Source organism: Bradyrhizobium sp. YR681, from assembly GCF_000282615.1.
Taxonomy (GTDB): Bacteria; Pseudomonadota; Alphaproteobacteria; order Rhizobiales; family Xanthobacteraceae; genus Bradyrhizobium.
In genome coordinates this window covers 52256-104786 of the sequence record NZ_AKIY01000019.1, presented here as the reverse complement: position 1 = coordinate 104786, position 52531 = coordinate 52256, and the positions used below count along the sequence as shown (strand labels likewise).

69 protein-coding genes and 1 tRNA gene (2 of these 70 cut by a window edge) are annotated in these 52531 nt (G+C 64.8%); 33 read left to right on the top strand and 37 right to left on the bottom strand.

Annotated elements, in window-relative coordinates; all coding sequences use genetic code 11:
• From PMI42_RS03330 to PMI42_RS03290, 9 genes are all read right to left on the bottom strand, one after another.
• Positions 1 to 1358, bottom strand: partial view of an adenylate/guanylate cyclase domain-containing protein gene (locus PMI42_RS03330; RefSeq protein ID WP_008130587.1) — the 5' portion only. Its footprint begins 748 nt before the window's first position; only the first 1358 of its 2106 coding nucleotides appear in the window; it begins with the start codon at positions 1356 to 1358; its stop codon lies off the left edge, out of view.
• Between the two features lie 22 nt (positions 1359 to 1380).
• The gene (locus tag PMI42_RS03325) at positions 1381 to 2397 is read right to left on the bottom strand and encodes a SphA family protein (protein WP_008130586.1); all 1017 of its coding nucleotides are present in this window, start codon (positions 2395 to 2397) and stop codon (positions 1381 to 1383) included.
• A gap of 35 nt (positions 2398 to 2432) precedes the next feature.
• Positions 2433 to 3374, bottom strand: a complete 942-nt coding sequence (locus tag PMI42_RS03320) for an HlyD family secretion protein (protein ID WP_008130585.1) — start codon at positions 3372 to 3374, stop codon at positions 2433 to 2435.
• Entirely contained in the window at positions 3374 to 3613 is a 240-nt protein-coding gene (locus PMI42_RS03315) for a DUF3302 domain-containing protein (protein ID WP_008130583.1), read from the bottom strand. The genes PMI42_RS03320 and PMI42_RS03315 overlap by 1 nt, the downstream gene beginning before the upstream one ends.
• 18 nt (positions 3614 to 3631) lie before the next feature.
• Complete coding sequence (locus tag PMI42_RS03310; protein WP_008130581.1) at positions 3632 to 5038, bottom strand: DUF1254 domain-containing protein; 1407 nt, start codon at positions 5036 to 5038, stop codon at positions 3632 to 3634.
• Between the two features lie 12 nt (positions 5039 to 5050).
• Positions 5051 to 5548 carry a hypothetical protein gene (locus PMI42_RS40345; RefSeq protein ID WP_240535199.1) on the bottom strand — a complete coding sequence of 166 codons (498 nt, stop codon included), beginning with the start codon at positions 5546 to 5548 and terminating at the stop codon, positions 5051 to 5053.
• 69 nt (positions 5549 to 5617) lie between these two features.
• Positions 5618 to 6586 (bottom strand): HAD family hydrolase, encoded by a 969-nt coding sequence (locus PMI42_RS03300; protein ID WP_050994336.1) that lies wholly within the window; start codon positions 6584 to 6586, stop codon positions 5618 to 5620.
• A gap of 163 nt (positions 6587 to 6749) precedes the next feature.
• On the bottom strand, positions 6750 to 8402 hold the full coding sequence (locus PMI42_RS03295; protein ID WP_035964390.1) for an arylsulfatase: 1653 nt from the start codon (positions 8400 to 8402) through the stop codon (positions 6750 to 6752).
• A 49-nt stretch (positions 8403 to 8451) separates the two neighbouring features.
• Entirely contained in the window at positions 8452 to 9462 is a 1011-nt protein-coding gene (locus PMI42_RS03290) for a formylglycine-generating enzyme family protein (RefSeq protein ID WP_008130565.1), read from the bottom strand.
• 505 nt (positions 9463 to 9967) lie between these two features.
• Between PMI42_RS03290 and PMI42_RS03285 the strand changes: the two genes are divergently transcribed.
• A complete protein-coding gene (locus tag PMI42_RS03285; RefSeq protein WP_008130564.1) occupies positions 9968 to 10954 on the top strand; it encodes a helix-turn-helix domain-containing protein in 987 nt (328 codons plus the stop codon).
• 74 nt (positions 10955 to 11028) lie between these two features.
• Here the strand turns inward: PMI42_RS03285 and PMI42_RS03280 are convergent, their stop codons facing one another.
• From PMI42_RS03280 to PMI42_RS03265, 4 genes are all read right to left on the bottom strand, one after another.
• Positions 11029 to 11445, bottom strand: a complete 417-nt coding sequence (locus PMI42_RS03280; protein WP_008130563.1) for a cupin domain-containing protein — start codon at positions 11443 to 11445, stop codon at positions 11029 to 11031.
• Between the two features lie 41 nt (positions 11446 to 11486).
• Entirely contained in the window at positions 11487 to 12230 is a 744-nt protein-coding gene (locus tag PMI42_RS03275) for an SDR family oxidoreductase (protein WP_008130562.1), read from the bottom strand.
• 216 nt (positions 12231 to 12446) lie between these two features.
• Positions 12447 to 13325: a hypothetical protein gene (locus tag PMI42_RS03270; RefSeq protein WP_008130560.1), complete on the bottom strand. Its 879-nt coding sequence runs from the start codon at positions 13323 to 13325 to the stop codon at positions 12447 to 12449.
• A 180-nt stretch (positions 13326 to 13505) separates the two neighbouring features.
• A complete protein-coding gene (locus tag PMI42_RS03265) occupies positions 13506 to 14582 on the bottom strand; it encodes a methyl-accepting chemotaxis protein (protein ID WP_008130558.1) in 1077 nt (358 codons plus the stop codon).
• 287 nt (positions 14583 to 14869) lie between these two features.
• On the opposite strand from PMI42_RS03265, the gene recJ reads away from it, so the two are divergent.
• The 3 genes from recJ to PMI42_RS03250 all read left to right on the top strand — a co-directional run bounded on the left by recJ (position 14870) and on the right by PMI42_RS03250 (position 18464).
• Positions 14870 to 16711 (top strand): single-stranded-DNA-specific exonuclease RecJ, encoded by a 1842-nt coding sequence (recJ, locus tag PMI42_RS03260; RefSeq protein WP_008130556.1) that lies wholly within the window; start codon positions 14870 to 14872, stop codon positions 16709 to 16711.
• 37 nt (positions 16712 to 16748) lie between these two features.
• Complete coding sequence (locus PMI42_RS03255; RefSeq protein ID WP_008130554.1) at positions 16749 to 17558, top strand: SDR family NAD(P)-dependent oxidoreductase; 810 nt, start codon at positions 16749 to 16751, stop codon at positions 17556 to 17558.
• Positions 17559 to 17666: 108 nt separating this feature from the next.
• Positions 17667 to 18464, top strand: a complete 798-nt coding sequence (locus PMI42_RS03250; RefSeq protein ID WP_035964332.1) for an aldolase — start codon at positions 17667 to 17669, stop codon at positions 18462 to 18464.
• A gap of 111 nt (positions 18465 to 18575) precedes the next feature.
• Here PMI42_RS03250 and PMI42_RS03245 read toward each other — a convergent pair whose 3' ends face one another.
• On the bottom strand, positions 18576 to 19805 hold the full coding sequence (locus PMI42_RS03245) for a lytic murein transglycosylase (protein WP_008130552.1): 1230 nt from the start codon (positions 19803 to 19805) through the stop codon (positions 18576 to 18578).
• 126 nt (positions 19806 to 19931) lie between these two features.
• On the opposite strand from PMI42_RS03245, the gene PMI42_RS03240 reads away from it, so the two are divergent.
• The 3 genes from PMI42_RS03240 to PMI42_RS03230 all read left to right on the top strand — a co-directional run bounded on the left by PMI42_RS03240 (position 19932) and on the right by PMI42_RS03230 (position 20772).
• Positions 19932 to 20192, top strand: a complete 261-nt coding sequence (locus tag PMI42_RS03240; protein WP_008130551.1) for a hypothetical protein — start codon at positions 19932 to 19934, stop codon at positions 20190 to 20192.
• Positions 20193 to 20249: 57 nt separating this feature from the next.
• On the top strand, positions 20250 to 20501 hold the full coding sequence (locus PMI42_RS03235; RefSeq protein ID WP_008130550.1) for a hypothetical protein: 252 nt from the start codon (positions 20250 to 20252) through the stop codon (positions 20499 to 20501).
• Between the two features lie 85 nt (positions 20502 to 20586).
• The gene (locus PMI42_RS03230; RefSeq protein WP_008130549.1) at positions 20587 to 20772 is read left to right on the top strand and encodes a hypothetical protein; all 186 of its coding nucleotides are present in this window, start codon (positions 20587 to 20589) and stop codon (positions 20770 to 20772) included.
• 7 nt (positions 20773 to 20779) lie between these two features.
• Here PMI42_RS03230 and PMI42_RS03225 read toward each other — a convergent pair whose 3' ends face one another.
• Positions 20780 to 21301, bottom strand: a complete 522-nt coding sequence (locus PMI42_RS03225; RefSeq protein ID WP_008130548.1) for a MarR family winged helix-turn-helix transcriptional regulator — start codon at positions 21299 to 21301, stop codon at positions 20780 to 20782.
• A gap of 54 nt (positions 21302 to 21355) precedes the next feature.
• Here PMI42_RS03225 and PMI42_RS03220 point away from each other — a divergent pair, with 54 nt between their 5' ends.
• On the top strand, positions 21356 to 21835 hold the full coding sequence (locus PMI42_RS03220; protein WP_008130546.1) for a carboxymuconolactone decarboxylase family protein: 480 nt from the start codon (positions 21356 to 21358) through the stop codon (positions 21833 to 21835).
• Positions 21836 to 21856: 21 nt separating this feature from the next.
• A complete protein-coding gene (locus tag PMI42_RS03215) occupies positions 21857 to 22360 on the top strand; it encodes a cupin domain-containing protein (RefSeq protein WP_008130544.1) in 504 nt (167 codons plus the stop codon).
• A gap of 50 nt (positions 22361 to 22410) precedes the next feature.
• On the opposite strand, the gene PMI42_RS03210 is transcribed toward PMI42_RS03215, so the two are convergent.
• The 3 genes from PMI42_RS03210 to efp all read right to left on the bottom strand — a co-directional run bounded on the left by PMI42_RS03210 (position 22411) and on the right by efp (position 25696).
• Complete coding sequence (locus tag PMI42_RS03210) at positions 22411 to 23319, bottom strand: amino acid ABC transporter substrate-binding protein (protein WP_008130542.1); 909 nt, start codon at positions 23317 to 23319, stop codon at positions 22411 to 22413.
• Between the two features lie 163 nt (positions 23320 to 23482).
• Positions 23483 to 25084, bottom strand: a complete 1602-nt coding sequence (locus PMI42_RS03205) for a hypothetical protein (protein ID WP_008130540.1) — start codon at positions 25082 to 25084, stop codon at positions 23483 to 23485.
• Between the two features lie 45 nt (positions 25085 to 25129).
• Positions 25130 to 25696, bottom strand: a complete 567-nt coding sequence (efp, locus tag PMI42_RS03200) for an elongation factor P (RefSeq protein WP_008130539.1) — start codon at positions 25694 to 25696, stop codon at positions 25130 to 25132.
• Between the two features lie 162 nt (positions 25697 to 25858).
• On the opposite strand from efp, the gene epmA reads away from it, so the two are divergent.
• From epmA to PMI42_RS03185, 3 genes are read left to right on the top strand one after another with little or no spacing between them, the layout of a single operon-like run.
• Positions 25859 to 26923, top strand: coding sequence for an EF-P lysine aminoacylase EpmA (epmA, locus tag PMI42_RS03195; protein WP_008130538.1), 1065 nt, complete (start codon positions 25859 to 25861; stop codon positions 26921 to 26923).
• The gene (locus tag PMI42_RS03190; protein ID WP_008130537.1) at positions 26920 to 28014 is read left to right on the top strand and encodes a lysine-2,3-aminomutase-like protein; all 1095 of its coding nucleotides are present in this window, start codon (positions 26920 to 26922) and stop codon (positions 28012 to 28014) included. The genes epmA and PMI42_RS03190 overlap by 4 nt, the downstream gene beginning before the upstream one ends.
• 39 nt (positions 28015 to 28053) lie before the next feature.
• Positions 28054 to 28305 carry a hypothetical protein gene (locus tag PMI42_RS03185; RefSeq protein ID WP_008130536.1) on the top strand — a complete coding sequence of 84 codons (252 nt, stop codon included), beginning with the start codon at positions 28054 to 28056 and terminating at the stop codon, positions 28303 to 28305.
• A 54-nt stretch (positions 28306 to 28359) separates the two neighbouring features.
• Here the strand turns inward: PMI42_RS03185 and PMI42_RS03180 are convergent, their stop codons facing one another.
• From PMI42_RS03180 to PMI42_RS03140, 10 genes are all read right to left on the bottom strand, one after another.
• The gene (locus PMI42_RS03180; RefSeq protein ID WP_008130535.1) at positions 28360 to 29445 is read right to left on the bottom strand and encodes a 3-deoxy-7-phosphoheptulonate synthase; all 1086 of its coding nucleotides are present in this window, start codon (positions 29443 to 29445) and stop codon (positions 28360 to 28362) included.
• Between the two features lie 234 nt (positions 29446 to 29679).
• Positions 29680 to 30258, bottom strand: coding sequence for an HdeD family acid-resistance protein (locus PMI42_RS03175; protein ID WP_008130533.1), 579 nt, complete (start codon positions 30256 to 30258; stop codon positions 29680 to 29682).
• A gap of 67 nt (positions 30259 to 30325) precedes the next feature.
• The gene (locus PMI42_RS03170; RefSeq protein WP_008130531.1) at positions 30326 to 31366 is read right to left on the bottom strand and encodes a PrsW family glutamic-type intramembrane protease; all 1041 of its coding nucleotides are present in this window, start codon (positions 31364 to 31366) and stop codon (positions 30326 to 30328) included.
• Between the two features lie 344 nt (positions 31367 to 31710).
• Positions 31711 to 31860: a hypothetical protein gene (locus PMI42_RS39940; RefSeq protein WP_193376315.1), complete on the bottom strand. Its 150-nt coding sequence runs from the start codon at positions 31858 to 31860 to the stop codon at positions 31711 to 31713.
• 139 nt (positions 31861 to 31999) lie between these two features.
• Positions 32000 to 32287, bottom strand: coding sequence for a hypothetical protein (locus PMI42_RS03165; protein WP_008130528.1), 288 nt, complete (start codon positions 32285 to 32287; stop codon positions 32000 to 32002).
• Positions 32288 to 32412: 125 nt separating this feature from the next.
• Positions 32413 to 33420: an acyl-CoA desaturase gene (locus PMI42_RS03160; protein WP_008130526.1), complete on the bottom strand. Its 1008-nt coding sequence runs from the start codon at positions 33418 to 33420 to the stop codon at positions 32413 to 32415.
• A 123-nt stretch (positions 33421 to 33543) separates the two neighbouring features.
• Complete coding sequence (locus tag PMI42_RS03155) at positions 33544 to 34170, bottom strand: PilZ domain-containing protein (protein ID WP_008130524.1); 627 nt, start codon at positions 34168 to 34170, stop codon at positions 33544 to 33546.
• Positions 34171 to 34369: 199 nt separating this feature from the next.
• Positions 34370 to 34576, bottom strand: a complete 207-nt coding sequence (locus tag PMI42_RS03150) for a hypothetical protein (RefSeq protein ID WP_008130518.1) — start codon at positions 34574 to 34576, stop codon at positions 34370 to 34372.
• 91 nt (positions 34577 to 34667) lie between these two features.
• A complete protein-coding gene (locus tag PMI42_RS03145) occupies positions 34668 to 35318 on the bottom strand; it encodes a hypothetical protein (protein ID WP_008130516.1) in 651 nt (216 codons plus the stop codon).
• A gap of 168 nt (positions 35319 to 35486) precedes the next feature.
• A complete protein-coding gene (locus PMI42_RS03140) occupies positions 35487 to 35741 on the bottom strand; it encodes a PilZ domain-containing protein (protein WP_008130515.1) in 255 nt (84 codons plus the stop codon).
• 223 nt (positions 35742 to 35964) lie between these two features.
• Between PMI42_RS03140 and PMI42_RS03135 the strand changes: the two genes are divergently transcribed.
• Positions 35965 to 36039: transfer RNA gene (locus PMI42_RS03135), tRNA-Glu, on the top strand.
• A 41-nt stretch (positions 36040 to 36080) separates the two neighbouring features.
• Here PMI42_RS03135 and PMI42_RS03130 read toward each other — a convergent pair.
• From PMI42_RS03130 to PMI42_RS37395, 9 genes are all read right to left on the bottom strand, one after another.
• Complete coding sequence (locus PMI42_RS03130) at positions 36081 to 36317, bottom strand: hypothetical protein (RefSeq protein WP_008130513.1); 237 nt, start codon at positions 36315 to 36317, stop codon at positions 36081 to 36083.
• The gene (locus tag PMI42_RS03125) at positions 36314 to 36580 is read right to left on the bottom strand and encodes a hypothetical protein (protein ID WP_008130511.1); all 267 of its coding nucleotides are present in this window, start codon (positions 36578 to 36580) and stop codon (positions 36314 to 36316) included. The genes PMI42_RS03130 and PMI42_RS03125 overlap by 4 nt, the downstream gene beginning before the upstream one ends.
• Positions 36577 to 36834 carry a hypothetical protein gene (locus tag PMI42_RS03120; protein ID WP_008130509.1) on the bottom strand — a complete coding sequence of 86 codons (258 nt, stop codon included), beginning with the start codon at positions 36832 to 36834 and terminating at the stop codon, positions 36577 to 36579. The genes PMI42_RS03125 and PMI42_RS03120 overlap by 4 nt, the downstream gene beginning before the upstream one ends.
• Positions 36831 to 37286, bottom strand: coding sequence for a hypothetical protein (locus PMI42_RS03115; RefSeq protein ID WP_008130507.1), 456 nt, complete (start codon positions 37284 to 37286; stop codon positions 36831 to 36833). Before PMI42_RS03115 ends, PMI42_RS03120 begins: the two co-directional genes overlap by 4 nt.
• Positions 37283 to 37684 carry a hypothetical protein gene (locus PMI42_RS03110; RefSeq protein ID WP_008130506.1) on the bottom strand — a complete coding sequence of 134 codons (402 nt, stop codon included), beginning with the start codon at positions 37682 to 37684 and terminating at the stop codon, positions 37283 to 37285. Before PMI42_RS03110 ends, PMI42_RS03115 begins: the two co-directional genes overlap by 4 nt.
• Positions 37681 to 37887: a hypothetical protein gene (locus PMI42_RS03105; protein ID WP_008130504.1), complete on the bottom strand. Its 207-nt coding sequence runs from the start codon at positions 37885 to 37887 to the stop codon at positions 37681 to 37683. Before PMI42_RS03105 ends, PMI42_RS03110 begins: the two co-directional genes overlap by 4 nt.
• A 2-nt stretch (positions 37888 to 37889) precedes the next feature.
• Positions 37890 to 38093, bottom strand: a complete 204-nt coding sequence (locus PMI42_RS03100) for a hypothetical protein (RefSeq protein WP_008130503.1) — start codon at positions 38091 to 38093, stop codon at positions 37890 to 37892.
• Entirely contained in the window at positions 38093 to 38566 is a 474-nt protein-coding gene (locus PMI42_RS03095; RefSeq protein WP_008130502.1) for a hypothetical protein, read from the bottom strand. Before PMI42_RS03095 ends, PMI42_RS03100 begins: the two co-directional genes overlap by 1 nt.
• 106 nt (positions 38567 to 38672) lie before the next feature.
• Positions 38673 to 39371: a LexA family transcriptional regulator gene (locus tag PMI42_RS37395; RefSeq protein ID WP_081502869.1), complete on the bottom strand. Its 699-nt coding sequence runs from the start codon at positions 39369 to 39371 to the stop codon at positions 38673 to 38675.
• Here PMI42_RS37395 and PMI42_RS03085 point away from each other — a divergent pair.
• The 20 genes from PMI42_RS03085 to PMI42_RS02990 form a co-directional block, all read left to right on the top strand.
• A complete protein-coding gene (locus tag PMI42_RS03085) occupies positions 39370 to 39612 on the top strand; it encodes a helix-turn-helix domain-containing protein (RefSeq protein WP_008130500.1) in 243 nt (80 codons plus the stop codon). The genes PMI42_RS37395 and PMI42_RS03085 overlap by 2 nt on opposite strands.
• A gap of 162 nt (positions 39613 to 39774) precedes the next feature.
• Positions 39775 to 39948, top strand: coding sequence for a hypothetical protein (locus PMI42_RS39935; protein WP_008130499.1), 174 nt, complete (start codon positions 39775 to 39777; stop codon positions 39946 to 39948).
• Complete coding sequence (locus PMI42_RS03080) at positions 39945 to 40214, top strand: hypothetical protein (protein WP_008130498.1); 270 nt, start codon at positions 39945 to 39947, stop codon at positions 40212 to 40214. Before PMI42_RS39935 ends, PMI42_RS03080 begins: the two co-directional genes overlap by 4 nt.
• The gene (locus tag PMI42_RS03075) at positions 40214 to 40408 is read left to right on the top strand and encodes a hypothetical protein (RefSeq protein ID WP_008130497.1); all 195 of its coding nucleotides are present in this window, start codon (positions 40214 to 40216) and stop codon (positions 40406 to 40408) included. The genes PMI42_RS03080 and PMI42_RS03075 overlap by 1 nt, the downstream gene beginning before the upstream one ends.
• The gene (locus tag PMI42_RS03070; RefSeq protein WP_008130496.1) at positions 40405 to 40602 is read left to right on the top strand and encodes a hypothetical protein; all 198 of its coding nucleotides are present in this window, start codon (positions 40405 to 40407) and stop codon (positions 40600 to 40602) included. The genes PMI42_RS03075 and PMI42_RS03070 overlap by 4 nt, the downstream gene beginning before the upstream one ends.
• Positions 40599 to 41168, top strand: a complete 570-nt coding sequence (locus PMI42_RS40740) for a DUF2312 domain-containing protein (protein WP_008130495.1) — start codon at positions 40599 to 40601, stop codon at positions 41166 to 41168. Before PMI42_RS03070 ends, PMI42_RS40740 begins: the two co-directional genes overlap by 4 nt.
• Entirely contained in the window at positions 41165 to 41671 is a 507-nt protein-coding gene (locus tag PMI42_RS03060) for an HNH endonuclease (RefSeq protein WP_008130494.1), read from the top strand. The genes PMI42_RS40740 and PMI42_RS03060 overlap by 4 nt, the downstream gene beginning before the upstream one ends.
• Entirely contained in the window at positions 41668 to 44178 is a 2511-nt protein-coding gene (locus tag PMI42_RS37390; protein WP_008130493.1) for an MT-A70 family methyltransferase, read from the top strand. The genes PMI42_RS03060 and PMI42_RS37390 overlap by 4 nt, the downstream gene beginning before the upstream one ends.
• Before the next feature lie 187 nt (positions 44179 to 44365).
• Positions 44366 to 44896: an HD domain-containing protein gene (locus tag PMI42_RS03045; RefSeq protein ID WP_008130490.1), complete on the top strand. Its 531-nt coding sequence runs from the start codon at positions 44366 to 44368 to the stop codon at positions 44894 to 44896.
• A complete protein-coding gene (locus PMI42_RS03040) occupies positions 44893 to 45135 on the top strand; it encodes a hypothetical protein (RefSeq protein WP_008130489.1) in 243 nt (80 codons plus the stop codon). The genes PMI42_RS03045 and PMI42_RS03040 overlap by 4 nt, the downstream gene beginning before the upstream one ends.
• A complete protein-coding gene (locus PMI42_RS03035) occupies positions 45132 to 46922 on the top strand; it encodes a DNA cytosine methyltransferase (protein WP_008130488.1) in 1791 nt (596 codons plus the stop codon). The genes PMI42_RS03040 and PMI42_RS03035 overlap by 4 nt, the downstream gene beginning before the upstream one ends.
• A gap of 247 nt (positions 46923 to 47169) precedes the next feature.
• Entirely contained in the window at positions 47170 to 47382 is a 213-nt protein-coding gene (locus PMI42_RS03030) for a hypothetical protein (protein WP_008130486.1), read from the top strand.
• Positions 47379 to 48263: a DNA adenine methylase gene (locus PMI42_RS03025; protein ID WP_008130485.1), complete on the top strand. Its 885-nt coding sequence runs from the start codon at positions 47379 to 47381 to the stop codon at positions 48261 to 48263. Before PMI42_RS03030 ends, PMI42_RS03025 begins: the two co-directional genes overlap by 4 nt.
• Entirely contained in the window at positions 48260 to 48763 is a 504-nt protein-coding gene (locus PMI42_RS03020; RefSeq protein ID WP_008130483.1) for an SANT/Myb-like DNA-binding domain-containing protein, read from the top strand. Before PMI42_RS03025 ends, PMI42_RS03020 begins: the two co-directional genes overlap by 4 nt.
• On the top strand, positions 48753 to 49085 hold the full coding sequence (locus PMI42_RS03015) for a hypothetical protein (RefSeq protein ID WP_008130482.1): 333 nt from the start codon (positions 48753 to 48755) through the stop codon (positions 49083 to 49085). The genes PMI42_RS03020 and PMI42_RS03015 overlap by 11 nt, the downstream gene beginning before the upstream one ends.
• 64 nt (positions 49086 to 49149) lie before the next feature.
• A complete protein-coding gene (locus PMI42_RS03010; RefSeq protein ID WP_008130481.1) occupies positions 49150 to 50442 on the top strand; it encodes a helix-turn-helix domain-containing protein in 1293 nt (430 codons plus the stop codon).
• The gene (gene nusG / locus PMI42_RS03005; protein WP_050994334.1) at positions 50439 to 51086 is read left to right on the top strand and encodes a transcription termination/antitermination protein NusG; all 648 of its coding nucleotides are present in this window, start codon (positions 50439 to 50441) and stop codon (positions 51084 to 51086) included. Before PMI42_RS03010 ends, nusG begins: the two co-directional genes overlap by 4 nt.
• 213 nt (positions 51087 to 51299) lie before the next feature.
• Positions 51300 to 51494, top strand: coding sequence for a hypothetical protein (locus PMI42_RS03000; protein ID WP_008130477.1), 195 nt, complete (start codon positions 51300 to 51302; stop codon positions 51492 to 51494).
• Positions 51484 to 51957: an HNH endonuclease gene (locus PMI42_RS02995; RefSeq protein WP_240535198.1), complete on the top strand. Its 474-nt coding sequence runs from the start codon at positions 51484 to 51486 to the stop codon at positions 51955 to 51957. Before PMI42_RS03000 ends, PMI42_RS02995 begins: the two co-directional genes overlap by 11 nt.
• 42 nt (positions 51958 to 51999) lie before the next feature.
• Positions 52000 to 52531, top strand: the 5' portion of a protein-coding gene (locus tag PMI42_RS02990; protein ID WP_008130471.1) for a P27 family phage terminase small subunit. Its footprint extends 140 nt past the window's final position; the window shows 532 of its 672 coding nt (coding positions 1–532); it begins with the start codon at positions 52000 to 52002; its stop codon lies beyond the right edge, outside the window.

Sequence of the window (52531 nt, the reverse complement as noted above, 5' to 3'; positions counted from 1 at the left end):
ACTTCACGCCTGGAGCCGCCGAGGCCAAGCGAAGCGCCGGTCTCGATCAGCTGCCGCACGATCTGGCGGGGAATGAAGCTCGCAAAGCTGCGCACCACGCTACGCATGGTGAACACCGAGCGGCCGAGCTCCTCGATCTCGGAGATCGCAGAGTGGATTCGCGGCCGCTCCGCGATCTCGAACCGCTGGATCGCGTCGGTCTCTTCGACCAGCTTGCGCAGAGGCCGCGCCATCAGGGATCCCAGCCAGAATGCGAACGGAATCGTGGCGCCGACGAAAGCCAGCGCAAGCGCGAACAGCGTGCGGCGTTCGTTGATGATCTGGGCATAGAATTCATCGAGCGGCGCGATCATCGCCAGGCGGACGTTGGCCGAGCCGGTCGTATCGAGCCGGTGGACCGCTGCCACGTAGGTCCGCCCCGCTGCGTCGGCGAAGAATTGCTGGGCCGGACCGTCGTCCCGCCAGGACCGGATGATCGGCGCCAGCGCGGGCAATTTGAGCGCGCCGAGTTGTGGCAGGTCGTCCTGCCGTTCCGGGATCTCCGCCATCAGCCGGTTCATCTCGGGGTGGCCGACGATGCGCTCGGCATCGTCGAAGAGGAAGGCGAAGCCCGATGGCCCCAATTTCTGCTGCGCCAGCATGTCTTCGAACCGGTTCAGCAGCACGTCGCCTGCGACGACGCCGCGGCGTCCTTCCTTCAGCGGGATCCGCAGGGTGTAGCCCGGCTCGCCCGTGGCGTAGAAGATGTAGGGCCCCGTCAGCAGCGTCTTGTCGTTCCTGAACGCCTCGACATACCAGGGCCGCTGCCGCGGGTCGTAGTTGACGGGGCCGGCGACCTCCGCGACCTGGATCAGGTTCTCCGAAAGATATTGCGTGACCGGCGCGGCGCCAGCCGTGCGCGAGATCAGGACCAGCCGGAAGGCCGCATCCTGATCCACATTCAGACTCGCCCGGAAGGCCGGCTTGGTGCGGTCGATCACGTCCATCTCGATGAACGAGCCGTCCTCGTAGCCCACATAGAGATTGAACAGCTGCGGGTTGTTTCGCAGCATCGCCGCCATCAGGCTGTACAGCCGCGCATTGTCCGCAATATCTGCCTCCTGGATCGGTGGCAGGGCGGACAGGATGTCGAGGTTGTCGCGGACATTCTTGAACTGCTCGTCCACATGATCCGCGCCGAGCTGGGCCACCTTCTCGATGAACCCGGCTGCGGCCGTCTTGGTGATGACGGTCACGCGCTCGAAACTGAGATAGACCAGCGTCAGGCCCACAAGCAGCACCACGCCAACGAACACCGTGATGATCGATGTCTGGAAGCCGATGCGGAATTCGCGCTTGCTGGTCCGGTCTCCTGTCATGGGAGTTGCTTCGAGGCCTTCGTCAGTACTTGCGAACGATGGGTTTGGTTGTGGCGGGCGCCGGTGCCGCCGGCGACACCGAGAAGGTGACCCAGGTCGACCAGCTCTTCGGTCGGTTCTCGACCTCGAGGTCCTGGTAGCCGCGGACATTGAGGTAGCCCTGGTAGCCATCGGACATCGGGATCATGAACCCGATCTGGGGACCGATGCCGACCGATCGCCCCCTGAACCCGCCGAGCTTGGCGCCCGGACCGCTGTCGTCGGTGAGCTGCTGGAAGAAATAGCCGGCGATGCCGATATGGACGTTCTTGCTGATGAACTGCGAGGCCGCCCAGTCGACATGGAAGTCGATGCCGTTCTGGTACTGCAGCGCGCCGTTCATGAAACTGTAGGTGAGCCCGCCGACGATCGAGAATTCATGCCCGGTCTTTGGATCAAGATAGGTGTAACCAGCGCCGGCGTCGACGGCGGGGAAGCCGAAACTCAGATTCGCGAGCCGGGTGGAATCATAGGTGCCGCTCGGGATGTTGCCGGTGATGTAGACCATCTCGTTGTGAACGCCCTGATTCCATTTCAGCGTGCCCTGGTAGAACACGTCGGTCAGCGTGGTGCGGTTGTCGGTGGCTGTCCCGGAGATCGTGTTGCCGCGGGGACCGGTCAGCGTTGCGTCGATGCCGACGCCGATATTCCCGGGCGCGGTGAGCAGCGTGAAGGCCGCCTGGCCGCCAAGCACGGGCATCGGCGAGGTGTAGGTGATGCCCATGACCAGCGCATCGGCATGCGCATTCAGACCGGCGGTCACCGAGCCGGGTATGCCGCCGCTGGTGACGAAGTTCTGGCCGCCGCCGGCCTTCTCCTGCAGATGAAGATAGATCGTCGAATAGGCCCATCCCGGCGACACCGGCACGGCGGCAAGGCTTCCGAAGATTCCCGGCAGCCAGAAGCTGACGCCGCCGGAATCGGCCAGCGCAGGCGGGGCGGCGAGGCCCGTCACCGTAAGAGCCGCTACGAACGTCGCGTGCCGAAAGGGTCCCATCATGTCGCATCTCCCCATTGTCTTCATCATCGTGCTCTTCAGAACGGGTTGACGTAGTTGGTGATCGCGAGCTGACGCAGGATCACGCGGCGCACGACGTGCGTCGCCTTGACGCGATCGGTATAGATTGCTGCCGTACCGGCGCTGCCGGCCGGCAGCCGTTGGGCGAAATCGGCATCGTCGAGCCTGACGCGGACGATGAAGGGCGCGGCCTCGATCGCCTTCGGCAGGACGGCCGTACCGGATGTCTGCGCCTGTCCGGGGGCGATGGCCTGGAGCACGCTCTCGACCTTGCCGGGAAAGACTTGCCCGGGCGCGAACTTGAAGGTCGCCTCGACCTCCTGGCCGGGCGCGACATAGCGCGCATCGATTTGGTTGATCTCAACGCCGATGATGGTGTTCGAGGTGTCGATGAAGGCCATCACCGGCGCCAGCGGCAGGTTCGCGACTCGCGCACCCCTGCGCAGCGCGAGATTGGTGACGTAGCCATCCGTCGGCGCACGCACGACCGTCTTGTCGAGGTTCCATTGTGCCGCCTCGAGCTGGCCGGCAAGCTGGTCGGCCTCGGACTGGCGCTGCTCGACGTCGAAGCCGCGGCCGGCGTCGCGTTCGAACAGTTGCGTCATCTGGCCGAGACGCGTTTTGGCCAGCTTGAATTGCGCGTCGATCGCCTTGACTTGCGCCGCATAAGGCGTCGGGTCGATCTTGAACAGCACGTCGCCGGACTTGAGCGGCACGTTGGCAGCGACGGGGACATCCGTCACTTCGCCCGCGACATCGGGCACGATCGCGACCGCGTTGCGGACAACCAGCGCATCGCCCTGCGGCGCGCCCCATCCCATCGGGATCAAGAGCCCGAACAGCAGCAGCACGATGACGATCGCGGGCGAGGCCTTCCAGAACAGGTTGAAGCGCACGATCTTGAAGTGCACCAGCAGGAAGAGCAGGACGAGGTAGGTGTTGATGATCGCAACGCCCATCAGGCATCTCCCGCCTTGCGTGCAGGGACGTCGAGATAGGCCCAGATGAACGCGATCGGCCACAGCGCAAAGCCGAAGAACAGCGTGATCCAACCCGCGACCATGACGGCTTGAGCATGGGGATGACCGCGTGATTTTGCGATGTGCCCCGGCAGCCAGCCGGCGATGCAGACAACCCCTATCGCGCTGGCGAGCAGGATCACCAGCACGATCCAGGCAAAGACGTCGTAGCCGCTCACCTCAGCTTCTCCCACGCATCATTGGACTTTCCTGACGCCGGGGAGCCGATATCTCCCATTCAGAATCGGCGTTTGCGCGCCGTACAGTCGCATCGTCAGATTGAAGTCATTCGCCGGAGCGGGAAGCCAGTTCGATTGCTTGTCGGCACCCGGATTGTTCTTCTGGATGTAAATCGTGATCGAGCCATCTTCGGCCGTCTTCAGCCCGTCGGTCGTGCTGCCGATGCTGTAGCGCTTGATTTCATTCTCGATAAAGAATTCCTTTTCGTCGTACATGTTCAGGTTCCAGAACACCGAGACAGGCGGCAACTTGTCCTTGTCGAAACGGAGGACGTACCTGTTCGTACCGGACAGTGGCGAGCCCTGATCATCGACGCGCGTGTTTGGATAAAGGATTTCCTCGGGTACGTTGGCGCCCGTGAGATTGGCCGAGAACGCCGCACGCATCGCGTAGTCGAAACCAGCTCGACCGCCTCCCATCGTATAGCGCCATCCGCTGACGATTTCGGCAGCATGCGCGTAGGTGTCGTCGATAATGGCTTGCGCCGTCACGGCCGCGCGCGCCAGGCCGCGCCGGGTCGGCTCATCGAGAGCCTGCCACTGAAAGCCCTTTGCGACGCTGAGACCAATCCGGTGAGCTGCGGCGACGTCCGGGTCGCCGAAATCGTCACTCAGCGACAGGAAGCTCTTCATGCCGAATCCGAGCGTCTCGAATAGCCGAAGCGGCTCGGGCGCGGCCGGAGTGAACTGGAAGCGGGCGCCATCGTATTGTTTTGGAGTTTCGAATCGCAATCCCTGCTTTTGAAAGACGGAAAGCGGGAGCGCCAGAAAGCCCTGCTGCACTTCTCGCGCCGGCGCCAAATCTGTGTCGCCATTGACGAAGACGCGGTTGGCGATCACCGCAAGTTTGGTTCTTATTCTGATCTCTTTCATGCCGGCCGGGACCTGGCCGTGATAGTCCGGTCCGGTCAGCAGGAAGAGACCGGGCTCGGCTCCCTTGCTGCCGCCGATATTGTAGACGACCTGATCGTAATAGTCGCCGATCTGCACGATGGTCCAGCGGTTCTCCGTGATGGGAGGAACGCGAACCACGACGGGTTCGCTGGCGAGATCGGCGCAGGCATAACCGTCGATCGAGACATTGTTGGGCGTATTGACGAACCTGTCGGAGGCCGTTTTCAGATCGGGAAATTTACGCAGGTAGTTGAGGCCGACGGCGCCGGCGTTCAGTGCGGCGGCGAGAGTATGGACGTTGTCCACGAACGGACGGCCCCAGATCGCAGTCTTGACGCCGATGGCGTACGCGTACTCTTCACGCGCCTGCTCCGACGTCATTGCACTGGCCGGGCCGTTCGTCTGGCCCTGCACGGCGGACAGCGACGGCAACAATCCAAGCGCACAAAGCGCGATGATCTTGCCTTTCATCGCCCAGGCTCCCTACTGACAGTAGTCCCAGAAGCCCTGTGTGCGGGACGGGTCGGTGTAGTACCAGCACATCCCCGGCGCGGGGGCAGCACCGGCCCAGGCTGCGGCCGTGGCGGCCGTGACGAATCCGATCGCCGCACCGGCGGCGATCGCGCCCCCTCTCGGCCAGTAATAATGGCCGGGCCGCGCCCATGCGCCGCGCCCGGTCACGGCCGTGGTGCGGCGAACCGCAACGTTGCCGCGCGGTCCGACCACGGCGGTACCGCCGCGATAGGCGGCGCCACGCGGGCCGACCACAGCACCGCCACGATGGACCACCGCACCCCCGCGCGGACCCACGGCCGCACCGCCACGCCGACCGGCCGCGCGCACCTCGAGGAGATCGGACGATCCAATCGCGCTTTGCTGGATTGCCGTCGGTTGAAGCGGCGCCGCTGATACCGTACCACCCGGAAGGGAAACTGTGGTTGCCAGCGCCAGCAGGCAGCTCGTCAGCCGAAATGCGCTCATGCGTTCAGACATCCTCATTCCTCCCATTGTCTTGTTTCGTTGATGACGCCGCGCGCCGCGATGTCCCTGTCATTGCGAAGCTCCGGCGCTCCCACGTTCGAGTGCGAATACCGTCTTCCAGTCCTTCGCCATGTCCACGACGGTCCAGCCGCGCTGAACCGCCTCGTCCCAGGCCTTGTCGAGCTTTCCGATCTTGGACTGGCGGTCATAGGCGTATTCGCGGGCAGCATCAGTGTGATGGACGATGCCGAGAAAGCGCGGGCCGGGTCCGGCCGCGGTCCATTGCAACATCTGGTGGTCGCCATCCGAATTGCCGAAGGCGAGGATCGGGCGGCGCCCGATGAAGCGATTGATACCCGACGGCTTGCCGGGGCCGTCGTCGATGAACTCGACCTTGGGCAGCTTCATCAGCACCGGATTGCCATCAGCGCCGATCTTGAATTGCGTGATGCCGGACGAGCCGACGACCTGCTCGGGTGGGATGCCGTAAGCCTTGTCGGCCCACACCCGTATGAACTCGGCGCCGCCGCCGGAGACGATGAAAGTCTTGAAGCCGTTCGTGCGCAGGTAGGCGAGCAGCTCCACCATCGGCTGGTAGACGAGTTCGTTGTAGGGACGATTGAAACGTGGGTGCCGGGCCTGGGCGAGCCAGTCAGTAACGGATGTCGCATAGGCATCCGTGGTCATTCCACTGTGGGCGGCGGTGACCAACGTCAGCAGAGCTTTCTCGCCTTGCGCGGCGAGGGCCTGCTTGTCGCCCGCGAGAAACGCCTTGAATGGCTGTTGCCGCTTCCATTCGGGGTGTGTGGCCGCCATCGCCTTGACGCTGTCCAGGCCGAAAGCGAACTGGAAATAGATCGGCTGCTCGCACCATAGCGTTCCGTCATTGTCGAACACGGCAATGCGCCCGGCGGGCGGCACGAAGTCCGCGCTGCCGTCCTTGCTCACTCCCGCGACGAAGCCGGTGATCGCATTCTTCGCCGCGCCATCGTTCCAGGATGGCAACGGATCGGACTGAGCACGGGCGGTTGGGATCATTGCACTACAGAGCGATCCCGCAATGAGCAAGGTCAGTACACAACGGTGGAAGAGCCGATACATGTCCTTTCGCATCCCGAAACTCTGCTCGCCAGATGAGGGTGCCGGCAGCTCGCGAAGGCGGAACGCCGGCCGCGATGGTGTCGGCCGGCCGGCGTTGAAACTACTTCTCGATGCCGCGATCCCTGAAGGACTTGTCGATCGCCTTGTTGACCTCCTTGCGAACGCCCTCGACGTTGAAGCTGGCCGGGCGCTGACTCGGCGGATACTCGGCGAACGTTTGCAGAAATGCAGCAGCCTTCAGTTGTCCCTTCACCATCATGTAGTCGTTCCTGGCGAGGAAATCGTAATATTGGTCGGAGACGATGTCCGCGCGCTCGTATGGATCCATCCGGAGATTGAATATCTTCGGCACCCGCAAGGTCGTGAAGGGATTGGCCCACACCACCATTCCGCCCGGCCGGCGTTGCTCGGCAAAGACGATCTTCCAATCGTCGTAGCGCATGGCCACCAGATCGCCGTCGTCGTTGAAGTAGTAGAATTCGGAGCGTGCGCTCTTGGGCGATTTTCCGGTCAGGTAGTCCAGTTGGTTGTAGCCGTCGAGATGGTTCCTGAAAGTGGTCGGATTGCCGGCTGGCTGCCAGCCCTTGAGCAGCCGTTCCTTGACATCGGTATCGCCGGCGGCGGCGAGCAGCGTCGGGAACCAATCGAGACCGGAGACGATCTGGTTTGAGACTTCGCCTGCCTTGATTTTACCGGGCCAACGCACCATCGCGGGGACCCGGAAGGCACCTTCCCAGTTGGTGTCTTTCTCGCTGCGAAATGGCGTCGTGGCGGCATCCGGCCACGACCATTGATTGGGACCGTTGTCGGTGGTGTAGACGACAATGGTGTTGTCGGCGATGCCGAGCTCGTCGAGCGCTGTCAGGAGCTTGCCGACGTCTCCGTCATGCTCCAGCATGCCATCGGCGTATTCGTTGCCCACCATGCCGCTCTGCCCGCGCATCGAGGCGCGAACATGGGTGAAGGCGTGCATGCGCGTCGCGTTCATCCAGGTGAAGAAGGGCTTGTTGGCCTGCACCTGCCGTTTCATAAAGTCGATCGCGGCGGCCGTGGTCTCGTCGTCGATCGTCTCCATCCGCTTCCTGTTCAGCGGCCCGGTGTCCTCGATCTTGCCGCCGGCAACGCTACGGATGACGCCGCGGGGATGATAGGCCTTGAGAAACGCTTGATCGTCCTTCGGCCAGAACGGTTGCTCCGGCTCTTCTTCGGCGTTGAGATGATAGAGATTGCCGAAGAACTCATCGAAACCATGATTGGTCGGCAGATATTCGTCGAGATCGCCGAGGTGGTTCTTGCCGAACTGTCCTGTCGCATAGCCCAGCGGCTTGAGCGCTTCGGCAATGGTGATGTCGACTTTCTGGAGGCCGACGGGAGCGCCGGGTGCACCGACCTTGGATAGGCCGGTGCGCAAGCAGGCCTGACCGGTAATGAAGGTCGATCGGCCCGCGGTGCAGCTGTTCTCGGCATAATAGTCCGTGAACATCATGCCTTCGCGGGCGATGCGATCGATGTTCGGCGTCTTGTACCCCACCACGCCGAACGAATAGGCGCTGATGTTGGTCTGCCCGATGTCGTCGCCGAAGATGACCAGGATGTTGGGCTTGCGGTCCGAGGTCGTCGAACTTGCATTGGGTGCGGGCACAGCCCTCTGCGCCTGAGCCAGCGCTTCGGAGGTGAAAGTCGCTGCAGCCACGATGGATGACGTGCCCAACAGGAGACTTCTGCGATCGATCGTGTCGTTCCTCCGCGCCATATTGTTTTTGCCATTCTTTTTCTCAACCTCGCCACTCATCCGATGCTCCCTAGGTTGCAGCACGTCCCTCTTGTTCTCGTTCGGTAAGCGACATTCGCTTCACACAGCGGAATCCAACATGGCTGGTTGAGGTGTCGACCGGCTCGGCGTGCCGCGCGGCGGGGCGATAGCGGCGGCAATAATTCGGCGCGCAGAGATGCGAGCCACCTTTCAGCACCTTGCGGGGAATCCGGATGTCGGGCAGGGCAGGGTCGTAGCTTGCCTCTTCGCGACCGCCGCGCGGATTGGACGGGATGCAGCATGGCTTCGCTACCTCGGAGGCGTGCCTGGCCGACCACCAGTCCGATGTCCACTCCCAGACATTGCCGATCATGTCGTAGAGGCCGTAGCCATTCGGCGGGAAGGCCATGACCGGCGAGGTACGCTCGAACCCATCCTCGCCGAGGTTCTGGACGGGAAATTTGCCCTGCCAGATGTTGGCCATGTGCTTGCCGCCCGGCATCAGTGCATCGCCCCAGGCGAACTCTTCGCCATCGAGGCCGCCGCGAGCGGCGAATTCCCATTCGGCTTCCGTCGGCAGGTCCTTGCCGGCCCAGCTTGCATAGGCGAGTGCGTCGCTATGGGAGACGTGGACGACGGGATGGTCGTCCAGACCCTTGATGTTGCTGCCGGGACCGTAGGGATGCCGCCAATTGGCGCCGCGCATGAACGACCACCACTGGCTCCAGTCGGTGGGATCGGTGATCCGAGGCAACGGCGCGAACACCAGCGATCCCGCGTAGAGCATCGCCTTCAGCGCGCCAGGATAGTCCTTGGGATCGGGAACGACCTGCGCCTCGGTGACATGGTCGGTCGCATTCACGAATTGCTTGAACTGCCGGTTGGTGACCGGCGTGCGGTCGATCCAGAAGCCGTCGACGGAGACGCGATGGCTCGGCGCCTCCTCGGGATAATGATGATCGGATCCCATGCGGAAGGTCCCGCCGGGAATGAAGACCATCTCGCCGGTCTTCGCATCATCCGGTAACCACTCGCAGCGATCAATATCCGCCCGCAGCATGGTGGAAACTCCGATACACGTATTCCACCAGTGCTACGGTACGGAATTCAGTAGCGGTCGACAGCGGCAACTTCGCCGGCATGTTGGGCGCATCGTCTGGTCCCCTCTACTTGGCGCTTGGTGGATGAAGATGAGGATGTCGCATTGCAACATCTCTTCCACCTATGCGCGCACACCTTCGAGCACGCGGCAAATACCTGCCGCGTGCGCTCTGCCATCCGCAGAGCGCTCTCGATCGATCTCGCTAAGGTTGAAAACGGTATCGGAAGATCGCCCTGCTGTGATGTGCAGTTTGTGCCAGTACGTAGCAGCGATAGGTGAGACTTAACGACCCATGTCGTAAAGTCCTGTAATTAAAGCGCAATGTAGCGGAATTTGCCCGGCGGATTTTGATAATGTTTGTCTCAAAACGCGAAGGCGGATTGGGGGACCCACCTCGCGTTGTAGTGGTATTTTGCTGCTGCCTGCCGCAGAATTGTCGCGCTTCCGGACAAGGTTTACGGGCATGGGGCAATTCCTTCTGGTTGATTCGCGAAAGCTCGACGGGTTCGAGGGCCTTCACCAGGCGGTGCACGGCTCTCACGTCGACGTCATGCAGCTCGGACGCGGGCGGCTGCGCGGCACGCTGTCCCATATCGGCATTGGCGATTTCTCGCTCAGCATCGGCGCCTTCAACGTCGGCATGCGCACACAGCGCACCTCCAGCGACGACAAGCTCATCATCGGAATGCTGCTCGCGGCCGAGCAACGCGTCGCCCATTGGTCGTTCGACATGCAGCTCAACGACGTGCTCGTGATTCCGCCACTGCTCGAGCATGACGGGGTCTTTCATGGCGGCTCAGCTTACGCCGCCATGCGCTTCGACCTCGGCGAGGTCGCGATGCTGTTCGGCGGTGAAGCACGGTTGAGCGACCCAGTCACCTGGCGCAGCCGCGGCCATTTCCGGGCAGACCGCGAGACGGGGGCGTTCGCCTCGCGCCGCCTGGTCCGGATCATGTCGCACCTGCGCGACAACAAATATGGGCTGACGCCATCAACGGCTGATTTCTGGAAGCGATCGATCGTCGAATGTATGGCCGCCAACGTCATGTCAGCGCTGCCGCCCGACGACAATGGCTGGCTGCCTTCCGCGAGACGGCTGATCCGACGGGTCGAGGAGTATCTCGGCGAAGCCGGTACGCGTCCGGTGCATGTTTCGGAAGTCTGCGCGGCGCTGGGCGTATCGCGGCGGACCTTGCACCGCGCCTTTCAGGAGGTGTTCGGCCTCGGCCCGGTCAGCTTTCTCCGGCACAAGCGGCTATGTGCCGTTCATTCCATTCTGCATGAGAGCGCGCCTGGCTCGACCACCGTAGCGGCCGTCGCGATGGAGCAGGGCTTTTACGAGCTCGGTCGATTTTCGCAATACTACCTTGCGATGTTCGGGGAGCGTCCGTCCCAGACGCTGGGAGTTGCAACACGGCGCACTGCGAGGGACGACATCGCGACAGCCTGATACTGGATCGCAGCGGAATGGCGCGAGGGCGGAAATGGGTTGCTCGAAAGGCAACGCCGCCTCTTGATCCGCCCCTATTTCGAGACCGGCATCGTCAGTTCCTTGTCGGCCGTGTCCACCACGAACACAGCCAGCAGCTTTGCAGGCTCGGTCTCGCTGGCATTGGCGCTGACGGCATGGCGGTCGCCGGGCTTTTCGGAGAAGTTCTCGCCCTTGTGAAAGACTTTGGCCGGGCCGTCATTGACCTGGCTGCGGATCGCGCCTTCCAGGACCGTGGCATAGATGAAAGCCGAGGGCGCGTGGATGTGGGCCGGCGAGGAGCCGCCGGGGCCATACTCGACCAGCACGCCCTTCATGCTCTTGCCCGGGACGTTCGGCAGCGGCTGGTCGAATACGATCGACACTTTTGCGAGTGGTGCTGCCGGCTCGGCCGCATGGGCCGTCAGGATTGAGGCGGCATAAACCGCCGCGGCGATCAGCAATCTGCGCATGGGATTTCCTTCATGACCGTGATTGCGGGATTGGCGAACCTTCACAGGTTCGCCAGCCATGTTGCGAGGGGCGTTGTGCCGAGCCGCGCCTCGCCGAGCGGGTTCAACGATTTGTCGCCGATGGGGGCGCCGTAATACGGCGCCTTCGGGTCTCCCAGCACCGGCCGGCTGTCGCCGGACGCCTTCAGGCGGCGTGCGATGAATTCATTGAAGGGCGCCTTCTCTGGGCCGGCGATATCGATCGTGCCGTTGAGCGGCGGGCCTATGGCGACCTCGGCGAGGCGATCGGCGACGTCGCTGGCCGCGATCGGCTGAAACAGGGCCGAGGGAACGACGATCTTTCCTCCGATCACACCCGTCTCGGCAATGGCGCCGAGGAATTCGAAGAACTGGGTGGCGCGCACGATCGAGTAGGGGACGTCTGAGGATTTGATGATGGTCTCCTGGGCGAGCTTGGCGCGAAAATAGGAGTTGTCGGGCGACCGTTCGGTCCCCACGATCGACAGTGCGACGTGATGCTTCACACCCGCGGCGGCCTCTGTCGCGGCGAGATTCCGGCTCGAGCGCTGGAAGAAATCGAGCACGGCGGCGGGCTCCCAGGACGGCGCATTGGCGACATCGACGACGACATCGGCACCCGCAAGCGCCGCTGCGAGCCCGTCGCCGGTCACGGCATTGACGCCCGATTTCGGCGAGGCTGGTACGGCCTCGTGGCCCTTCTGCTTGAGCTTCGCCACCAGCTTCGATCCGATCAGTCCGGTGCCGCCGATCACGACGATCTTCATGGCCTGTCTCCTCGGCATGTTGTGAGTGCGGGATCATCGAAGCCAGATGGCGTGCCCGCGCTCGTCTGATGCGAAGTGCGTTCTACCGGAGCAATGGGGCAAGCTCTTGCCTGGAACCGGCTTGCGTTGCCGAAAAATGCTCAAGAAAAAATGCTCAGGTGATGCCATCGCGCGGCGAACGCAATTGGTCAGCAGTCATTCCCTTGTCTTGAACGCTTACCGCTTGGCGATCAGTTTCGCGGTCAACTGATCGAATTCGATCAGGGCTTCGTCGCTGATCGGGCGCTGCATGACCTTGCGCCGTTCCTCCCTCAATGATTGGGCGGATGACAAGCTGGGAGAACCGAGTTTTGCGGTCCTCTCCAGCAGCGATTTGGCGTAGGCCGTGGCTTCCTCAGGTTTGCCCGGGTTGTCCGCGAAGGCTTTGACTGCGGCATCTCCAGCAGGCGTGACCGTGTACCAGAGAGCCAGCAGGAGGCTCTTCTGCGCCTGGACGTTGGATGCAGCCGCCAGTCTGGTGACCAGGTCGGACGCGAACCGCGCTTCTTCCATCGTAAACAGCATGTAGATGAGGGCGTAGTCCTGGCCCAGCGTGAGTGCATGCTGCGGGATGAACGCCTTGAAATCGGGGAACGCCAGAATGCGGAAGGCGGCTTCACGCGTGTCGAGCCCCTTGCTGCCGAGAGCCTGGACGGTCCGGAGATAATCGCCGAGCTGAATCCCGTTGAGGTCGGCCTTTGCGATCGAGCGGAGCGCCAGGACCTGGTCGGAGCGTTCCGCCGAAAGGGTGAGAAGGAGCTTGCTTCCGTCGTAGAAGAAGAACGCCGAGTTTGACGGGTTCTTCAGCTCGTCTCTGAGCAGCGGCAACGTCTTTGATGGATCAGCCTTGGCCGCGGTCCAGAATTGGTCGAGTTGACTCGACTTCGCCTGCATCTCGGCGCGTTGGAGCTTGTGCGGCTCGAAGCTGTACAGCGCGACGACCTTGGCATGGAAATCGGTCGTCGCAGTTGATTCCGCGCGGGCGACACCGGATGCGACGAGGAGAACAAGAAGCGAGGCGAAAGCGCGGACCGCAGGCATGGAGGCAAACGACATCGGCAAAATCGGGCGCAGAGGCGTTCCCGCAAACCGAGAAACATGTACCTCGCGATGATCACAGATTGCCAGTGTTTTGCCCGACGTGTCAAAGCGTTTTGACCGCGGGCAAAACGTCAACGAAAACAACCCTCGTCCTACTGTGCATGGGGTTGTTTTCGCAGTTTCTGTTTTGGAGCCTCACGCCCCGCAGACGATCACGCCGTACCAGCCGAGCCCGCGATAGGTCTCGTAGCCCGGGGTCCCATGGAACGCGACCATCGTGCCGTTTCGGTCCTGATAGAAGCCGGACCGCTGGCCGTTGAGCGAGAGCGAGATGCGTTCGCTCAGAATGCCCTGGCCGTCGGAGGCGGCGATGACGCGGAAATTCGAGTCGACCAGCAGCACGCGCGCCTTGTCGCTGTCGCCGACGCGCACGCCCTGCACGATGGCGCGGGCCTGAGGTTCCCAGTCGAAATGGATGGCGAGCACGCCGATCGGCGCGCCGTTGGCCTGGCCGCCGGCGCGGACGCTGGCGCAATAGGTCGCGACCTGCGCATTGCCGAGCAGCGACTGGTTCTCGACGTCGCCGGCGACATAGTCGTCACCGGAGCGCAGGGTCTTGGCCTCGCGAAACCATTTGGTGTGGGCGACGTTCTGGCCGACGACGCGAAAGCGGTCGGCGCGGCCGTTGGCGATGACGTTGCCGTCGAGGTCGCAGAGCCAGAGGTCGAGATAGACGGTGTAGGCGCCGAGGATGACGCCGAGGCGCTGCGAGGCATAGGTGACCGCCGCGGGCGCAGGCGAGGCCGCGCAATCGACCACGGCGGAATCGGTGGCCCACCAGCGCACGTCGCAGGTGCGCTCATAGAGGTTGCGGTCGATCAGCTCGACGGCGTTCAGCGACAGGTCGACCATGCGCTCGCCGCGCGAGCGCTGGCTCATGCGGTCGATCGAGGAGACGAGGTCGCCCGTGCGCTTGGTCAGCTGGGATTCGAGCTCGCGCGCGATAGTCTCGACCTGCTGGCCGACGCCGCGCACCTCCTGCGCCACCACCGCGAAGCCTGCGCCCTGCGCACCGGCGCGCGAGCTTTCGATCAGCGCGTTCAGCGCCAGCATCTTCATCTGGTTGGTGATCTGCTGGATCGCCTTGGTCTTGTCGACCGCAATCTGGTTGACCTCCGCCGTGAGGCGGTTGATCAGCGCGGAAATGTCGGAATCATCTTCAGCGGGTTCGGAGGCGATCGGCTTGGCTTTGAAACCCAGCGCAGCAGACATCGGGACTTCCCTTGGCAATGAGGCCTGATCTGCAATGAACCCGGAACAATCGCTTACAGATCGAATACGATTCTTTTTCGAGGATTCCGCCTAACGCCTGCTTAATTTGCTGTTCGGCGGAATGCCTAAATGATAGTCACTCCGGCCTGCCGGGCGGACCGTCCACCGCTTTGTGGGCCCCGGCCGTTGCAAATCCCCTGGCTTTCCCGGCCAATCCCCTGAAGCCAGTCACCGGGTGCCTAGTGTGATCGCCCGGAACCCGAGTTCCCAACAGATTGCCTCTTGCCATGACTCCGCCCGCCACGGCCTTACCCGTCGAAACGCCCCAGGCGTTCCTGGGCGTCGCGCGCTCACTGACCGACAAGCTCTGGCGCGACCGGCTCGATGCCCGCGGGGCCGCCCTGGCGCTCGCCATCGTCCAGCGGCACCAGCTGCCGGAACTGCTGGCACGGGTGCTGGCAGGCCGCGGGGTCGACAACGACGCTGTCGCCGACTTCCTCGACCCGACGATCCGAAAGCTGCTGCCCGACCCGTTCACGGTGACCGAGATGGAAGCCGCTTCCAGGCGGATCGCGGATGCGGCGACGAAGGGCGAGACGGTCGCGATCTTCGGCGATTACGACGTCGACGGCGCGACCTCGGCGGCGCTGCTCGCCTGGCATCTGCGCCATTGCGGGCTCGATCCGCTGCTCCACATTCCCGACCGCATCTTTGAGGGCTATGGGCCGAACGTCGAGGCCGTTCGCGGGCTCGCGGCCAAGGGCGCCACGCTGCTCGTCACCGTCGATTGCGGCACCACCAGCATCGAGCCGCTGGCCGAGGCCAAGCGGCTCGGCATGTCCGTCGTCGTGATTGACCATCACCAGGCGGGCACGGAGTTGCCGGAGGTCGACGCGCTGGTCAACCCGAACCGGCTCGATGATCTCTCGGGGCTCGGCCATCTGGCCGCCGTCGGGCTGGTGCTGGTGACGCTGGTCGCGGTCAACCGCGAGCTGCGCCAGCGCGGCTTCTGGAACGCGGAGATGCCCGAGCCCGATCTGCTCGGCATGCTGCATCACGTCGCGCTCGGCACGGTTGCCGATGTGGCGCCGCTCGTCGGCCTCAACCGCGCCTTCGTCGCCAAGGGGCTGATCGCGATGCGGCGGCGCGACCATGTCGGCCACACCGCGCTGATGGACGTGGCGCGGCTCAACGGGCCGCCGGAAGCCTGGCATCTCGGCTTCATGCTGGGGCCGCGCATCAATGCCGGCGGCCGCATCGGCCGCGCCGATCTCGGCGTGCGGCTGCTGCTGGAAAGCGACAGCGTCGAAGCCGCACGGATCGCCGCCGAGCTCGATCGCCTCAACACCGAGCGCCGCGTCATCGAGCAGGCCGCTGAAGCGCAGGCCGAAGCCGAGGCGCTCGCCTCGATCGGGCTCGAGGACAAGATTGGCGTGATCGTGACGGCCTCGGAAGGCTGGCACCCGGGCGTGGTCGGCCTCGTCGCCTCGCGCCTGAAGGAGAAGTTTTCGCGGCCCGCCTTTGCGATTGCGCTCGAGCCCGGTGGCATCGGCACCGGCTCGGGCCGGTCGATCGCCGGTGTCGACATCGGCAAGGCGGTGCGGCAGGCGGTCGCCGACGGCATTCTGCTCAAAGGAGGCGGCCATGCGATGGCCGCGGGCGTGACGCTGCGCAAGGAAAAGCTCGCCGAGTTTCGCGCCTATCTCGAGAATGCGCTGGCGCGCGACGTCGCCGAGGCGCGCCATGTCAACGATCTCTATATCGACGGCGCGGTCTCCGCGCGCGCGGTGACGACGGAGCTTGCAGCCACGCTCAACCGCGCGGGGCCCTTCGGCAGCGGCAATCCGGAACCCGTGCTGGCGCTGCCGGCGCACCAGCTCGTCTATGCCGATGAGGTCGGCCAGGCGCATCTGCGCCTGCGCTTCAAGGCGGGCGATGGTGCGATCGTCAACGGCATCGCGTTTCGTTCGGTCGGCCAGAAGCTCGGCAACGCGCTGCTGGCCAACCGCGGCCAGCAATTGCATGTCGCGGGATCATTGTCGGTCGACCGCTACCAGGGCGCCGAGCGGGTGCAATTCCGTGTCGTCGATGTCGCGCTACCGGACCAAGGGCCATCCGTGATTAGATGACAACGGCCTCAAACAACAAAAAAGAAAGGGAGTGAACATGGCAGGGCAGGTTGAGGGCAAGGTCGCGCTGGTGACGGGCGGTGCGTCCGGCATTGGCGAGGCCATCGTCGAGCTGTTCGCGCGTGAGGGCGCAACCGTTGTCATCACCGACATCGACGAGCTGCGCGGCCCCGAACTCGCCAGGCGCGTGACAAAAGCCGGCGGCAAGGCGATCTTCCTGGAGCAGGACGTCACCAGCGAGGAGCGCTGGATCGAGATCGTCGCCGAGGTCGGAAAGCGCTACGGCCGGCTGGACATCATGGTTTCCAATGCCGGCATCGGCATTGCCGTGCCCTCGATTGTCGACATGACGCTTCGCGACTGGCACAAGCAGAATGCGATCAACCTCGACGGTGTATTTCTCTCGGTGAAGCATTGCCTGCCGTTGATGCGCAAAACAGGCGGCGGCTCGATCGTCATGATGTCGTCGCTCGCAGGCCTGCGCGGCTCGCCGGGCCTCTCGGCCTACTCGTTGACAAAAGGCGGCGTGCGGCTGTTCGCGAAATCAATCGCGATGGAGTGTGCGGCAGCGGGCGACGGCATCCGCGTCAACTCGGTGCATCCCGGCATCATCGACACGCCGATCTGGGGCAAGATCCCGACCGGTGCGACGGGAGCCGGCCAGAACGCCCCGATCGATCCGGAAGAGCGCGCGCGGGTCGTCACACCGCTGGGCCGTGCCGGTCAGGCCGGGGAGATTGCCTCCGGTGTGCTGTATCTGGCGTCAGATGCCTCGCGTTACGTTACCGGCAGCGAGCTCGTCATCGACGGCGGCATGAACGCCGGCGGCGTGCCGCGGCGGCAATAAGCCGCCGCGCGGGCTGCGAAGGGCAGGGTGGCGCCCGCGGGGGCTGACGCACAGGCGCAGCCCCTGTACAAGGCGGGCAGCTCCCGACCGACAAAGGTGTCCTTCGCCATGGCGCACAGCCTCCATTCGTCTTCTTCCTCGCCCGCGCCGTTCCGCTCGAACCGGCCGGACCTCGCTACCGATGCGATCCGCACTGCGCGCGAGGATCTCGCCGCCTGCTTCCGCATGGCCGCGCGCAATGGTTTTGAGGAGGGCATCTGCAACCATTTCTCGGCCGTCGTGCCGGGCCATGACGATCTCTTCCTGGTCAATCCCTACGGCTACGCCTTCCGCGAGATCACCGCGTCAAAACTGTTGATCTGCGACTTCCACGGCAACGTCCTCGACGGCGAGGGCGTGCCGGAGGCGACCGCGTTCTACATTCACGCCGAGATGCACAGGCTGCTGCCGCGCGCCAAGGTCGCCTTCCATACCCACATGCCCTACGCGACGGCGCTGTCGATGACCGAAGGCGATCCCCTGGTCTGGGCTGGCCAGACCGCATTGAAGTTTTACGGCCGCACGGCGGTGGATCGAGATTACAACGGTCTTGCGCTCGACAACCGCGAGGGCGCGCGCATCGCCTCCGCCGTCGGCGATGCCGACATCGTCTTCATGAAGCATCACGGCGTGATGGTGCTGGCGCCGACCATCGCGGAAGCCTGGGACGATCTCTATTACCTCGAGCGCGCGGCCGAGGTGCAGGTGCTGGCGATGTCGACCGGACGCAAGGTGCTGCCGGTCGATCCCGCCATCGCGGCTGAAACCTACAGGCAGATGCGCGAGGGCGATTCCGCATCCGCGCAGCTGCATCTCGCAGCCGTCCGGCGCCAGCTCGACGCGGAAGAGCCGCAGTACCGGCATTAGCGATCGTCGCGTAGCCCGGATGGAGCGCAGCGTAATCCGGGGGCGTTAGTCGCGGAAGCAATCGCCCCGGATTGCGCTGCGCTCCATCCGGGCTACGGGGCGCGCCTACGATCAGCTGCCCTGCCGCAGCTTGGCCAGCACCTTCAGCCCACCATAGCCATCCGCGGGCGAGATCCCCGCGCGCTGCTGAAAATCCTTGATCGCTTTCATCGTGTCGTTGCCGACGCGGCCATCGGTGCCGCCGGTGTCGAACCCGGCCTTGGTCAGGCGCGTCTGCATCTCCTGCACCTCGGCCAGCGTCAGCGCGCGCTCGGAGCCGGGGAAGGGCTGGATGAAGGGCGGCGCGCCCAGGCAGCGGTCGCCGAGATGGCAGATCGCCAGCGCATAGTTCATCGAGGGATTGTAACTCTTCACCGCGTTGAAATTGGGCCCGAGCAGGAATGACGGCCCGCCCGCAACGGGTGTCCACAGCTGCGCGGATGCATTAGGCTGCGGGAACGGCTGGCCGTCGGCGCGGGTGACGCCAGCCGCCTGCCACGCCGCATAGGTGCGGCTGCCGCTCGCCCCACCGGATGTGCGCACCTCGTAACCCCAATGCTCGCCGCGGCGCCACTTGCCGCGATTGACGAGATATTTGGCGGTGGATCCCAGCGCGTCATCGGGTTTGCCGAACGGAGACACCTTGCCGTCGCCGTCATAGTCGATGCCGACATTGAGCCAGACTTCCGGCATCCATTGCGAATGCCCCATCGCGCCGGCCCAGGAGCCCTGCATCTCCTGCGGCGTGCTCCAGCCCTTGTCGACGATACGCAGCGCGTTGATGAGCTCCGTCTCCCAATAGGCTTTTCGGCGTGGCTCGTTCCAGGCCAGCGCGGCGAGCGAGGGGAATATCGGCGTCATGTGGTTTTGCTGAACCAAGGGATCGCCATAGGCGGACTCGACACCCCACAGGGCCAGCAGCGTGCCGCGTTCGACGCCGAAATCGCGCTCGATGCGCGCGAGCAGCGCCTCGTTGTTCTTCAGGGCGATCTTGCCGTTGATGATGCGCCAGTCGGAGACGCGGCGGTTGATGTACTGCCAGACCTGCTCGTGGAATTCCGGCTGGTTGCGCATCTGCTTGAACACGCTCATGTCGGGCTCGACCCGCGCCATCGCGCGCTGCCAGGTCGCGGCCGAAATGCCTTTTGCCATCGCACGCGCGCGAAAGCTCTCGCGCCATTCGTCGAAGCCCGCAGGAGCAGCGAGAACAGGCGCGGGCGACGCGATCAGGGCCGCCGCGCCAAACGCGGATTTCAGCACGGTGCGGCGGGTGTGGTGGGCCGAGGAATCAGCTTGTTTCATGGATCTATTCTAGCGGGAAACATGGCTGGTGTGAGTCGGTTCCTGGAACACCTGGAACAGTCGTCAGCTTCGGAACAAAGTGTCGCACTGCTGCATTCCCTCCGCACCACATTGGAGGAGGACAAAATGAGGAAATATCTGTTTGCCGCTGCCATGGTCACCGCGATCGCGGCCCCTGCGTTCGCCGATGAAGTCGGCGTTCATGTCGGCCCGGTCGGCGCCGGCGTGACGGTCGGTCAGTCCCACGAATATCGTGAGCGCGACCGGGATCGTGATCGCACCACGGTCATCAGGGAGCGTGAGCCTTCCAGCCGGACCACGGTAATTAAGAAGGAAGACGAATTCGGCAATCGCAGCAAGACCGTGATCCATCACGACAACGACTGACGGACCAGGGCGCCGGCTGATCGCCGGGGCCCGCCTTCATCGAGAATTCGGGGTGGAATGAAGATACGCGCGCATGCGGAGAGCCACGTCGTCGAACTCGACGACGGATCGCAGTGGCAGATTTTCCCGGGCGATCTCGCAACGACGCTGAGCTGGAAGCCCGAGACCGATCTGCACCTGGAGCCGAACGGCGACCGGGTGGGGTCGCACGTGCTGGTGAATGGCACGGACCAAAGTCGCGTGCGGGTGATTGCGGCGGGCGAAGCTTGGCCGGATGGTGTGGTTAAGAAAGTATTGAAGGGTGGCTAGGGCGGCCCCGCGCTAGTCCGATCCCTCCGATTTTGAGCCTGCCCGCTTTACGGTCGGTTCGCTTCCGCCTGCGCATGATGCGCACATGCGGGAGCTGTTCGACATCATCCGTGCCAATCCCTGGCCATTCGGCGCCGGGTTGTTCGTCGTGGTCCTGATGATCATTGTCGAGAATTTTGGCCGCGGCATTAAAGGTGACGGCGCTATCAGCGACTTCTCGGATGCCGATGGCGGCGACGGGGGCTGCGGCGACGGAGGCGGCGGCGATTAGGCCTCGCCTAGTCCTCCTGCAAATCAGCTGCGATGCCGGCGAGCCAGCGGCGAATACTCGCCTCAGCCTTGGCATCCAATCCCCCGGCAAGACGCTTCTCCAGCGCGATTACACGCTCCCTGCACGCCTTCAACAATGTCGCTCCCCGCGGCGTCAGCGTCCATTGCTGGATACGGCCGTGGACGGGGTGGGGCGTCATCTCGATCGCGCCGTCGCGTTCCAGGTTGCGGATGATCACGCCGACCGTCTGCGGGGTCAGGAAGGTGAGGCGGGCGACATCGGCGCCCGATAGTCCCGGATAGGCGTTGAGCATCGTCAGCACGGCGAACTGCGGCGATGTCACGCCGAGATCGGCAAGTGTCCGTTCCATTGTCAGGCGGACTGCGGCGTGGGCCTGGCGCAAGAGATAACCGAGATAGCCCTCTTCGCCGCGCTTGCCTTCGCCAAGGGCCGGCACGCGCACAGCGTCCGGCCCGGCGGTTTTGCCTGGGGATTTCGATCTCGTGATCCTGGGTGGCTTGCGTAACATGTAAGTGCTCTTATAAGATGTAAGCATTCTTATAATAACACGAGGTGAACGGCAATGTCACACGCCCGCAGCGAATACGAGGATTTCAAGCGAATCGCGCCCGACGCGTATGATCTGGTGCTGGCGCTGGGCCAAGTGGCGGCCAAGGCGGGCCTCGACAAGCAGCTGCTCGAACTCGTCAAGCTGCGGGCGTCGCAGATCAATGGCTGCGCCTTTTGCGTGCAGCATCACATCCTGTTCTCCGAACGCATCGGCGTGCCCGTGGACAAGCTCAATCTGGTCGCGGTCTGGCGCGAGGCGCCAATCTTTTCCGCCCGCGAGCGCGCCGCGCTGGCCTGGGCCGAGGCGCTGACCTTGCTGCCCGACGGCTTCGGCGACGAGGTCTATGCCGAGGTGCAGCGCGAATTCTCCGAGACCGAGCTGATGTACCTGACGTCGGCCATTGCTTCGATCAACGTCTGGAACCGTTTCGGCGCAGCCTTTCGATGGACGCCGGCGAAGCGGCCGGTCGCCGCGAATGCCGCGGCGTCCTGACCAGAACAAGGGGAGGCTGTCATGACCGTAATGATTTTGGGTAACATGCGACGTCCATTGCCGTCGCGCTCGATGGCGCTGGCCGTTGTCGGCGGGCTCGCCTGTGCGCTGGCGATCGGCAAGGCGCTGCCGGTGGCGATGGACACCGTCTCTGGCGTGCTCGCGCCGCTCTGCGCCACGGCCGCGGAGAGCTCGCCGCTCGACAAGGTCGAGTCGATCGGCTCCTACGCCTTGCCCAACGTGCCGGGCAAGCGCGTGACCATCGTGCGGGTGTTCTACGGCCCCGGCGGATTTTCGCGGCCGCACCGTCACGCAGGCTCGGTGACGGCCTACATCACCAAGGGCGAGATCCGCTCCCAGCTCGGCGGCGGACCGGTCGAGACCTTTGGCGTCGGCCAGTCCTTCTTCGAGCCGCCGGGGTCGACGCATCTGGTGTCGGCCAACGCCAGCATGACCGAGCCGGCCGAATTGATCGCCGTGTTCGTGGCGGATGAAGGCGCGCAGCTGACGACGTTGCTGGAGTAGAAGGTAGCCCGGATGGAGCGAAGCGCAATCCGGGCTACCTGATCGAGTCTTCAGCCGCCGTACGAGGCCGGATCCGGATTGTCCGACGGATGCTCAAATGACTTCTTCATCGACACCGGCATCGGCACATGGAAGTTGAGGCCGCGCGGCGGCACCGGCTCCATGAACCATTTGTTGTAGATCTTCGCGATCTCGGGGCTCTTGTAGAGCTTTTCCGTCGCGCGATCGACCACCGTCTTGAACGCCGCGTCGTCCTTGCGCAGCATGATGCCGTACGGCTCCGGATCGGAGAAGGCACCCGAGCTGATGGCGTAGAGCGACGGATCCTTCGACGAAGCGATCATCGCCGCAAGCTGGATGTCGTCCATGACGAACGCCTCGGCGCGGTCGGTCTCGACCATCAGAAACGCTTCGGGGACGTCCTTGGCATTCATCACGGTGATGCCGAGCGAGCGGGCGGCGTTGGCCTTGTTGAGCTGGGTGATGTTGGTGGTGCCCGAGACCGAGACGACGGCCTTGCCCTTGAGGTCGTCGACCTGGTCGAGCTTGGAGGCCTTCTTCGACACGAAGCGGCTCGCCGTGAGGAAGTGCGTGTTGGTGAACCACACCTGCTTCTGGCGATCGGCGTTGTTGGTGGTCGAGCCGCATTCGAGGTCGATGGTGCCGTTCGCCATCAGCGGAATGCGGTTGGACGACGTCACCAGGTTCTCGTTGACCGCGAGCTTGTCCAGCTTGAGCTCGGCCTTGATCTCCTCGACGATCTTCATGCAGATGTCGATGGCGTAGCCGACGGTCTTCTGCTTCTCGTCGATATAGCTGAAGGGCACCGCGCTGTCGCGCACCCCGAGCGTGATCGCTCCGGTCTCCTTGATCTTCTTCAGCGTACCGGTCAGGTCCTGCGCCTGAGCCGGCATGGCGAATGCGATGGCCAGAACGGCCGCCGTGGTGAGACTACGCATGTACTTCCCTTCATCCAGTTAGCCTGCCCGAGCGCAAAGCAATTCTGGGGCCAGAGACGGCCGGCTCGTTCGGTGTGGGGCTGGAAGTTGATCCGGCCGGGGGCGTGCAGGGGCTTGGCGTCGGATTGTCATCGAGGCGGTGCGCGGCGGGGCGCTAGTTGCCTCAATTCTCCTCGCTGCTCGATCCCTCGCGCTGGTCCGGCTTGATCACGTCTTCGGGCAGCGCATGTGCCACCGGCTGGGCCGTGACTGCGATCTCCGGGCCGATCTCGCGGCCGCGGGCGCGGATCAGGCGCTCGTACGCGGAGACCAGCGTGACGTAAGGGCTGACCCAGATCCAGCCGTCGCGGGTGAACACCTGGATGTCGAAATGCAGATGCATGGAGGTGCCGGCGGGATGCTCAAGATAGTTCGAGACGAGGCCGATCCGTTCGCCCTCGCTGACGATCCGGCCGTTGAGCAGGCCGTCGGCATTCATCGCCTGCGGGTTCATGTGCATGTAGCGGAAACGGATGTGTTCGGTGCGGCCGTTGACTTGAAGCGTCGCGGCCTGGTCCTTGGCGCCGCGGATCACGATGGCATCGCGCACCGCGACGATGACACGCTGCTTGGGATCGCAGGGTTCGCGGCCTTCGCCCGCTGGGGGGCAGTCGGCCGCGCGGATGTCCTCGCCCTGGTGGCCGTACCCGCCGGCGCATTGCCAGACTTCGAAGCTGCGCGACTCGCAAAAATTGTCGCGCCAGGGATAGGCAGTCGGGCCGTCGTTCTTGTCGCGCTTGCCGTAGGATTGCGAACGGATGAACGCAGGTGCCTTCTCCAGCGGAAAACGGATCTGCGCATAGGCCATCACGTCGGGATGGCCGGCTTTATTGCGATAGCCGGTGTTCGGGATGATGTCGCCGCTCGGCCGGTAGCTGAATTCCGCCGATCGCGGCGCGGGACGGTCGACGAGGTTCGAGGCCATGTCCGTCAGCGGGCGCATGCGCTGCCCGCCGGCGATCCGCAGTGACTTCAGGAAGCGCTCGGCAACCGGATAGGCCTCCTTGCAGGCAAGCCGCCGCGGTTTTGCGACGCTGTCCAGGCACTGGACCGACACCACATAGGCGACGCCGAAACGCGTGAAGGCGTAACGGACATAGCCTTCCCGGATGAACTTGCGCAGGTCCGGATAGAGGGCGGCCAGCGGCTTGACCGGCTCGCCCTTGCCGCCGGCGGGATCGGCGATGTCGTAGAGCAGCGCCGAGCCCGTGATCTGCACCTCGACCGGCCTTGCAAAGACGCGCGTCGGCATGCCGTCGCCAGCGCCTGGCTCGAGCGAAAAGGTCGCGCTGTACCCAGCAGGACCGGCATCGAACATGTCGACGGGATTGAAATCGGCCTGGTAGCGCGACACCGACAGGCTCGATGGTGCGCCGCTGCGCCGGGCTTCGAGATAGGCGCCGGCATCGAACGGCAACAGCACGGGCACGGAGCTGCGGGCGATGCCCGTGAAGAATTGCGAGGAGACTGCGTTGAGCTGCACCAGCGCCGGCATGGCGCGCGGGTCGTAGCGCGGCACCGAACGGCGGGGCGCGAAGATGAAGTCGCCCGCGATCTGGGGGCGGCTGTTGACCTCGGTGCGGAGCTGGTCGAGCGCTGCGCGCCAATCGACGCGCAGGGCCGTAAGCGAAGGGCTGCGGATTTCGTCCGCAGCGAGCGGCGTGGTGGTGAGGAGCGACAGCGACGCCAGCACGAGCGAGACGAAGCGGAAACTCTTCCCAACCACTGTCTCGCCCCCCGGCGCTACCTGTCCCGATCCTCGATCCCTCGCTCAGTCCTTGGCGCGTTCGGAGTAGGAGCCGTCTTCGGTCATCACCACGATGCGGGTGCCGACGGCGATGTGCGGCGGCACGGTGGTGCGCACGCCGTTGGAAAGCACCGCGGGCTTGTAGGACGAGGACGCAGTCTGGCCCTTGGTGACCGGCTCGGTCTCGACCACTTCCAGCGTCACGCGCTGCGGCAGGGCGAGCGACACCACGTTGACGTCGTGGGTCGACAGCTTGACGGTCATGTCCGGTTGAAGATAGGCGGCGGAGTCGCCGACGACGTCCTTGGAGACCTGGACCTGATCGTAGGTCTCGGGGTTCATGAAGTGGTAGCCGTCGCCATCTTCGTACAGGAAGGTGTAGTTGCGCTCTTCGATCGTGGCCTTTTCGACCTGGTCGGTGGTCTTGTAGCGCTCGGAGATCTTTACCCCGTCCGAGATTCGGCGCATTTCGATCTGGCTGACCGGGGTGCCCTTGCCGGGATGGATGTTCTCGGCGCTCACGACGACATAAAGCTTGCCGTCTTGCTCGATCACGTTGCCCTTGCGAATAGAACTGGCGATGACTCTCAAAGCTATATTTCCTGCTTGCTTGGCCCGGCTCCGGCCAGGACGTGGTCAAATCTCGGGGGGACTCGGGGTCTCAAATCGGACCTCAGCGCCCGTTTCGGGCCGCAACATACTGATTTTGCCGCTGGAAGCCAGCATTTTGCTGGGCCGGGGAGCCATCGGTTGATGGCTGGGGACAAGCCGATTTCCCCGTTCTGGTCGCCTTCGCGGCACCTTGACCGGCGGCCGTACCTCCAGGCCAGGGGGGCGATTACCGGGGCTCTGCGGGGCTTTTTCGCTGAACAGGGGTTTATCGAGGTCGAAACCTCGGTCCTCCAGGTCTCTCCGGGCAACGAAACCCATCTGCACGCCCCCCGGACCGAGATCATGCGTCCGGACGGCAGCCGCGACAGCCGATACCTGCGGACCTCGCCGGAATTCGCCTGCAAGAAGCTGCTGGCGGCGGGTGAAGAGCGGATTTTCGAGTTCGCCCGGGTGTTCCGCGACCGGGAGCAGGGCGACCTTCACCTGCCCGAGTTCACCATGCTGGAATGGTACCGGGCCGGGGCCCCCTACGATTCCATCATGGCGGACACCATCGTGGTCATCGCCCGGGCCGCGCAGGCGACCGGGATCGGCACCTTCTCGTTCCGGGGCCGGACCGCCGATCCCTTCGCCGAGCCGGAGCTGGTGACGGTCGCGGGCGCCTTCGAGCGGTTCGCCGGCATCGATCTGCTGTCGACAATTTCGGGCAACGAGGGTAACCGTGCCGCGCTCGCGAAGGCGGCCGGCGGCAAGGTCCGCATCGCCGGAGACGACACCTGGTCGGACATCTTCAGCAAGGTCCTGGTTGAGCATGTCGAGCCGCATCTGGGGCAGGGGCGTTTGACCATCCTGTTCGAATACCCATCTCCAGAGGCGGCACTGGCGCGGGTGAAGGCCAGCGATCCCAGGGTCGCCGAGCGGTTCGAGGTCTATGCCTGCGGCGTCGAGCTCGCCAACGGCTTTGGCGAGCTGACCGACGCCAAGGAGCAGCGCCAGCGCTTCACGGAATCGATGGCGGAGAAGCAGCGCCGCTACGGGGAGGCCTATCCGCTCGACGAGGATTTTCTGGCCGCCGTCGCCGTCATGCCGGAGGCGAGCGGCGTCGCGCTCGGCTTCGACCGGCTGGTGATGCTGGCGAGCGGGGCTTTACGAATTGATCAGGTGGTGTGGACACCGCCTGCAAATGAAACGTCAAGCGAGAGATGACAAAGACCAATCTTGCACGCACCTTGCGTGAGCCGGCTGAACTCGTGGCCGCGGACCTCGTGCCTGCGACGGCGCTACCCGCGCTCGAGCGCGTTGCTGCGCGCTATGCGGTGGCGATCACGCCGGCGCTGGTCGAATTGATCGACACATCCGATCCCGACGATCCCATCGCGCGGCAATTCGTTCCGACGGACGCGGAGCTGGAGGTACAGCCGGGCGAGAACGCCGATCCGATCGGCGATCACCCGCATTCGCCGGTATCCGGCATCGTGCATCGCTATCCCGATCGCGTGCTGTTCAAGCTCGTTCACGTCTGCGCGGTCTATTGCCGCTTCTGCTTCCGCCGCGAGATGGTCGGCCCCGGCAAGGAGAACGCACTCTCCGACAGCGCCTATCGGGCGGCGATCGACTACATCCGTTCGCATAGCGAGATCTGGGAGGTGATCCTGACCGGCGGCGATCCCCTGATGCTGTCGCCGCGGCGGATGAGCGAGATCATGGCCGATCTGGCCGGCATCGATCACGTCAGGATCATCCGCCTTCACACCCGCGTGCCCGTGGCCGATCCCGCGCGCATCACCGACGAGATGGTCGCCGCGCTGAAGGTCAGTGGCGCCACCACCTGGGTCGCGGTGCATGCCAACCATGCGCGTGAGCTGACAGGTCCGGCGCGCGAGGCCTGCGCGCGGCTCGTCGATGCCGGAATTCCCATGGTAAGCCAGTCCGTGCTTTTGCGCGGCGTCAATGACAATGTCACGGCCCTGTCGGATTTGATGCGAGCTTTCGTCGAATGCCGGATCAAGCCTTACTATCTGCATCACGGTGATCTCGCCCCGGGCACTGCGCATCTGCGCACCACGCTCGCCGAGGGGCAGGAATTGATGAGGCAGTTGCGCGGACGGGTGTCAGGACTGTGTCAGCCCGATTATGTCATCGACATTCCCGGCGGCGCCGGCAAGTCGCCGGTCGGGCCGAATTACGTGTTGGCGGAGCAAAATACCGCACCGGATGCGCGTGAAGCCGGAGGCGAAACGCGTTATCGTATCGTGGACTATTGCGGCGACGTTCATCTCTATCCGCCCGAGACCTGAAGGGTGAGAGAACGCCGGTTTGAGAATGGAGGAGCGGAAATGAAGAAGATCATGGTGGCAGCATCGCTCGTGGTCTTGCTCGGCGGCGCGGCGGTTGCGCAGACTGGCACCAAGGGATCGACGTCAGGCGGGGCCACGTCGGGTTCGTTGCCGCAGGCACCCATCGGTCACCGCCAGCCGCGCGCCGGCGACGTGCCGAACGAGAAGAATCTGAGCGACCCGAACAATCCCGTGAACAAGGAAGACGCGGCGCTCGACAAGAAGATCAAGAGCATCTGCCGCGGTTGCTGATCGGAACCGCGGGCAGGGCGCGAACAGCATCGCCCCGCCCGCGATTGACCGGCGTTACGCGGAACGTTCGTGGAGGCCGGCGCGCACGGCGTTGCGCCGGATCTCGACCGCATCCGCAAGTTGCTCCAGCACCGTGGCCGTGGTCGCCCAGTCGATGCAGCCATCGGTGATGCTCTGGCCGTAAGTGAGCGGCTTGCCCGGCACCACGTCCTGGCGGCCGGCGACGAGATTGCTCTCGATCATCACGCCCATGATGCGGTTCTCGCCGCCCAAGATCTGGCCGGCGATGTCGGCCATCACCAGCGGCTGATTCTCCGGCTTCTTGCTCGAATTGGCGTGGCTCGCATCGACCATCACCAGCGGTGCGACGCCTGATTTCGCCAGATCGTTGCAGGCGGCCGCGACACTTGTCGCATCGTAGTTCGGCTTGCTGCCGCCGCGCAGGATGATGTGGCAGTCCTCGTTGCCCGACGTCGAGGCGATCGCGGAGCGGCCGAGCTTTGTCACAGCCATGAAATGATGCGGATGCGAAGCCGACTTCACCGCATCCGCCGCGATCCGCACGTTGCCGTCGGTGCCGTTCTTGAAGCCGACCGGGCAGGACAGCCCGGAGGCCAGCTCGCGATGGATCTGGCTCTCGGTCGTGCGGGCGCCGATCGCGGCCCAGGACACGAGATCCGCGATATATTGCGGTGTGGTCATGTCGAGGAATTCGGCCCCGGCGGGCAGGCCGAGATTGTTCACCGCCGACAGCACGTTGCGCGCCAGCCGCAGGCCCTTGTTGATGTCGAAGCTGCCGTCGAGATCGGGATCGTTGATCAGCCCCTTCCAACCGACGGTGGTGCGCGGCTTCTCGAAATAGACCCGCATCACGATCTCGAGCTGGTCGGAGAGGTCCTCGCGCAGCTTGGCGAGGCGCTCGGCGTAGTCGAGTGCGGCCTTGGGATCGTGCACCGAGCAGGGGCCGACCACGACCAGCAGGCGGTCGTCCTGGCCGTTGAGGATGGCGTGGATGGCGTTGCGCGCCGCCATCACCACACGCGTTGCGGTGAGCGTGCGCGGGACTTCCCGCATCACCTCATCAGGCGTGCTCAGCTCTTTCAGTTCGCGAATGCGAAGATCGTCAGTCGTGCTCAGCACGGCAGGCTCCTGTTTGTTTTAGAACCTGCCGGCCAATAAAAAAGCCGCCAGGTCTGGCGGCTGTTCGGACGTTTGCTTCAATATTTCAGATTGAGCGCGATCCTCCTGCCGCCAGCGAGCTGTCGTAGCTAAAGTACCAAAAATAGCTGGTGACGAGGGTGATCATGGGAGGCCATATAGCGCGCCGTCGGCGGCTTGTCACCCCCCAATCGGATAGGCAGGCGATGAGACCCCTCAACTGTTGCTGTTGCGTGCCGCCAGCGCCATGCCGATCAGGGTGGCGCCGCCGAACAGCAGGTTGATACCGACCAGCACGCCGATCGCCCATTCCGCCGAGCTCGGCAGTCCCGTGATCACCATGAACGAGATCGCGATGTCGACGAGGCCCGAGATCAGCAGCCACGACCAGCGGCCGCTCAGCTCGCGGCGGTGCTCCAGCGCATACATGATGGTGGCGACACCCTCGGCGAGGAAATAGGCGCCGAGCACGATGGTGAGCGTCAGCACGGCCTGCATCGGCCGCGCCAGCAGCAGCAGGCCGGCCAGCACGGCAAGTGCAGCCGAGATCAGCGACCACCAGAACCCCGGCGTGCTGCGCGCCCAGTAGGTCACGATCAGCCCGCCGATGCCGCTGATCAGGAACATCCAGCCGAGAAAGATCGCGATGGCGAGGCTTGCAAGCGGCGGCAAGATCAACGCGGCGACGCCGAGAACGGCGAGCAGGATGCCCTCGAACAGGAAGGCTTTCCAATGCGCCTTCACCGTCTGGCTCATGGCGGTTTGCAGCCGTGAAAAATCCTCGGGCGATGTCATCGGCGGCTCCAGGTCGGATGGCGTGTGCTCAATCTAGTACGCGCACGCCGCGCTTGCCACCCGCGTCTCAACCGCCGCCGTGCACAGACGAAAAGCCTTCGCCACTGGTGCGAACGCGGTTGCGGCCGAGAACATAGATCGCGATCGTGACGATCAGAAGCGCAAGGCCGAGCAGGATCGAGACGAAACCGATCGGAATCAGGGCCAGCGTCAGATTGCGTTCAGGGTTGATCAGCCAGTGATGGATCGAGGTCAGCACGAAGGCGAGGCCGAGAAAGCCGACGCCGCCGCCGGCCAGCAGCAGTGCCCACATCCGGCGCAGCTGGCTGAGCCGCTCGCGTGCGACATCGGTCCGGGGCGCATGGTGGCGCGCCACGCGGCGGACGAGGCGAATGGCGAAGGCGATCGAGCTGAAGCCGATCAGCAGGCTGGCACCGCCCAGCCACATCCGGATCGTCGGATCGAGATCGGGCATGCGCTGGAGCGTGAGCAGCGGGAAGTCGAAAGCCGAATGCAGCGCGAGCGGGCCTGCGAAGATCAACAGGCGGCTGGACAGGCGGGCCCAGTCGCGATGGTGGCGGTTCGCCCCCAGCGCCGTGCCGGCGCGCGCGATGGTCAGGTAAGCGCCGGCGATGATGCCGAGCGCGCCGTGGAACGGCACCGTCAGAACGCTGCGCAGGGCGGCCAGCGAGCGCCACATCTCGGCATGTTGGACGAGATAGGCGAGGTTCTCATAGGCGGCAAAGCCGAGGCCGACCGCTGCGCCATAGACGACGGTGTCCATGGGGTTGGCAAAGGTCCGCCGCTTGGTCGAGGAGATCAGCACGATGGCGATCACCTTGACGGCTTCCTCCGGCAGCGCGACGCCAAAGACCGAATGCATGGCCAGAGCCGCCCAGGGGTTGTCGGGGGCCGCGACCATCTTGGCGAACGGGGCGCGGGCGAGGCCCAGCAGCGAGATGCTGGCCGCGCCGAGCAGGAACGCGGTCCAGACCTGGGCTGGCGGTCCCGGACGTTCCTCGGCGGCAATGACAAGCCACAGCATCAGCAGCGCCGGGGCGATGGCGGCTGTTCCGATGACGGTGGGTAACGCTTCAATCAGGTACATCGGCGCCGAAAATAGGTTCCCTTGGTCTGCTTATCTACGTCCACCGATGCGACCATGTGTCATGCGCTTGCTGTCGCTTCGCTGAACAAGTGGGGCAGCCGGCGTTCATCGGGATCGTCACATCGAGAACATGAGCCTAATCAATTGCATGACACGGCCAGCTCGTCATCCATGGCAACGATCTCACGGCCGGTGCTGGACCGTGATTGATAAGTCAGATCAAGGGAATGCTAGGGTTTCCTTGATTCACGATGCACGTACGCAGGCAGCGAGTCCAGAGGTGGCCTCGGCCTCTTCCGGACAACGCGCGTCCGGACAACGCGCGGCCGGCCGGATTGGCCTGGTCACGCTTTCGTTGCGCGCCTGCGCTGCGTCGCGACACGCCGGGCGCGGGCCTGCTCCAGCTCCCAGAAGGCGCGGATCAGGCATGAGCCGAGACAGCCGGCAATCAGCAGCAGCAGGAAAGCTTGGTCGGTGGGGGCGAGATGGGTCATGGCGATAAGAAAGCAACGCCCATGCCATGCGTTCCGCGGCCGCCCTGCGGTTTGCGCAATCGCTCCCGCCGCAAAATGACCGTTGTGGCAGCTCGAATCGGCGGCACCTGCGGGAGCAGGGGTATGACCGCGCCCGGCCTCAGTGGGTCGTAAACGGCGGCCCCGGCTCGGGCGCCACATCGAAAGCGCCGAGATGATATTCCTCGCCGGTCGCCTGATCCGGCCGCGGGAACTGCGCGAGCAGGGTGAAAGCGGCCTGCGGATATTGTTTCCAGATATCGAGATCGCCGGCCGTGATCGTCAGCCAGCCGAACGTGTACATGTAGCGTCCGGGCTCGTTGACCCGGCCAACCCTGTCCCAAGTGATCTTCTCGACCTTGATCTTGTCGACTTTGATCTTATCGACCGTGATCCTGTTGACTGCCATTCGGTCCCCCGATCGCAAGTCCGCAAATGAGGTCCGGCATCAGGCACGGACCCCCAAAAGCTGATCCCGCAATGGGGCCGCGATAGGGCAGGCGAGACGGCCGAGGAGGCCACCGCCTGCCGGCTTCAGCGTGCCGTCGTGGCCGCCTGCGCTTCGGCTTCGGACGCCAGCTCCAACTGACGGTGCGAGGCGTGGAAGACGTCGTGGACGAGACCGATCTTCTCCATGCCCAGAATGATCAGGCCGTTGAGATCGATCTCCCACCAGGCGTGCGAGATATAGGCGTCCCGCGGGAAGCGGTGATGGTTGTTGTGCAGACCCTCGCCGAAGGTGAGGATCGTGGTCACGAACTCATTGGTCGAGGCGTCGTCGACCTCGAAGCGTCGGTAGCCGTAGGCGTGGCAGATCGAGCCGGTGAACTGGCTGACGAAAATCAGCAGATAGGCCCGGAGCAGGCCGGAGAACAGCACGCAGCCGATCATGGTGTGCACGCCGCCGAAGGTGTAGCCGACCACGCCGGGGATGAAGACGGCCGACATCCCGTACCAGACCCAGCGTGTGCGCACGAAGAACATCGCAATGGGATCGGCGAGGATGTCCTTGGCGTAGTATTCGTTGTCGGTGGTGGCCTGGTCGAACACCCAGCTGCCCTGGGCGTGCAGGAAACCCTTGAGCGCGCTGACATAGCGATTGCCGAAGCCGTCGAATTGCGGGCTGTGGGGATCGCCGACGTCATCGGCATAGAGATGGTGGCGGCGGTGGTTGGCGACCCATTTCGCGATCGAGCCCTGCACCGCCATCTGGGCGATGGCGCAGAAGAACACGCGCATGATCGGGCCGGTGCGGAAGCTGCGATGGACGAACAGGCGGTGCATGCCCGCGCCGATGCCGAACGTCGTCAGCGCGAACATCCAGGCGAATGTGAACAGCTCGACCTTTCCGATGCCTTGCGTGACGGCCCAGATGATGCCCGCGACCGCGCCGACATAGAGGATGCCGAGCAGGAGATAGCTCTCGCGCAGCTTGGCCTGAACGAGCGGGCCTTCGGTGACGACGCCTGGCGGGAGCTGCGGCTTTGCTGCGGTGGGAGCGTTCTGGGTGGTCGATGCCGGGACAAACTCAGCGATGGACATTCCGGGACTTCCAATATTTCAGGGCCCGCTACGATTGCGGACATGCTGGATTGCAGCCTATCGCGCAGCGGCCGCCGCCTCCAGTCTTTAGTTAAAAAACAGTTAAGATTGCCCCGGGCCGGCTCAGGCCGACTGCTGCAAGGGCGAGCGGACGATCAGGCGGACGAGGTCGTCGCGCTGCTGCTTTTCGGCGAACCTGACCGCGAAGCCGTTGTCGAATTTGCGGATGACGCGCCCGACGCAAGCGCCGACCGCGAGTGGGGTTCCAACCGGCGGATCGTACTCACAGGATATGGCGACGCCGGCCGTGGAGACGTCGATGATGAAGCAGGGGTGGCTGCTGCCGTCGGCGAGCGTCAGGAAGGTGTGCGAGACCTGGGGGACGAAGCGCGCGTCGTTGCGCAGCTCCTGAACGCTGGCGTCTTTCTGCTTTTTCTCCAGCCAGGTCAGCTTTTCCGACATCCAGGCGCGCCGCGCGCGCGTCATGTCGAGTTCCATCAGGAAGCCCGATTTCAGCGTGGCGCTGATGGTGCACTGGAATTCGCCGAAGTCCTGGAAATAGGAGGTCACGCGCTCGCCGATCTTGCCGACGACGGGCACGTCCACGATCATGCGGAAGGGCGAGACGCGCTTGGTCCGGCAGGCGAAAGTGCGCAGCTTGCCCTCACAATCGTACCAGCGCGGCAGCGAGTAGCTGCCACTCACGGCGACTTCCACTGCACGCTGCCTGAGGAACTCGGAGACGGACATGAGCGCCAATCGTGTTTCGGACTGTTTCCGTAGATTCACGGTAGCGTTCAAATTCTAAGCAAATGATACCGCCGCCCATGAGCAGGGGTAAATTTCCGGTAAATGACGGGCAGGTAATCCACCGGGGGAAGCGGCATAAGGTCCCGTCGATGGGGCAGGCAAATTCACAACCGCGTCATTGCGAGCGGTGATGCGGCCGCTAGCCGGCCCGGCGTTTGTCGATGAGGCCGTTGGCGCAGCGGATGTCGTCGAGGGTCCAGTTGCCGAGCAGCGTGATGATCGCTTCGCGGCGGTACAGATGGCGCTCGCGCCGCGAGGTCTGCCGGTAGTCGACACCGTCCTGGCGTGCCAGCGCGCGCGACACGATCGCGATCTGTCGCAGCTTTTGCGGCTCGAGGAGGCTCATGTCTGGCTGCTTGGCGCCATCGGCGGGAAGCGGTGTCTGTGAATCGGTGCCTCGAGGCTAGCCGCCGTGCCTTACGGAGGCCTGACGTCGTTCATAGTGCGGCGAGCAGGATCAGCAGAGCCAGCACCCCGATCGCAATGACGAGCTTGATCGTGGTCCAGGTCAGGCTGTTCGGCCAGCTCTGCCATCCGAACCATGGCAATGCCTGTCGCACCGCGAACGCGGCACATGCTTCGACGCTCGCGAGCAGAAGGGCGATGCCGGCGATGAGGGACCATGACTCGGTCGGTGGCAACCACGGCGCGATCAAGGCCGGAGCGGACCCCTTCAGCGAGGCGAGCAGCGCGAACCACCCGAACCAGGACGCGAAGCCCTTGACGAGATCCGGTCCGATCGTATCGGGCTCGAAGCGGATTCCGACCTTCGACAGCACGGTTTCGATCCGCTCGCCGTCGCTGAGGAAGAGAAAGGCCCCGATATAAAGCGGGATGCGCGACATGAAGACGAGCGCAAAGAAGCCGGACAAGATAATGTAGCCGATCAGATCGCCGAGCAGGTCCGTGCCGCTCTTGCCTGATTGCACCGGCGCGGGCGCGGCCTGGGCTTGCGGAAGCGATCTGGCGCGGGCCATGTGCTCCAGCATTTTGGCGCGCCGCTCCGGGGCAGCGTGGGCCGTGCGGTGCATCCAGGGCGGCGGCGCGGCGCCGGACTGGTCTTCCACGGTGGATTTGCGCTGCTCCATGCACCTGCCCGGGTCTTGCGATCTCGATGATGCCGTGGCGCCGGCTGCGGCGTAACGTCCAGCATTGGTCGAAGCTGAGGGGCAGGGAGGTTCATGGCGCCGCGGCGGAAATTGGCCGGCCCGCCGTCCGCCCATCCGCACCTGCGGCACGGGCAATGTCTGGCGGGATCAGATGAACTTGATGCCGGCCGATTTGCCGCGGCGCCAGATCACCTGGCAGCTCCGCCCGGTGCGGGCATCGCGGGCGAACGCCATCCGGATCACGCCCGGGAGCTGGCTGGCGTCCTCGTCCATGGTGATCTTGGCGCCGGAGCTCGAGATGTCCTGGACCAGGCAATGCCGTGCCGCGAACCCGCCGTCGAGCGTGATCCAGGCATGCTGCGACAGCAGCTTGCGGGCTGCGCGCTTCTTGGGCTGTGGCATTGGCAAAAATCTCCCGCTCCAGCGCTACCTCCGGGAACCCTAAGAAACCGTTGAAATCTCCCCCGAATGATCCCGGGGGGCGGCGCTATCCACCGGTTCCAAAAGTCCGCCCCGAACGGCTTGCCGAGGCGCGCAAAGGCCATTATAGGTTCGCCCGCTGCAAGCCGCCGGGCACGACTCGGACGGTACGGCCGTGTCGCCACAAGCGACGGGGCCCTGCGTTGCTCCCTTCGTCTATCGGTTAGGACGCCACCCTTTCACGGTGGAGAGAGCGGTTCGATTCCGCTAGGGAGCGCCACCGGGCCGGGCGCGACAAAATCTCATTTCAAATTCAAGATGTTATCGGCGGGGCAAATCGGGTGATACACACTCTGATACACACTGCGCCGGGGTGTTCGTTCCCGCTGCGTTCGAGCGTGCCAGGTGCATGCGGGCGCGGCTGAGGGGATCGCTGCGGCGGCGGGCCTCGACCTCCTGCTCGAGCCGGTCGAGCAGCGGCGCGTATTTCTCGCCGTGCGCGAGGATGATCTCGGAGACCAGCGCGATGTCGGCGAGCAGCTGCGCCTCGGTGATCATGCGTCGTCCCTCGGCTCGGCGGGAGCGAGACCGGCGAGGTGTAGAAACTCGGTGAAGCGCTTCTCGACTTCCGTCCTGGCCTGATCCGGGTTTCGTTCGGTGCCTTCCGCCGCATTCATCCTGGCTGTGCACCATGCGCGCCAACGCGTGTAGCGGGCGCGCGGCCCGGGGAGGAAGATGGCGCCGACAGCGACCGTCCCGCACATGAGCAGGCGGCGGTTGTCGCCGGGATATGCACCTTCCTGCCAGTGGAGCTTGGTCACTGCCGCCCCTCCAGCTGCCGGCACGTCTCGCCCTCGACGGCGCCGCAGACCATACAGCTGAGGTCGAGATCGACCTCGCCGGTGTCGCAGCGCCGCGGCGGCTTGTCGTCGTCGCTGATCCGGGCCGCGACGGCGCGGGTGCAGTCCAGCATGCGCGCGACCATCGCCTCGCAATGGCCGAGGTCGAGGTGCCGCACGCCTCGGGCGTTGAGGTCGCGCCAGAGCGCGCCGGCCATGATCATGTTGACGCTCATTTGCCCTCCGGCCGGTGAGACGTGGTTAGCTGCTTGGGAAACTGGATCACCTCGGCGTCGAGATACTCGTGCAGCCAGTCGGGGCACTCCGCTTTGCCGAGCGCGTTTGCGACGCGCCGGCGCATTTCGTGCAGACCTTCGGTCGAGTAGTTAGCGCCTTCGTCGGTCAGGTCGGACGACAGGTCGCTGATCAGTTGCCGCAGCTCCGCGCGACCATCGGCTTTCCGGATCGAGTGGATGGCCGTCAACGCCGTCTGCACGGCGATGTGGTCGTTCCAGATGCCGCCGGCCATGATGCGCTGGTGCTCTTCCGGCGTGTCGTTGCCGTAGTCGGCTATGGTGACCACCGCGCAGGCTCGGGCAAGATCGACGTCCGGCCCAATAAACGGTCCCGGATGGCGCTCGACGTGCGACACGGATTGCGTCGCTGATTGTCGGGTTTCGTCGGTCAAAGCCCGTCCTCCGGTCCGCCGTCATAAGCCGCAAGCATCTTGAGCCGAACGTCGATACTGTGGGGCGTGCGGGCGATGCCGAATTCATCGGTTACGGCCGCGGCGATCTCGCGCACAGACTTTCCGTCGCGCCGCATCGCGACGATCTTGCGATCGTGCTCCTCGGTGTAGCGAAACACCACCTTGCCGCCCTGCATGTAAGATGCGGGGCCGCCGTACTGAATTTTGCGCTCGATCAGGCCGTGCGTGATCATGAACCATGCGACGGTCCCGACGTCACGGCCGATCTTGTTAGAGATTTTGCCCGGCGTCGGCTTCGCCATGGTCGAGCAAAGCCGCTCGATCTCGGCGCGATCAGCGTCCGACAGACCTTTGCGCGTATCCGGCTGCACGTTCATCGCTCGCCCTCCTGGCGCTGACAGGCAATCAGCTGCTCGCCCCGGATCTCCGCGCGGCCGCTGGCGACCAGCCTTGCGACGACCGCATCACCAATGCGTCGCGTGCCGAAGCGCCAGCCGCCGCGCGGCGCCCGCTCAAAGGGGCTGAATTTGAGCAGGCGAAGGAAGTAGCCGGGATGTTGTTGGTTGGCGCGCGTGCCCATGGTCACGCGCTCCGGATGATGGGTGTCGACGCCAGCGGGGCCTCGATCGCGACGGCGATGAAATGGCGACTGGCGAGCAGCTTGCGCCAGCGCATGTCGCGCGCGGATATGGTGGTGGGCGGTCCGAGCGGCAATTCGCGGTCGACGCAGACGGTGCAGTCCGGGCACCCGCAGACCAGCAGCAGGTCGGGGAAATAGATGCACATCAGACCGCAGCCCCGTTCTGCCGGGCATAGGCCAGCGTGCGGGCGGCCTCTAGCCATGCGTACACCTGCGATTTCCGCCAGCCCATGCGCACCAGGTCAGGCAGGGCGACACCTTCGCTGCGGGTGGTGATGGTGATGAAGTCGTCGGCGAGCTGCGCGATCGCGTCGGCGCCCTCGAGGCTGGCGCGGGCAGCGGGCAGGGCGCGCGGGGCGATGGTCTCGGCGATGCGTTCGCGCTCGATCTGGACCGCTTCGGCGGCGGCCGCTGCGTCCTTGCGGGCGTTGCGGTCGCGGATCAGCGCGTCGAGCGTCGCCTGGCGGTTCAGGCGCTTGCCGCGCATCACCGGCTCGGTGCGCGGGCAGCCCTTGGCGCGGACGTCGGCGAAGCGGCCTTCGGCGCGAAGGTGCATGAAGCCGTGCAGCTTCAGCTGGAAAGCGAAGTCGGCGGCGGACAGGTCGGTTGGGCGCGACACGGCGGCGGTCTCCCGTGGTGTTTCACGGGAAACAAAAAATCACCAAAATGGTGTACGGTCAAACCTTTCTTGCACCAAATTGGTGATCGTTGCCTTTTAGGTGACGTTACTCCAGGTCATTGATCACCCGCCCGACCCTGCCGACAACCGACGTTTCGCCCGTCATCTGAAGGGTCTCATGGTCGGGATTTGTGGAATAGGGTTGAAGCCGCGGCGGATTGCCGGACCTGAACCGCTTGAACGTCGCGTCGCCCTCCGGCGTGGCGAACACGAAGAACTTGTCATTGACGGTTCGCTGGTCGGCCAGATTGACGCAGATGTAAGAGCCGTGGGGCGCCACGCGATCCATGGAATCGCCGTCCACCTCCAGCACGATCCAGTCACCCCGCGGAAGGTCGGCCAAATACACGTATTTGCGCACGTCTGTCTTGCGGACACCCTCCTGATGCGCGAGCCGGCCGGCGCTGACCCATGAGAGCAGCGGGGCGCGGAACGTGCGCAGTCCCGGGAAGACGAGCTTTTCGGGAGATGTGCGTAATGCGGGCGCCAGCTTTTCAGCCCATAGCGCCGTCATCTCCCTTTCGCCGTGCAGCAACCGGTTGATCTGCTGCGTGCTCGTCCCCACGGCCCGGGCGAGGTCCGCCTGAGACATGTCCTTGCTGCGTCGTGCCAGCGCCTCGGCGAGGCCGTTCGGATATTTGCCCTTCATAGGGTAACGGGGCACCAAAATGGTGTTGGTTGCCACCACCATTCCGGTGCTGGCTCCTTGCGAATCATCACCAAAATGGTGTTGAGGTGAATCCATGAGATTCGACGCCTGGATGCTCAGAGAGCGGGAAAGCAATTCGGCCTTCGGCAGAAAGGCCGGCTGGTCGGGCGAAACCGTGCGGCGTTACCGGGCCGGCGAGCGCGAGCCCGATCAGAAGGCGATGGCGCTGATTTTCGATCTGACCGAAGGCGCCGTGACTCCGAATGACTGGGTCGGGGTCGGTCCGAGGACGCAGGCGATTGACGAGGCGGGGGCTGTTCCATGTCCGGGAACATGAATCGCGGACCCGGCAATGGTCGACGTCCGGCGCGGCCCGCGCACGGCGAATTTTCAGCCTGTGGACAACCGGGGTGCGCGGTCGTTTCCGCGCCCTGTGGACGCGTGTGGAAAACGCAGCGCGCCCTGCATTTCGAGGGACTTTTGAGGAGGGGGTGGGGCAATGACGGACGTCGTGACGCGCGTCGCAGATCCTGACGATCTGCGCTTTCTGATCATGTTCGCCGCCGTGCTGCTGGCCGGCGCGCTGCTCTGTGTCGGGGCTCTGGCGCGGGTGCTGCGCGACGAGCGCCGCTCCCGCGAAAGCGCCGACGGTTTTGGCCAGGTGCGGTCATGAGGCGGCCTCGCGACAATGCCTCGCCGCTGGCGCCCCCGCCAATGGGCCGCATCCGGGTGGTCCAGGCCGAGTGCCATTTCCTCGACGGCGCGCGCTGCGTGGCGACGCTGACGATCGACGACAACGCGCCGACGCTGCTGATGATCGACGGCGAGCCGTTCGTCCGCTCCGACGTCTGCGGGCTGTTTGTCGTTCCCGGCGAGAGCCCCCGCTATTTCCAGGTCAAGCCGTACCGCGTCGATGCCGGCCTTTTGGAGGGCGTGTGATGGGGGCGCTCATTCGACACCGCTCGCCGAATGCGAACGACGTCTCGCGGCAGCAGCTCAAGCGTTACCGCGAAGCGATCACGCTCTGGCTGCACAAGCACGACACGTGGGAGATCGCGCGGGAATTGAACCTGCCGGAAAGCCTGGTTGCCGGCTGGGTCGCCAATTTCCGCGAGCTGGTGAGGGCGTCATGACTGCGCGCGCCATCCCGACAGTCGCGATGGTCGCTGACGCCGCGGCGCGTGCGCTCGCCAATGGCCACGATCTCAAGACCTGGACGCCGCATCGCATCGCCCATGACCTGATGCGTTACGACGCTGATTTCGAGGGCTGCGATTACACGCTGCTGGTCTCGGCCGCGCAGCTCTGGAAGCGGGGGCGGGCGTGACCGAACCTCACACCAAGGCCGCGCGCGAGGAGCTACAGTCCTACATCGACCGCGTCGAGCGGATCGAGGAGGAGCGCAAGGCGCTCGGCGACGACAAGAAAGCCGTTTTTGCGGAGGCTGCATCACGTGGGTTCGACGTCAAGTCGATGCGTCGTATCATTCGCCGCCGCAAGATCGACCCGAACGATTTGGCCGAAGCTGAATCGGTCGATGCGGTCTATATGCACGCGCTCGGCATGGCCGAGGACAGCCCGCTGCATGAGCAGGTCAAGGCCCTGGCGCAGGACGGCCTCGGCCGCGACCAACTGATCGAGACGCTGCAGCTGCTGATCCCGAACAACGGCGAGATCATCGCGCGCGTCGGCGGCAAGCCGATGCGGCTCTGGCGCGATGAAACCGGCAAGGCCTCGGCCGAGGAGTATGTCGCACCGGAGCCGCGGCGCGAGCGGCCGAGCCGGTTGCTGGATTCGGATGCCGTCGAGGCGACGATCGACGGCGGACGGAAAAGCCATGTCCTGTCGGCTGCCGATCGCGCCGAGCGGCGCTCGCGCGGGGTGTCGGCATGATGCAGGCGCCGGTCAATATTGTCGAAGCTCGCGCCGTCGCCTTCGACCTGCCGGATCTGCCGGACCTGTCGGCAACGCCGTGCCGCCGGATCTGGCTGTCGCAGCGCGAGCCGATCTTCATGCTGGTCGATGCGGTCGACTACGCCTGGCTGTCGGAAAACATGTGGAACGTCTGGCACGCCGGCAACGGGCGCGGCGACAGCTGGATGCTCTACGCCAAGCGCAATGTCGGCCCGCAGCGCTCCACGGTGCGCGCGCATCGCGAGATCATGATCGCGGCCGATCCTGGCTGGGATGACGCGTTCCTCGCCGCGCACGTGGTCGACCATATCAACGGCCAGACCCTCGACAATCGCCGCTGCAATCTGCGCTGGGCCACCAAGCGCGACAACGCTATCAGCCGCCGCACGCGCGGCACGGCGCCGACGCTTGACGCCATCGTGCAGCAGCTCATCGCCGACGCGCTCACGGCCTCGGCACAGATCGAGGGGATGCCGTTTTGACGCTCGCATTTCATCCCTATGCCAACCTGTTCCCGCTGATCGAGGGGCAGGAATTTTACGATCTCGCCGAGGACATCCGTATCAACGGTCTGCATGACCGGATTGCGCTGATCACGGTCGACGGTGCCGATCAGATCCTCGACGGCCGCAACCGCTATCGCGCCCTGGTCTGGCTGGTCTCGACCGGCGAGGTGCTCGGCAATGAATGGGGCAGGTGGTCCGGCGAGCCTCTCTCGGCCGAGCGTTTGTCCGATCTCTGCGACTACGGCTTGTACTGCGATGCCCCGGTCGAAAACGACGCCGAGGCGCTCGCCTTCGTGCTGTCGAAAAACCTCAACCGTCGCCACATGAGCGAAAGCCAGCGTGCCATGGTTGCAGCCGATCTGGCAACGCTTAGGCGCGGTGGTGACCGGAGCAAAGCGCCAATTGGCGCTTTGACCGACCGTCAAGCTGCCGACACGCTGAAGGTCAGCGAGCGTTCCGTCGAGCGCGCAAAGGGTGTCAAACGGGCGGCGGTTCCGGAAGTGGTCGAGGCGGTCAAGTCAGGCGACCTGTCGGTCGCGGCGGCAGCCGAGATCGCGACGCAGCCGGTCGAGCGCCAGGCCGAGATCGCCAAGGCGCTGACGCGGGATGCTTCCGGCAAGCTGACCGACGACGCCAAGAAAGCGCTCGCGCCGCTGATCCGCGAGATCCGGGTCGACAAGATCGCAGCCAAGAAAGAGCGCAGGGCCGAGCGCGAGGCCGAGACCGGCCGCAAGATCCAGGCCTTGCCCGGCAGCTTCTACGGCGTCGCGATCGAGGATTTCGAGTGGCATCACGCAGCCTGGTCGGAAGAGACCGGCAGCGAAAAAAGCCCGTCGATGCATTACGAGACCGCCGAGGACGCGCAGACGCCGGAGGCGATCGTCGCGCGCTGCGCCGAGCGGTTCGCGTGTCTCGCCGAGGACTGCATCATCTTCAAATGGGTGACGTCCCCGCATCTGGCGATCGGCATCAAGGTGCTCGAGCTGCAGGGCTTCCGTTACGTCACCAGCCTGGTCTGGAACAAGGAACGCTCCGGCGAGGCTCGCGGTCCCGGCTACTGGTTCACCGGCGAGCATGAAATCGTCCTCGTCGGCGTTCGGGGGAAGGTCGTCGCTCCCGCGACGGCACATTTCCGCAGCAACTTCTCGGCGCCGGTCGGCGGGCATTCGGAGAAGCCCGACAATCTGCACGAGATCATCGAATTCCACTGGCCGACCACGCCCAAGGTGGAGTTCAACGCGCGTCGGCGCCGCGAGGGCTGGGCCGCGTGGGGCTTCGATGCGCCCGACGTCGCGCCGGCCGCCGACACGGATGCACGCCGCGAGGCTTTCGTTGCCTATCGCAAGGCGCAGGACGACGCGCGGCTTTGGCAGCATCCGGCGATTGCCGACCTTCACGTCGTGAAAATGATGCGCGATTACCAGGGCGACGTCGCTTTCGACGTCGCCGCCTGCCAGTGTGGCTGGTCGTTCCGCTGCGAATGTGCGCCGTTTGATCTCGCGCGCGACAAGGCATGCGATGCGCACTGGCGCGAAGTGATCGCGCAGCAATCATCCGCGGCTGTTAAATTACCGCCGTCGGATGACCCTGTGTTCATCGAGTGGAAGGCCCTCGCGGCGATCGACGCGCGCGTCGGCGTGTCCGGTCCCGGCGTTCAAGACCTGATCAAGCGCGGCCTTGTCGTGGTCGACATCGACGATGAACTCGTTGTGACCGACGAGGGGCTCGATCGGATGGCCGAGCTGGAACGGCGTTTTAATCCTGACTCGCCTTCCGCTGGAGTGCCCTCCGGTGAGACCGAGGCGGCCGCGGCGGATGCAACATCGGACGGGGCCAGCGCCGCTGCGGCCGTTTCGGACGGCGTCGACCGCGCGCCCTATGACGCCGAGGACGTCATCGCGATCGACCAGCTGGCCGGCTCCGACTGGCTGGCGCCATCGCCCGACGCTCTGGCCGCTGAGGTCGAGCAGCTGTCGGAGCGCGAGCAGCTCAAGATCCTGTCTGACTTCTGCCACGCGCGCCGCGACCTCGCGCCGACAATCGGCCCGCGCTACGTCGCGCAGGGGCTGACCTACGTCTCCGATGAGCAATGGCAGCTGCGCGGGGCGGGCTGGGACCGCCTGCGCGAGCTGGAGGCCGCCGAGGCCAAGCCCGCCGCGCCCGCCGACCTGACCGAGCCCTACCGCGCGCCGCAGCCGAGCCTGTTCGATGTGTCGCGCCAGATCGAGGACGCGCCGCCGGCCGAGGTGGTCGACGGATGTCTGCAAACGCGGCTGCCTGTCGATGCGGGCGAGCTGGCCGAACAGCGGGCGCTGCTGGCGATCGAGGCGGGCGAGGGCGCCGAGCTCGAAATGCTGCGCCATCTCGTCGGCAAGGGCTTGGCATTCTGCGGCACCACCAAAATCAGCCTCACCGACGACGGGCGCGCGTTCCTGGCGCAGCTGGTTGTGCCGGCTGATCGACGGATCGAGGTGCGGGCGTGAGGGGGCGACTTTTAGCTGAACTTGATCAGGCCGAGCGCAAGGCGTGGGACGCTCTCGCGCGCTACAAGTTCCAGATGTTCGGTTACTGGGCCGCGATCTGGGTTCATCTCAACCGCGTTGGCGAATTCAAACGGCCGAACCCTTGGAAGGGGCTCGTCCTCGCTGCGCGCAAGCAGGAGGAGGATCGATGAAGCTCGCCGGATGGATTCAAACCTACACGGGCAAAAAATTCTGGCCGCTCGACCCGCGGCCGGAGGATGTCGATATCGAGGACATCGCGCACGCGCTCGCGATGCAGTGCCGTTTCGGCGGCCACTGCCTGCGGTTCTATTCGAATGCGGAGCACTCGATCATCGTCTCCCGCTTTTGCGGCGACGATGCGCTGGCTGGCCTGCTGCATGACGGCAGCGAGGCGTACCTGCTCGACATGCTGTCGCCGATCAAGCAGTTCATGCCGGATTACAAGGCGGCAGAGAAGCGCTGCCAGGCGGCCGTTTACAAGGCGTTCGGCCTGCCCGACGTCACGCATGACACGGTGAAGGCAGCCGATCGGCGCACACTGCGAACCGAGCGCATGCAGATCATGCGCGACATCGGCGAGCCCTGGGTCGTGGATAACGAGCAACCGCTCGACACCGAAATCGTGGGCTGGTCGCCGATTCACGCGCGCGGGCTGTTCCTTCAGCGCTTCGCCGAGCTGACGCAGTCGGCCGCATGATCACGATCAGCACAAACGTTGCGGTCGGCGCCGGCTCCATCATCGCCTTTGCCGGCTTCATGCTTGGTTACGCCATCGCATGGCGCCAGCGCGGCAATTACGACGCGCGCTCGCTTGCGGAAGTGATGCGATGCGATCCGGCTGTGCGGCTTCCGGATTGCGAAATGCCGCTAACCGCGGATGAGCTTGAGCGGCTGCGCCTGTTTCGCCTGATGAACCCTACGGAGTTTCATCCGTGAGGCAGCGCAAGGTTGTCGTCGATCTCTTTTGCGGCGCCGGCGGCTCCAGCGAGGCAGCCGAGCAGGCGATGGCCGAGCTCGGCCATGACGTTGATCTCGTCTGCATCAATCATTGGGGTGTCGCGCTGGAGACGCACCAGCGCAATCACCCGCGCGCGCGGCACATCTGCGCCGACATCAGCCAGGTCAGGCCGCACCAGATCATTCCCGGCTTGCGCGTCGACCTGCTGATGGCCTCGCCGACCTGCACGCACCACTCGGTCGCGCGCGGCGGCAAGCCGACAAGTGACCAGCAGCGCAGCGACCCCTGGCACGTCATCCCCTGGCTTACCGAGCTGACGGTCGACCGCATGCTGATCGAGAACGTGCGCGAATTCGTCAAATGGGGGCCGGTCGATCCGCAGACGCGGCGTCCGATCAAGGCGCGCGAGGGCGAATTCTATGACCTCTGGATCGACACGATCCGCCGCGTCGGCGCGACCAGCTACGATTGGGGCTTCTACAATTCCGCCAACCAGGGCGCCGCGACGACGCGCCAGCGCTATTTCGGCTTCTTCAAGTTCAATGGCCGCCGCTCGGTGCTGCCTGTCGTCACCCATGCCCGGCGAGATCGTGCCGGCGCCGAGGGCTTGCTGCCCTGGCGGCCGGCGCGCGAGATCATCGACTGGTCGATCAAGGGCAAGTCGATCTTCAAGCGGCCCGTGCCGCTGGCGCCCAAGACGCTGGCGCGCATCCTGGCCGGCGCGCTCAAGTTCGGCTGGCCCGACATCCTGATCGCGATGCTGATCGCCGAGCAGCAGCGCGCGCTGCTGCATGCGCTGCGGTTCGCCTTCGCGCGGCGCCATGCCAGGCGCGCGGATTTGCGCGAGCGCAACCGCAAGCGCGTCGGCAAATACGTCGCCTGGCTGCGGGACATTCGCAGCGGCGAGGTGCGGGGCGGACCGGGACCGGCCTCGCCGATCGTGGTGACGCTGCGCAACAACGTCGTCGCGCGGTCCATGGGTCAGCCTGTGCCGGCATTGGCGGCATGCGGCCAGCATGTCGGGCTCGCCGAGCCGATCATCCTCAAGCAGAGTTTCCGGCGCGACGTGCAATCGGTCGAGGAGCCGGCGCCGACTGCGACGACCGTTGCGCGGATCGGCATCGTCGAGCCTTTCGTACTCTCGCGCCACGCCGACGGCGCGCCGCGCTCGACTTCCGAGCCGACGCCGACGCAAGTCGCAAAGCACTCGCATGTGCTGATCTCGCCCTATTACGGCTCCGGCAGCGGCGAGACGCTGCGTAGCGCCGAGCAGCCGCTTCCGACCGCGACCGCCAAGGCGCGGTTCGGTATGGTGGTCCCGATCACCCATTCCGACACGTCGAACCGCGCGCGCGATGTTGACGTCGATCCGCTGTCGACGCTGACCACGGCCAACCGCGGCGAGCTGGCGTTCATTACCGCGCAGTTCGGCGAGCGGGACGGGCAGGCGCCGCGCGTGCATGGGCTCGAGCAGCCGGCGCCGGCGGTGACGGCAACCGGGCACATCAACCTGGTCGAGGCCGTGCTGCTGCCGAGCGGCCATGTCGACACCAGCGAGGCCGACATCCTGTTCCGGATGTTCGTACCGCATGAGCTGGCGGCCGCCATGAGCTTCCCGCCCGGCTACCACTTCGCCGGCACCAAGACCGACCAGGTCAAGCAGATCGGCAACGCCGTCGAGGTCCGCCAGATGAAGGCGAACGTCCTCGCAATCATGGATGACGGCGAGGCGGCCGAGCCGGAGTTCTTGGAGGCTGCGGAATGAGGGTCACCTGCGATGCTGGCAGCGACGATTTCTGGCCGCTGATTTTTTCGAGTTGTCCCGATGTGTATCTCGACGGGAGATACATGAAGGGGGTTCGGGCTGCGGATGACGTTGCAGGCTGGGTCGAGCATTACGGGAAATTTCGAGTTTGCGATTGCGGTCAGCGCGGTGTGGTCGAGCTGGCATTCGGTCGCGTCGAAATCCGCGGTTCGCTTCGTTCTCCGCGCATTGTACCGGGGGCTCGGTCGTGAAGCACAAATGGAGCGAAAAGACGCGCCAGCCGAACGGCGACAGCCGCAAGGTCTGCACGCGCGAGGGCTGCGAGCTGGTTTGCGTCTCCTGTCACGGCGTCGACGAGCACGGCCGGCAGGACCATTGGAAGGAATGGTGGCGCGGCACCGAGAAAATCCAGGTCGGCGGCAACACGCCCGCCTGTGGACCTGTCGAGGTGGGCGCATGAACGCGATCACCCGTCCGCCCGTTCGCTGGCATGGCGCAAAGTTCCTGATGTCGCGCCAGATCCTGCCGCATCTGCCGTCGCACAGGCTCTATACCGAGGTCTATGGGGGGGGCGCCGGCGTGTTGCTCCATAAGCCCCGCTCGCATGCCGAGGTCTATAACGATCTCGACGAGGACATCGTCAACCTGTTCCGCGTGTTGCAGGACACGGGCGCCGCGGCGCGGCTGATCGAGCTGCTGCGCCTGACGCCGTTCGCGCGGGCGGAATTCGAGCTGGCCTATGAATGGTCGCCGGATCCGGTCGAGCGCGCGCGGCGGCTCGTCATCCGCTCGTTCATGGGGTTCGGCAGCAACGCGCATTCCTCGACGCAGCGCGGCCATCAGTCGACCGGCTTTCGCTCCAACTCCAACCGCAGCGGCACCACGCCCGCGCACGATTGGGCCAATCTGCCGGAGGCCTATCCGGCGATCGTCGCGCGCTTTCGCGGTGTCGTGATCGAGCACCGCGACGCGGTCGAGGTGCTCCAGCGCCACGACGGTGCGCGCGCGCTGCATTACGTCGATCCGCCTTACGTTCACGACACGCGCTCGATGTTCAAGGGCGGCAAGTCTGCCTACAGGCACGAAATGGACCTGGCGGCCCATAACCGCCTGCTGGGCGTGCTGCGCGGCCTTGCGGGCATGGTGGTGCTGTCCGGCTACGCGCACCCGCTTTATGACGCCGCGCTCGACGACTGGCGCCGGATCGAATTCAAGGCCTATGCCGACGGCGCCCGCGAGCGTGTCGAGGTGCTCTGGATCAATCCGGCAGCCGCCGCAGCGCTCGATCGCGAAAGCGCCGGCATCGGCGTGACGCCGCTGTTTGCGGGGAGGGTGGCATGACCGCCGACAGAACATGCGTGCGCTGGTCGCGCGCCGAGGATGCCGAGTTGCTGCGGCTGCGCGACGTCGCGCGTCTCGACTGGCCGGCGATTGCAGCCAAGTTGCCGGGCCGCTCGGCGGCGGCTTGCGAGCAGCGCTATTACGGCAAGCTCAAGGGCGCCCGCGACCGTGCGCGGCGGCCGCGCGTACCGAAGCCGAGCCAACCTGTGGTGTCCTGGCGCAAGCGTGGCGCCGCGATCGTCGACGCAGCGGCCGAGCCGGTTGCGGCTGTCCCGGTCGTGGTGCCGTCGACTCCACCATTGATCCTTCCGAAGCGCATGCCCTCGCTCGATCATCTGCGCGAGCGGGCCGAGTTGCAGCTGCGCATCGATAGGCAGGGCCTGACGGCGGGCTTCTTCGGTGATCCGCCTCCTGGCCGCTCGGCGCTGGATGCGCGCGCCAGGGCCGCTGCGGCTGGCGTACAGCTGCCATCCGGGCGCGGGGGCTCCGATGTCCGCTGATCTCGTTCTCGCCACGCTCGCCGCCGGCGGCGAGCCTGCGATCAAGCTGGCGAACGTCATTCAAAAGCTCGTCCTCGAGGCCGGCAAGCTCGGCGAGCTGGACATCGCGATCCGCGTCGTCTCGACCGGCCAGATCCTGACCGAGGAAGAGGCGGACGATCTGCCCGCCGAGCAGCTCGCGGCCGTGAAGGATCATCTGGTCCGCATCAAGCGCTTTCCCGCGCGCTGGCTCGACCGCCTCGACGACGCCATCAACCGCGGCCTGCTGTGGGACCGCTCCGACGAGGACATCGTCCGCATCATGCTGATGGGGCCGCGATAGCAGAACCGTTTCCTGTGCCAGTTGCTTACCGCGTCCAGTTGAATCCCTTTCTCAAGAGCATCACATGACAACCGCGAAACGGCGAGCCCGCCGCATCGCCGCCGACGAGGCGCACGCTTGGGCACGGAACCTGAAGCTGCGCAACTTGCAGGCCTCGATCCTGCTGCGCAGCCTGTCGCTCTATGTCGATGGCGACGGCATCGCGTTCGCCGCGATCCCGACGCTGGCCGAGGATTGCGACGGCTTGTCGATCGACACGGTGCGGCGCCGTCTCGTCTGGCTGGAGCAGGTCGGCGCCATCGCGCGGCAGCCGCAATGGCTCGACGAGAACGGCGTTCGCAACGGCAACGGGCGCGGCAAGCGCACGACAGACCAGATACGGCTGCTGTTCGATGCCGATCCGGAGATGATCGAGGCGAGGGCGCAAGGCCGCGCGCCGCATGTCGACGCTGACGAAAATGCAGCGGAAACAACGGTGATTAGCCCTAGCAGCGTGCTAGGGCTAAATTCCGGCTCAGCCCTCGGCCAGCCCTCGGTTAGCCCTAGCAGTACTTGCGACCACCTAACCTCTGAACCTGAACCTGAATCTCCCCCAAAGACCCCCTCCGGGGGCGAGGGGGACGAGATGCGGGTTTTGGAAGATGGGCCAGAGCCGGAAGACTTTGCGCCGGCGTGGCAGTCCTGGCCCGGTCGCGAGACACAGGGCCATCGGCGCGCCGCATCGCTCGCCGAATTCCGCCAGCTGTCGCCCGACAAGCAGCGGCTTTGCCGTGCGGCCGTGCCACTGTTCGCACAGGCGCTGACCAGGGCGGGACGGACCAAGCCGCCCAACTTCGACCGGTGGATTCGCTATCGCGGCTTCGACGAGTTTCCGCACGCGAAGCTTGGCGAGGATGTGCCGAAACCGCCCGAGCGTCGCTTCGTGCAGGGCGCCGAGCTGGACGGGTTGAAGATCGCCAGCCTGATCGCCGAACGCCGCGACCTGCCGACGACGCACGACAGTGGTCTCGGCGAGGGCGTGTGGCGCACTTTCCCGGTCCAGCCCGATCTGGTTGCGCTTGCGGCATGCGGACTGCCAACGGAAGCGTGGCAGGTCGTCGATCTCGGCACGGAACAGTTTGCCGCGTGGCGCGATCGCCTGCGGCTATGGCTCGGCGCCGCGCCGCGGCCTGAGCGGATCTGGCTCGAGCCGCACGACCCTGCCGTGCACGGCCTGCCCATCACGCATCCGGGTTTCAGATTACGAAAATCGAAAGAGGGCTTTCGGGTGCCCGCACCATGGCCGCCGCGCCGTAACGGCACATGGTACGGCGGCGGATCACAGGACGACGCTTCACAGGCAGGGGGAGACGAATGAACATGCATTACGAAATCGGGCAGTTTGTCGGTCACGTGCCGATCGCCGAGCCCGTCGCCGTGCCGGTCACGCCGAGGTGCTGGTGCATGCTCAGTGTCACGCCCGGTCGCGACGCGCGCGTCGTGCGGCGCTTGCTGGATCGCGGAGTCTGCGCATATTCGCCGATCGTCGTGCGCTACATCGATCGACGGACGAGGATCGAGACCCGCAAGCCGCATCTCGGCAAGCGCGTCGAGCGGCCGTTCCTTGCTGGCATGGTGTTCGTGCCCGACTTTGACGTCGACAATCCGGCAATCAGGCGCGTCGACGATGTCGGCGACTGGCTGACGATCGACGAGGGGCGCTTTGCGATGCTGAGGCCCGGCGACATGGCGGTCGTGCGCGGCATTGTCGGCGCGATGAATAAGCCTTTCAGCGAGCGCGACTATGCCGTCGACCAGATGGTGCAGATCGTCGATGGTCCGCTCGCGGGCTTTGTCGGCCAGGTGAAGCGCCTTGACTCGCATAGCCGACTCAAGGTCTTTGTCGACGCGCTGCGCGGCGTCTCGGTTCAATTGTCCGAAACGCAGGTCGAGCCGGTCCCTGCAAGCGCGCTTGCAGCCACGGCTCGCCGTCAGAAGCGGAAACGCTCTGAGCGCCCCTGACTCCGGTCAGGGTGCGAAGCATTCGGAAAATCGTTTCACGTGAAATCAAAGCCCGGCCATCGCGCCGGGCTTTCGCATGCATAGGGTGTGCGGTCGCGCACCTGTGCGTTGCCGCTGCCCTCCTTGGGCGTTTCCTCCCTAGACTTGGGCCGCTTGTGGCAACGCAAGCGGCCCTTCCTTTTGTGTGAGCGTCAATCAACAGGAGGCGACCCGATGGACAATGCTCAGATGGTCAAGTGCTTCAATGAGTGGATGCGCCGGTTCATCCAAGAGCCTGAGCGTTTCGAAGCGGAATTCCGCACGGTCAACGGCTTCCTCAAGGATGAGGCCGAGGGGCGTGAGCCGACTTACGGCGAGACAAGCGCTGCATACATGCAGCAGCTTGCAACTGAGATCCGTGCTGACTGATCGTATGCCTTCAAGGCCACAACAATTCCGCGCTCGACCCGCACCGTCGCAGGCCGAGCGCAATGCTGCGGCTGATGCCGAGCGCGGTTCGTCGCGTGAGCGTGGTTATAACGCGCAGTGGGATCGTGCGTCTCGGCTGTTCCGCTTGCATCATCCGCTCTGCAAGGGGTGCGAGGCTGTGGGTCTGGTGACGCCTACCGAGGTGACCGACCACGTCGAGCCGCACAAGGGCGATCACGATCGCTTCTGGAATAGGGGCATGTGGCAGCCCGCCTGTGCGTGGCACCATGACGTGATCAAGCAGAAGCTTGAGGCCATGTTTGCCAAGGGCGAGATCGTCGTCGCTGACCTCTGGCTCGACAGTCAGGTCGCCGTGCGTATGACGCTGGCCGAGTTGCCCGTCGACCTAGGGGCGGGGGGTGGTCAAAAGTCTAGCGACCCCTCTCCGGGACCGGCTCTCTAGAAGCCCATTTTTTTCCGCGAAATTCCTGAGATTTTATTTTTTATGGGCCGTCACCCGGACAATCCGCTCGATCAGGCTGCCAAGGGCTATCCCGGCAAGCGAAAGAGCAAAACCGAAAAGGCGATCGCCGAGGCCGAGCGCCTGGCGGGGCTGCTCGTCGCGGTGCGGACGCAGACGCCATCGGAGAACAAGCCGGGCTACCTGCAAGATCCGCGGCTGAAGGCGGCGAGCGTTATGTGGGACGATTACGCGCCGCGGCTCGACCGGCTGCACCTGCTGTCACAGCTCGACCTGCACCTGTTCGCGATGTTCTGCATTTACGCGGCCGAATTCGTCGCAGCGAACGAGGAAGTCCTGGTCAAGGGCTACTCGGTGATGGTCAAGACGATCTCCGGCGACAAGATGCCCCGCGAAAATCCGGCCGTCGCGCGCCGCGACTACGCCGCCAAGATGACGATCGACCTGTCGAGCAAGTTTGGTCTATCGCCGCAGGATCGGCATCGTCTGCTCGCCGCCGGCGCGATGCATTTCGACGACGACACGCTGTTCGGCCGCGCCGTCCAGCGTCCCGCGG

Bases quoted from the DNA above. Each gene is read 5' to 3' on its own strand.
- PMI42_RS03300 (WP_050994336.1), bottom strand. From the start codon at position 6,586: ATGATCCCAACCGCCCGTGCTCAGTCCGATCCGTTGCCATCCTGGAAC.
- PMI42_RS03080 (WP_008130498.1), top strand. From the start codon at position 39,945: ATGAGGCGGCCTCGCGACAATGCCTCGCCGCTGGCGCCCCCGCCAATG.
- PMI42_RS03220 (WP_008130546.1), top strand. From the start codon at position 21,356: ATGTCACACGCCCGCAGCGAATACGAGGATTTCAAGCGAATCGCGCCC.
- PMI42_RS03280 (WP_008130563.1), bottom strand. From the start codon at position 11,445: ATGCGCAGATTGCTGATCGCCGCGGCGGTTTATGCCGCCTCAATCCTG.
- PMI42_RS03210 (WP_008130542.1), bottom strand. From the start codon at position 23,319: ATGCGTAGTCTCACCACGGCGGCCGTTCTGGCCATCGCATTCGCCATG.
- PMI42_RS03290 (WP_008130565.1), bottom strand. From the start codon at position 9,462: ATGCTGCGGGCGGATATTGATCGCTGCGAGTGGTTACCGGATGATGCG.
- PMI42_RS03175 (WP_008130533.1), bottom strand. From the start codon at position 30,258: ATGACATCGCCCGAGGATTTTTCACGGCTGCAAACCGCCATGAGCCAG.
- PMI42_RS03015 (WP_008130482.1), top strand. From the start codon at position 48,753: ATGTCCGCTGATCTCGTTCTCGCCACGCTCGCCGCCGGCGGCGAGCCT.
- PMI42_RS03045 (WP_008130490.1), top strand. From the start codon at position 44,366: ATGAAGCTCGCCGGATGGATTCAAACCTACACGGGCAAAAAATTCTGG.
- PMI42_RS03275 (WP_008130562.1), bottom strand. From the start codon at position 12,230: ATGAAGATCGTCGTGATCGGCGGCACCGGACTGATCGGATCGAAGCTG.
- PMI42_RS03190 (WP_008130537.1), top strand. From the start codon at position 26,920: ATGACAAAGACCAATCTTGCACGCACCTTGCGTGAGCCGGCTGAACTC.
- PMI42_RS03085 (WP_008130500.1), top strand. From the start codon at position 39,370: ATGAGATTCGACGCCTGGATGCTCAGAGAGCGGGAAAGCAATTCGGCC.
- recJ (WP_008130556.1), top strand. From the start codon at position 14,870: ATGACTCCGCCCGCCACGGCCTTACCCGTCGAAACGCCCCAGGCGTTC.
- PMI42_RS03165 (WP_008130528.1), bottom strand. From the start codon at position 32,287: ATGGCAGTCAACAGGATCACGGTCGATAAGATCAAAGTCGACAAGATC.
- PMI42_RS03155 (WP_008130524.1), bottom strand. From the start codon at position 34,170: ATGTCCGTCTCCGAGTTCCTCAGGCAGCGTGCAGTGGAAGTCGCCGTG.
- PMI42_RS03105 (WP_008130504.1), bottom strand. From the start codon at position 37,887: ATGGGCACGCGCGCCAACCAACAACATCCCGGCTACTTCCTTCGCCTG.
- PMI42_RS03285 (WP_008130564.1), top strand. From the start codon at position 9,968: ATGGGGCAATTCCTTCTGGTTGATTCGCGAAAGCTCGACGGGTTCGAG.
- PMI42_RS03310 (WP_008130581.1), bottom strand. From the start codon at position 5,038: ATGAAAGGCAAGATCATCGCGCTTTGTGCGCTTGGATTGTTGCCGTCG.
- PMI42_RS03325 (WP_008130586.1), bottom strand. From the start codon at position 2,397: ATGATGGGACCCTTTCGGCACGCGACGTTCGTAGCGGCTCTTACGGTG.
- PMI42_RS03265 (WP_008130558.1), bottom strand. From the start codon at position 14,582: ATGTCTGCTGCGCTGGGTTTCAAAGCCAAGCCGATCGCCTCCGAACCC.
- PMI42_RS03145 (WP_008130516.1), bottom strand. From the start codon at position 35,318: ATGGAGCAGCGCAAATCCACCGTGGAAGACCAGTCCGGCGCCGCGCCG.
- PMI42_RS03170 (WP_008130531.1), bottom strand. From the start codon at position 31,366: ATGTACCTGATTGAAGCGTTACCCACCGTCATCGGAACAGCCGCCATC.
- PMI42_RS03245 (WP_008130552.1), bottom strand. From the start codon at position 19,805: ATGAAACAAGCTGATTCCTCGGCCCACCACACCCGCCGCACCGTGCTG.
- PMI42_RS03010 (WP_008130481.1), top strand. From the start codon at position 49,150: ATGACAACCGCGAAACGGCGAGCCCGCCGCATCGCCGCCGACGAGGCG.
- PMI42_RS03235 (WP_008130550.1), top strand. From the start codon at position 20,250: ATGAAGATACGCGCGCATGCGGAGAGCCACGTCGTCGAACTCGACGAC.
- PMI42_RS03185 (WP_008130536.1), top strand. From the start codon at position 28,054: ATGAAGAAGATCATGGTGGCAGCATCGCTCGTGGTCTTGCTCGGCGGC.
- nusG (WP_050994334.1), top strand. From the start codon at position 50,439: ATGAACATGCATTACGAAATCGGGCAGTTTGTCGGTCACGTGCCGATC.
- PMI42_RS03270 (WP_008130560.1), bottom strand. From the start codon at position 13,325: ATGTCGTTTGCCTCCATGCCTGCGGTCCGCGCTTTCGCCTCGCTTCTT.
- PMI42_RS39940 (WP_193376315.1), bottom strand. From the start codon at position 31,860: ATGACCCATCTCGCCCCCACCGACCAAGCTTTCCTGCTGCTGCTGATT.
- PMI42_RS37395 (WP_081502869.1), bottom strand. From the start codon at position 39,371: ATGGATTCACCTCAACACCATTTTGGTGATGATTCGCAAGGAGCCAGC.
- PMI42_RS03100 (WP_008130503.1), bottom strand. From the start codon at position 38,093: ATGTGCATCTATTTCCCCGACCTGCTGCTGGTCTGCGGGTGCCCGGAC.
- PMI42_RS03240 (WP_008130551.1), top strand. From the start codon at position 19,932: ATGAGGAAATATCTGTTTGCCGCTGCCATGGTCACCGCGATCGCGGCC.
- PMI42_RS03000 (WP_008130477.1), top strand. From the start codon at position 51,300: ATGGACAATGCTCAGATGGTCAAGTGCTTCAATGAGTGGATGCGCCGG.
- PMI42_RS03225 (WP_008130548.1), bottom strand. From the start codon at position 21,301: ATGTTACGCAAGCCACCCAGGATCACGAGATCGAAATCCCCAGGCAAA.
- PMI42_RS03070 (WP_008130496.1), top strand. From the start codon at position 40,405: ATGACTGCGCGCGCCATCCCGACAGTCGCGATGGTCGCTGACGCCGCG.
- PMI42_RS03150 (WP_008130518.1), bottom strand. From the start codon at position 34,576: ATGAGCCTCCTCGAGCCGCAAAAGCTGCGACAGATCGCGATCGTGTCG.
- PMI42_RS03215 (WP_008130544.1), top strand. From the start codon at position 21,857: ATGACCGTAATGATTTTGGGTAACATGCGACGTCCATTGCCGTCGCGC.
- PMI42_RS03060 (WP_008130494.1), top strand. From the start codon at position 41,165: ATGATGCAGGCGCCGGTCAATATTGTCGAAGCTCGCGCCGTCGCCTTC.
- PMI42_RS03075 (WP_008130497.1), top strand. From the start codon at position 40,214: ATGGGGGCGCTCATTCGACACCGCTCGCCGAATGCGAACGACGTCTCG.
- PMI42_RS03320 (WP_008130585.1), bottom strand. From the start codon at position 3,374: ATGGGCGTTGCGATCATCAACACCTACCTCGTCCTGCTCTTCCTGCTG.
- PMI42_RS03230 (WP_008130549.1), top strand. From the start codon at position 20,587: ATGCGGGAGCTGTTCGACATCATCCGTGCCAATCCCTGGCCATTCGGC.
- PMI42_RS03110 (WP_008130506.1), bottom strand. From the start codon at position 37,684: ATGAACGTGCAGCCGGATACGCGCAAAGGTCTGTCGGACGCTGATCGC.
- PMI42_RS03295 (WP_035964390.1), bottom strand. From the start codon at position 8,402: ATGGCGCGGAGGAACGACACGATCGATCGCAGAAGTCTCCTGTTGGGC.
- epmA (WP_008130538.1), top strand. From the start codon at position 25,859: ATGGCTGGGGACAAGCCGATTTCCCCGTTCTGGTCGCCTTCGCGGCAC.
- PMI42_RS03140 (WP_008130515.1), bottom strand. From the start codon at position 35,741: ATGCCACAGCCCAAGAAGCGCGCAGCCCGCAAGCTGCTGTCGCAGCAT.
- PMI42_RS03160 (WP_008130526.1), bottom strand. From the start codon at position 33,420: ATGTCCATCGCTGAGTTTGTCCCGGCATCGACCACCCAGAACGCTCCC.
- PMI42_RS03025 (WP_008130485.1), top strand. From the start codon at position 47,379: ATGAACGCGATCACCCGTCCGCCCGTTCGCTGGCATGGCGCAAAGTTC.
- PMI42_RS03130 (WP_008130513.1), bottom strand. From the start codon at position 36,317: ATGATCACCGAGGCGCAGCTGCTCGCCGACATCGCGCTGGTCTCCGAG.
- PMI42_RS39935 (WP_008130499.1), top strand. From the start codon at position 39,775: ATGACGGACGTCGTGACGCGCGTCGCAGATCCTGACGATCTGCGCTTT.
- PMI42_RS03040 (WP_008130489.1), top strand. From the start codon at position 44,893: ATGATCACGATCAGCACAAACGTTGCGGTCGGCGCCGGCTCCATCATC.
- PMI42_RS03120 (WP_008130509.1), bottom strand. From the start codon at position 36,834: ATGAGCGTCAACATGATCATGGCCGGCGCGCTCTGGCGCGACCTCAAC.
- PMI42_RS03250 (WP_035964332.1), top strand. From the start codon at position 17,667: ATGGCGCACAGCCTCCATTCGTCTTCTTCCTCGCCCGCGCCGTTCCGC.
- PMI42_RS40345 (WP_240535199.1), bottom strand. From the start codon at position 5,548: ATGAGCGCATTTCGGCTGACGAGCTGCCTGCTGGCGCTGGCAACCACA.
- PMI42_RS03255 (WP_008130554.1), top strand. From the start codon at position 16,749: ATGGCAGGGCAGGTTGAGGGCAAGGTCGCGCTGGTGACGGGCGGTGCG.
- PMI42_RS03020 (WP_008130483.1), top strand. From the start codon at position 48,260: ATGACCGCCGACAGAACATGCGTGCGCTGGTCGCGCGCCGAGGATGCC.